At 39.0% G+C, this 57,671-nt stretch carries 58 protein-coding genes and 1 pseudogene (2 of these 59 cut by a window edge); 46 read left to right on the forward strand and 13 right to left on the reverse strand.

Annotation, left to right across the window (positions count from 1 at the left end):
• From QUE46_RS18415 to QUE46_RS18425, 3 genes are all read left to right on the forward strand, one after another.
• A protein-coding gene (locus QUE46_RS18415; RefSeq protein WP_286247851.1) for a hypothetical protein crosses the window boundary here: on the forward strand, positions 1 to 303 show its 3' portion. 132 nt of this gene lie to the left of the window's left edge; 303 of the gene's 435 nt are visible here — the last part of the coding sequence; its start codon lies off the left edge, out of view; the stop codon is at positions 301 to 303.
• 205 nt (positions 304 to 508) lie between these two features.
• Entirely contained in the window at positions 509 to 868 is a 360-nt protein-coding gene (locus tag QUE46_RS18420) for a P-loop NTPase fold protein (RefSeq protein ID WP_286247852.1), read from the forward strand.
• A gap of 67 nt (positions 869 to 935) precedes the next feature.
• Positions 936 to 1,940, forward strand: coding sequence for a transposase (locus QUE46_RS18425; RefSeq protein ID WP_286247854.1), 1,005 nt, complete (start codon positions 936 to 938; stop codon positions 1,938 to 1,940).
• 208 nt (positions 1,941 to 2,148) lie between these two features.
• Here the strand turns inward: QUE46_RS18425 and QUE46_RS18430 are convergent.
• Positions 2,149 to 2,541, reverse strand: a pseudogene (locus QUE46_RS18430) (transposase); the annotation flags it as partial.
• A gap of 152 nt (positions 2,542 to 2,693) precedes the next feature.
• On the opposite strand from QUE46_RS18430, the gene QUE46_RS18435 reads away from it, so the two are divergent.
• From QUE46_RS18435 to QUE46_RS18490, 12 genes are all read left to right on the forward strand, one after another.
• Positions 2,694 to 3,131, forward strand: a complete 438-nt coding sequence (locus QUE46_RS18435) for a hypothetical protein (protein ID WP_286247857.1) — start codon at positions 2,694 to 2,696, stop codon at positions 3,129 to 3,131.
• 104 nt (positions 3,132 to 3,235) lie between these two features.
• Positions 3,236 to 3,532 carry a hypothetical protein gene (locus QUE46_RS18440; RefSeq protein WP_286247859.1) on the forward strand — a complete coding sequence of 99 codons (297 nt, stop codon included), beginning with the start codon at positions 3,236 to 3,238 and terminating at the stop codon, positions 3,530 to 3,532.
• Between the two features lie 96 nt (positions 3,533 to 3,628).
• The gene (locus QUE46_RS18445; protein WP_286247861.1) at positions 3,629 to 4,081 is read left to right on the forward strand and encodes a hypothetical protein; all 453 of its coding nucleotides are present in this window, start codon (positions 3,629 to 3,631) and stop codon (positions 4,079 to 4,081) included.
• Positions 4,082 to 4,161: 80 nt separating this feature from the next.
• A complete protein-coding gene (locus tag QUE46_RS18450) occupies positions 4,162 to 4,545 on the forward strand; it encodes a hypothetical protein (RefSeq protein ID WP_286247863.1) in 384 nt (127 codons plus the stop codon).
• A 120-nt stretch (positions 4,546 to 4,665) separates the two neighbouring features.
• Complete coding sequence (locus QUE46_RS18455) at positions 4,666 to 4,941, forward strand: hypothetical protein (protein WP_286247865.1); 276 nt, start codon at positions 4,666 to 4,668, stop codon at positions 4,939 to 4,941.
• Positions 4,942 to 5,064: 123 nt separating this feature from the next.
• A complete protein-coding gene (locus QUE46_RS18460; protein WP_286247866.1) occupies positions 5,065 to 5,286 on the forward strand; it encodes a hypothetical protein in 222 nt (73 codons plus the stop codon).
• Between the two features lie 288 nt (positions 5,287 to 5,574).
• Positions 5,575 to 6,534 carry a phosphotransferase gene (locus QUE46_RS18465; protein WP_286247867.1) on the forward strand — a complete coding sequence of 320 codons (960 nt, stop codon included), beginning with the start codon at positions 5,575 to 5,577 and terminating at the stop codon, positions 6,532 to 6,534.
• Between the two features lie 144 nt (positions 6,535 to 6,678).
• Positions 6,679 to 7,308: a uracil phosphoribosyltransferase gene (upp, locus tag QUE46_RS18470; protein WP_286247868.1), complete on the forward strand. Its 630-nt coding sequence runs from the start codon at positions 6,679 to 6,681 to the stop codon at positions 7,306 to 7,308.
• 9 nt (positions 7,309 to 7,317) lie between these two features.
• A complete protein-coding gene (locus QUE46_RS18475; protein ID WP_286247869.1) occupies positions 7,318 to 8,556 on the forward strand; it encodes a uracil-xanthine permease family protein in 1,239 nt (412 codons plus the stop codon).
• A gap of 136 nt (positions 8,557 to 8,692) precedes the next feature.
• Complete coding sequence (locus QUE46_RS18480; protein ID WP_286247870.1) at positions 8,693 to 10,438, forward strand: HAD-IIB family hydrolase; 1,746 nt, start codon at positions 8,693 to 8,695, stop codon at positions 10,436 to 10,438.
• On the forward strand, positions 10,431 to 11,654 hold the full coding sequence (locus tag QUE46_RS18485) for a glycosyl transferase (RefSeq protein WP_286247871.1): 1,224 nt from the start codon (positions 10,431 to 10,433) through the stop codon (positions 11,652 to 11,654). Before QUE46_RS18480 ends, QUE46_RS18485 begins: the two co-directional genes overlap by 8 nt.
• 24 nt (positions 11,655 to 11,678) lie before the next feature.
• Positions 11,679 to 13,457, forward strand: a complete 1,779-nt coding sequence (locus tag QUE46_RS18490; RefSeq protein WP_286247872.1) for a sugar phosphorylase — start codon at positions 11,679 to 11,681, stop codon at positions 13,455 to 13,457.
• 104 nt (positions 13,458 to 13,561) lie between these two features.
• Here the strand turns inward: QUE46_RS18490 and QUE46_RS18495 are convergent, their stop codons facing one another.
• A complete protein-coding gene (locus QUE46_RS18495) occupies positions 13,562 to 16,408 on the reverse strand; it encodes a TonB-dependent receptor domain-containing protein (RefSeq protein WP_286247874.1) in 2,847 nt (948 codons plus the stop codon).
• Between the two features lie 562 nt (positions 16,409 to 16,970).
• Positions 16,971 to 19,823 (reverse strand): TonB-dependent receptor domain-containing protein, encoded by a 2,853-nt coding sequence (locus QUE46_RS18500; RefSeq protein WP_286247877.1) that lies wholly within the window; start codon positions 19,821 to 19,823, stop codon positions 16,971 to 16,973.
• Positions 19,824 to 20,350: 527 nt separating this feature from the next.
• Between QUE46_RS18500 and QUE46_RS18505 the strand changes: the two genes are divergently transcribed.
• Both QUE46_RS18505 and QUE46_RS18510 read left to right on the forward strand, forming a co-directional pair.
• A complete protein-coding gene (locus QUE46_RS18505) occupies positions 20,351 to 20,740 on the forward strand; it encodes a cytochrome b562 (protein WP_286247879.1) in 390 nt (129 codons plus the stop codon).
• A 9-nt stretch (positions 20,741 to 20,749) separates the two neighbouring features.
• Complete coding sequence (locus tag QUE46_RS18510) at positions 20,750 to 21,136, forward strand: OsmC family protein (protein ID WP_286247881.1); 387 nt, start codon at positions 20,750 to 20,752, stop codon at positions 21,134 to 21,136.
• A gap of 51 nt (positions 21,137 to 21,187) precedes the next feature.
• On the opposite strand, the gene ykgO is transcribed toward QUE46_RS18510, so the two are convergent.
• Complete coding sequence (gene ykgO, locus QUE46_RS18515) at positions 21,188 to 21,322, reverse strand: type B 50S ribosomal protein L36 (protein ID WP_004586489.1); 135 nt, start codon at positions 21,320 to 21,322, stop codon at positions 21,188 to 21,190.
• Positions 21,322 to 21,585, reverse strand: coding sequence for a type B 50S ribosomal protein L31 (locus QUE46_RS18520; protein ID WP_055254017.1), 264 nt, complete (start codon positions 21,583 to 21,585; stop codon positions 21,322 to 21,324). The genes ykgO and QUE46_RS18520 overlap by 1 nt, the downstream gene beginning before the upstream one ends.
• A gap of 225 nt (positions 21,586 to 21,810) precedes the next feature.
• Between QUE46_RS18520 and QUE46_RS18525 the strand changes: the two genes are divergently transcribed.
• Positions 21,811 to 22,077: a hypothetical protein gene (locus QUE46_RS18525; protein ID WP_286247889.1), complete on the forward strand. Its 267-nt coding sequence runs from the start codon at positions 21,811 to 21,813 to the stop codon at positions 22,075 to 22,077.
• Positions 22,078 to 22,127: 50 nt separating this feature from the next.
• Here the strand turns inward: QUE46_RS18525 and QUE46_RS18530 are convergent, their stop codons facing one another.
• On the reverse strand, positions 22,128 to 23,171 hold the full coding sequence (locus QUE46_RS18530; protein ID WP_286247891.1) for a metal-dependent hydrolase: 1,044 nt from the start codon (positions 23,169 to 23,171) through the stop codon (positions 22,128 to 22,130).
• Positions 23,172 to 23,224: 53 nt separating this feature from the next.
• Positions 23,225 to 24,112 (reverse strand): LysR family transcriptional regulator, encoded by an 888-nt coding sequence (locus tag QUE46_RS18535; protein ID WP_286247893.1) that lies wholly within the window; start codon positions 24,110 to 24,112, stop codon positions 23,225 to 23,227.
• Between the two features lie 114 nt (positions 24,113 to 24,226).
• On the opposite strand from QUE46_RS18535, the gene QUE46_RS18540 reads away from it, so the two are divergent.
• The 3 genes from QUE46_RS18540 to QUE46_RS18550 all read left to right on the forward strand — a co-directional run bounded on the left by QUE46_RS18540 (position 24,227) and on the right by QUE46_RS18550 (position 26,720).
• On the forward strand, positions 24,227 to 25,399 hold the full coding sequence (locus tag QUE46_RS18540; RefSeq protein ID WP_286247895.1) for an MFS transporter: 1,173 nt from the start codon (positions 24,227 to 24,229) through the stop codon (positions 25,397 to 25,399).
• Between the two features lie 153 nt (positions 25,400 to 25,552).
• Positions 25,553 to 26,368: a 2,5-didehydrogluconate reductase DkgB gene (gene dkgB, locus QUE46_RS18545; RefSeq protein ID WP_286247897.1), complete on the forward strand. Its 816-nt coding sequence runs from the start codon at positions 25,553 to 25,555 to the stop codon at positions 26,366 to 26,368.
• A gap of 64 nt (positions 26,369 to 26,432) precedes the next feature.
• On the forward strand, positions 26,433 to 26,720 hold the full coding sequence (locus QUE46_RS18550) for a putative quinol monooxygenase (RefSeq protein ID WP_286247899.1): 288 nt from the start codon (positions 26,433 to 26,435) through the stop codon (positions 26,718 to 26,720).
• A 112-nt stretch (positions 26,721 to 26,832) separates the two neighbouring features.
• On the opposite strand, the gene QUE46_RS18555 is transcribed toward QUE46_RS18550, so the two are convergent.
• Positions 26,833 to 27,486, reverse strand: a complete 654-nt coding sequence (locus tag QUE46_RS18555) for a DUF6058 family natural product biosynthesis protein (protein ID WP_286247900.1) — start codon at positions 27,484 to 27,486, stop codon at positions 26,833 to 26,835.
• A gap of 172 nt (positions 27,487 to 27,658) precedes the next feature.
• Here QUE46_RS18555 and dapA point away from each other — a divergent pair, with 172 nt between their 5' ends.
• From dapA to QUE46_RS18660, 21 genes are all read left to right on the forward strand, one after another.
• Positions 27,659 to 28,576 (forward strand): 4-hydroxy-tetrahydrodipicolinate synthase, encoded by a 918-nt coding sequence (gene dapA / locus QUE46_RS18560; RefSeq protein WP_286247901.1) that lies wholly within the window; start codon positions 27,659 to 27,661, stop codon positions 28,574 to 28,576.
• A 119-nt stretch (positions 28,577 to 28,695) separates the two neighbouring features.
• Positions 28,696 to 29,391 carry a beta-ketoacyl synthase chain length factor gene (locus tag QUE46_RS18565; protein WP_286247903.1) on the forward strand — a complete coding sequence of 232 codons (696 nt, stop codon included), beginning with the start codon at positions 28,696 to 28,698 and terminating at the stop codon, positions 29,389 to 29,391.
• Positions 29,384 to 30,169, forward strand: coding sequence for a 1-acyl-sn-glycerol-3-phosphate acyltransferase (locus QUE46_RS18570; RefSeq protein ID WP_286247904.1), 786 nt, complete (start codon positions 29,384 to 29,386; stop codon positions 30,167 to 30,169). Before QUE46_RS18565 ends, QUE46_RS18570 begins: the two co-directional genes overlap by 8 nt.
• Positions 30,166 to 30,423 carry a phosphopantetheine-binding protein gene (locus QUE46_RS18575; protein WP_004586478.1) on the forward strand — a complete coding sequence of 86 codons (258 nt, stop codon included), beginning with the start codon at positions 30,166 to 30,168 and terminating at the stop codon, positions 30,421 to 30,423. Before QUE46_RS18570 ends, QUE46_RS18575 begins: the two co-directional genes overlap by 4 nt.
• A gap of 22 nt (positions 30,424 to 30,445) precedes the next feature.
• A complete protein-coding gene (locus QUE46_RS18580) occupies positions 30,446 to 30,688 on the forward strand; it encodes an acyl carrier protein (protein ID WP_286247909.1) in 243 nt (80 codons plus the stop codon).
• A gap of 35 nt (positions 30,689 to 30,723) precedes the next feature.
• Positions 30,724 to 31,260, forward strand: coding sequence for a hypothetical protein (locus QUE46_RS18585; RefSeq protein WP_286247911.1), 537 nt, complete (start codon positions 30,724 to 30,726; stop codon positions 31,258 to 31,260).
• The gene (locus QUE46_RS18590; protein ID WP_286247914.1) at positions 31,247 to 32,617 is read left to right on the forward strand and encodes an AMP-binding protein; all 1,371 of its coding nucleotides are present in this window, start codon (positions 31,247 to 31,249) and stop codon (positions 32,615 to 32,617) included. The genes QUE46_RS18585 and QUE46_RS18590 overlap by 14 nt, the downstream gene beginning before the upstream one ends.
• Positions 32,601 to 32,966 (forward strand): hypothetical protein, encoded by a 366-nt coding sequence (locus QUE46_RS18595; protein WP_029771994.1) that lies wholly within the window; start codon positions 32,601 to 32,603, stop codon positions 32,964 to 32,966. Before QUE46_RS18590 ends, QUE46_RS18595 begins: the two co-directional genes overlap by 17 nt.
• Positions 32,959 to 33,708: a glycosyltransferase family 2 protein gene (locus tag QUE46_RS18600; protein ID WP_286247917.1), complete on the forward strand. Its 750-nt coding sequence runs from the start codon at positions 32,959 to 32,961 to the stop codon at positions 33,706 to 33,708. Before QUE46_RS18595 ends, QUE46_RS18600 begins: the two co-directional genes overlap by 8 nt.
• Positions 33,698 to 34,657 carry an acyltransferase gene (locus QUE46_RS18605; RefSeq protein ID WP_286247919.1) on the forward strand — a complete coding sequence of 320 codons (960 nt, stop codon included), beginning with the start codon at positions 33,698 to 33,700 and terminating at the stop codon, positions 34,655 to 34,657. Before QUE46_RS18600 ends, QUE46_RS18605 begins: the two co-directional genes overlap by 11 nt.
• Positions 34,641 to 36,203, forward strand: a complete 1,563-nt coding sequence (gene hutH / locus QUE46_RS18610) for a histidine ammonia-lyase (RefSeq protein ID WP_374761408.1) — start codon at positions 34,641 to 34,643, stop codon at positions 36,201 to 36,203. The genes QUE46_RS18605 and hutH overlap by 17 nt, the downstream gene beginning before the upstream one ends.
• Positions 36,196 to 36,624, forward strand: coding sequence for a thioesterase family protein (locus QUE46_RS18615; protein ID WP_286247925.1), 429 nt, complete (start codon positions 36,196 to 36,198; stop codon positions 36,622 to 36,624). The genes hutH and QUE46_RS18615 overlap by 8 nt, the downstream gene beginning before the upstream one ends.
• Before the next feature lie 14 nt (positions 36,625 to 36,638).
• A complete protein-coding gene (locus QUE46_RS18620) occupies positions 36,639 to 37,160 on the forward strand; it encodes an outer membrane lipoprotein carrier protein LolA (protein WP_286247928.1) in 522 nt (173 codons plus the stop codon).
• 29 nt (positions 37,161 to 37,189) lie between these two features.
• The gene (locus tag QUE46_RS18625; protein ID WP_286247930.1) at positions 37,190 to 39,436 is read left to right on the forward strand and encodes a transporter; all 2,247 of its coding nucleotides are present in this window, start codon (positions 37,190 to 37,192) and stop codon (positions 39,434 to 39,436) included.
• Between the two features lie 4 nt (positions 39,437 to 39,440).
• The gene (locus QUE46_RS18630; protein WP_286247931.1) at positions 39,441 to 40,679 is read left to right on the forward strand and encodes an NAD(P)/FAD-dependent oxidoreductase; all 1,239 of its coding nucleotides are present in this window, start codon (positions 39,441 to 39,443) and stop codon (positions 40,677 to 40,679) included.
• Positions 40,667 to 41,257, forward strand: coding sequence for a DUF3261 domain-containing protein (locus QUE46_RS18635; RefSeq protein WP_286247932.1), 591 nt, complete (start codon positions 40,667 to 40,669; stop codon positions 41,255 to 41,257). Before QUE46_RS18630 ends, QUE46_RS18635 begins: the two co-directional genes overlap by 13 nt.
• Positions 41,254 to 42,423 carry a beta-ketoacyl-ACP synthase gene (locus tag QUE46_RS18640; protein WP_286247934.1) on the forward strand — a complete coding sequence of 390 codons (1,170 nt, stop codon included), beginning with the start codon at positions 41,254 to 41,256 and terminating at the stop codon, positions 42,421 to 42,423. Before QUE46_RS18635 ends, QUE46_RS18640 begins: the two co-directional genes overlap by 4 nt.
• Positions 42,416 to 42,871 (forward strand): hotdog family protein, encoded by a 456-nt coding sequence (locus tag QUE46_RS18645; RefSeq protein WP_286247936.1) that lies wholly within the window; start codon positions 42,416 to 42,418, stop codon positions 42,869 to 42,871. Before QUE46_RS18640 ends, QUE46_RS18645 begins: the two co-directional genes overlap by 8 nt.
• Positions 42,868 to 43,593: a 3-oxoacyl-ACP reductase FabG gene (fabG, locus tag QUE46_RS18650; protein ID WP_286247939.1), complete on the forward strand. Its 726-nt coding sequence runs from the start codon at positions 42,868 to 42,870 to the stop codon at positions 43,591 to 43,593. Before QUE46_RS18645 ends, fabG begins: the two co-directional genes overlap by 4 nt.
• Positions 43,593 to 44,822 (forward strand): beta-ketoacyl-ACP synthase, encoded by a 1,230-nt coding sequence (locus QUE46_RS18655; RefSeq protein WP_286247941.1) that lies wholly within the window; start codon positions 43,593 to 43,595, stop codon positions 44,820 to 44,822. Before fabG ends, QUE46_RS18655 begins: the two co-directional genes overlap by 1 nt.
• Before the next feature lie 90 nt (positions 44,823 to 44,912).
• Complete coding sequence (locus tag QUE46_RS18660) at positions 44,913 to 46,214, forward strand: DEAD/DEAH box helicase (RefSeq protein ID WP_286247943.1); 1,302 nt, start codon at positions 44,913 to 44,915, stop codon at positions 46,212 to 46,214.
• Positions 46,215 to 46,343: 129 nt separating this feature from the next.
• Here QUE46_RS18660 and QUE46_RS18665 read toward each other — a convergent pair whose 3' ends face one another.
• Positions 46,344 to 47,951 carry an NAD(P)/FAD-dependent oxidoreductase gene (locus QUE46_RS18665; protein WP_286247944.1) on the reverse strand — a complete coding sequence of 536 codons (1,608 nt, stop codon included), beginning with the start codon at positions 47,949 to 47,951 and terminating at the stop codon, positions 46,344 to 46,346.
• Positions 47,952 to 48,143: 192 nt separating this feature from the next.
• On the opposite strand from QUE46_RS18665, the gene fdxA reads away from it, so the two are divergent.
• From fdxA to QUE46_RS18685, 4 genes are all read left to right on the forward strand, one after another.
• Positions 48,144 to 48,467 carry a ferredoxin FdxA gene (fdxA, locus tag QUE46_RS18670; protein WP_055019086.1) on the forward strand — a complete coding sequence of 108 codons (324 nt, stop codon included), beginning with the start codon at positions 48,144 to 48,146 and terminating at the stop codon, positions 48,465 to 48,467.
• A 140-nt stretch (positions 48,468 to 48,607) separates the two neighbouring features.
• Positions 48,608 to 50,854, forward strand: a complete 2,247-nt coding sequence (locus tag QUE46_RS18675) for a carbohydrate binding family 9 domain-containing protein (RefSeq protein ID WP_286247946.1) — start codon at positions 48,608 to 48,610, stop codon at positions 50,852 to 50,854.
• Between the two features lie 20 nt (positions 50,855 to 50,874).
• Positions 50,875 to 51,333 carry an Sbal_3080 family lipoprotein gene (locus QUE46_RS18680; protein WP_286247948.1) on the forward strand — a complete coding sequence of 153 codons (459 nt, stop codon included), beginning with the start codon at positions 50,875 to 50,877 and terminating at the stop codon, positions 51,331 to 51,333.
• Between the two features lie 230 nt (positions 51,334 to 51,563).
• Positions 51,564 to 53,471 carry a bifunctional diguanylate cyclase/phosphodiesterase gene (locus QUE46_RS18685; RefSeq protein WP_286247949.1) on the forward strand — a complete coding sequence of 636 codons (1,908 nt, stop codon included), beginning with the start codon at positions 51,564 to 51,566 and terminating at the stop codon, positions 53,469 to 53,471.
• Positions 53,472 to 53,718: 247 nt separating this feature from the next.
• On the opposite strand, the gene QUE46_RS18690 is transcribed toward QUE46_RS18685, so the two are convergent.
• From QUE46_RS18690 to betB, 4 genes are all read right to left on the reverse strand, one after another.
• Complete coding sequence (locus tag QUE46_RS18690) at positions 53,719 to 54,420, reverse strand: TorF family putative porin (RefSeq protein WP_286247952.1); 702 nt, start codon at positions 54,418 to 54,420, stop codon at positions 53,719 to 53,721.
• Positions 54,421 to 54,429: 9 nt separating this feature from the next.
• Positions 54,430 to 55,647, reverse strand: a complete 1,218-nt coding sequence (locus QUE46_RS18695) for a BCCT family transporter (protein ID WP_286247954.1) — start codon at positions 55,645 to 55,647, stop codon at positions 54,430 to 54,432.
• 145 nt (positions 55,648 to 55,792) lie between these two features.
• Positions 55,793 to 57,460 carry a choline dehydrogenase gene (gene betA / locus QUE46_RS18700; RefSeq protein WP_286247956.1) on the reverse strand — a complete coding sequence of 556 codons (1,668 nt, stop codon included), beginning with the start codon at positions 57,458 to 57,460 and terminating at the stop codon, positions 55,793 to 55,795.
• Between the two features lie 10 nt (positions 57,461 to 57,470).
• Positions 57,471 to 57,671 carry the 3' end of a betaine-aldehyde dehydrogenase gene (gene betB / locus QUE46_RS18705; protein ID WP_286247958.1) on the reverse strand. 1,263 nt of this gene lie beyond the right edge of the window, so only the last 201 of its 1,464 coding nucleotides appear in the window; its start codon lies beyond the right edge, outside the window; its stop codon occupies positions 57,471 to 57,473.

The following is a 57,671-nucleotide window of genomic DNA, read 5'->3' on the forward strand; positions in this document are numbered from 1 at the left end:
GTTACCTTAGATAGCAGCTCTTTGGTACAAGTCCGGGAGATGTTGTTAGAAAAGCTGGGGAAGGAGGCGACTATTGCTCCTTTACTTTCTCACGACGGAGCTATTCTAGAATATGAAGCTATTACTGAAGTTGTGTTTGAGGGGGATGCTTATCAAAGCAAAGAAAAGGTTCTATTACATCAATATTTATTTAAATTAAACAACATGATGTATGGCTGTTCCCTAAAGACTAAGGAAGCAAAAATTAGTAAATATAGAGCTGATTTTAAGATGCTTTGTTTAAAAGTGGCTCGTAAAAAGTAAACATAATTATTAGTCATGATGAATAGACCGGCCAAGCGCCGGTCTATTCTTTGCCCGAGGTGATCAGTTTGCCCAGCGTGGGGAAAAGGGTCATCCATTAATCAGCCGTGTCAAGTTGGCAACAGGGGATTGGCACTGTTGTGGAGTTTAACTTTTGTACAAACGCACCAACTATAAATAAATATAATAATTAAAGGAGCAAAGGATGCTTTGGCCAGATAATGAATCAAAGATTGATCTACTCAATTACCAAGCGATTAGTTCTGCGATCATAAAGTTATTGTCAGACACAAGTCGTTTACCTGTTTCTGTAGGTGTTCATGGGGATTGGGGAGCTGGAAAATCTAGCATATTAGCCATGCTTGAAAATTCCTACCAAGATGATGAAACTACAGTATGTATACGGTTTAACAGTTGGTTATTTCAAGGGCTTGAAGACGCTCAAACAGCTTTAATGCAACAGATCACCTCTGATTTAATAAAAAAACGAGGAAAGATTGAGGGCTTTAAACAGCAGGCTAATGACTTTCTCGACCGAATCAATAATAAAAAAGGACAGGCATAATTCTTTTTGCAAAAATCATAGTATCAACTACTGTTATTACATACAGTATAACTAAGGTTGTTATTTTATGACTCGCGCAAGAAAAAAGCTGATTGATTTAGCGTCCACATCTTATTATCACTTAATCTCACGATGCGTGAGACGCGCATTCTTGTGTGGTGATGATAAATACACAGGTAAAAACTTTGATCACCGTAGGGCGTGGTTAGTAGAGCGAATTAAGTTATTAAGTAGCGTGTTCGCCATAGAAATTGCTGCTTACGCGATAATGAGCAATCACTACCACCTTGTTGTGAACGTCAATAGACGTCAAGCACTAGATTGGTCTGATGATGAAGTAATTGAACGCTGGTATCAACTCTATAATGGTCACATGTTGGTTGATCGCTACTTAAATGGTGAGCAGTTAGATAAACATAGTTTACTTTTCTTCAATGAGATTATCGCTAAATGGCGAGAAAGGTTGTATGACATTAGCTGGTACATGAAAAATCTCAATGAATATATAGCCCGCGAGGCCAATAAAGAAGATAACTGCACCGGAAAGTACTGGGAAGGGCGCTATAAATCACAAGCATTATTAGATGAAACCGCAGTACTCAGTTGCATGGCCTACGTTGATTTGAACCCCATCAGAGCAAATATAGCCGATACGCTTGAAGACAGTGATTTCACCTCAATTCAAGAACGTATAGCGCATTTCAAAGCCTTTACCACAGACACGGTTAAAGCGAATAAACCCTTCAAACAAAAAGATACTGTTCAGCATGAAAGTCAACCAGCACAGCTAAAGCCATTTGGTGGTAATCATATTAAAGGCACGATCCCCTTTGCCTTACTGGATTATATTGAATTAGTCGACTGGAGTGGCCGCCACATAGATCCAAAGAAAAAAGGGCATATCAACAAAAGCATACCAAAAGTACTCCTGAGGTTGAATATAGAAGAAGCGCAATGGCTTGAATCAATTCAACGTTTCAGGCAGCAGTACTCAAATTTTGCAGGCAGCAAACAACGGTTAAAGCAGCAAGCCGCCAGCAACGATGTAAAATGGTACAAAGGCGCAGGTTGAACAGTTGCATCTTCATTGGTTTGTTTAAAAAACACGTTATTAAACAAAGTGTCGACTTCGATTTGCCTTTTATACCTAAAATTCCTGCCAAGCAACTGAATTCTAAGTGCTGTAACTAACACTAACAGTGCGCAAAAAATAATGATACGGTTACCCACGATGGGAGAAGCGCAAAATGTTCTGAAAAAATATGTGTCTGTCCTTTTTTACTCTCATCTTCAGGCTCAGGAACATAAATAGGTGTTAAATCTTCAGATTTGAGTAATTTAGCAAGCTTAAGGGCATCACGTTTATCGGTTTTAATCTTCTCACCTGGCTTTTTAGGAATAAGAGAGGGTGCAACCACATAACAGCAATGGCCAAGGCTGGTAATTAATCGGTAAATCCAATAACCACAAGGGCCTGCTTCATAGACAAAGTGTAGCGTTGCGCCAGGGTATTTGGATTCAAACTGACGAACAAGCTTTTGAACGGCCACTTTGGAAGAAGAAATTCGGCCAAGATGAACGGGTTGCGCGCCTCTATGTTCTTCAATATAGGCGACTTCATTGAATTCTTTATGTGTATCAAGTCCGATAAAAAGTATGCTATGTTTGTTCATGTTAGCCTCTGCTATTTAGTTATTTGACAAACTAATTATGGCTCTGGCTTTGAATTAAGCTAACCCACGAAAAGCGGAGGCTAACACCGTGTGGGAGTCATTATGTCTATATTGCTAAATAGTTCCGTGAAGTATCAAACTATGGAGAATAAATGAAAAAGGGAATTGCTGACATTTTTGAGACTGATTCGGTCATAAAAATTTTAGTTCTTTGCGTTGTAACTATTGGCTCGTATCTAATATATAAGCTCTATCGCTTTTCAAGCCAAATTAATAGACATACAAACCATAAGATACCTAATTCTTTCATCTATACGGCTATCACTTTATTTGCTATTTCACTAGTTAGCTTAATATATGCTTTAGCTAGTTTTCATGACCAAACTATTTTAAAAAGCTCTATCGGGATTCATATTGTTTCAAGTGTTTTTGATGTAACGTGGATAATCATGGTTCGTAATCGTATTAATTTAATTTCTGGATCTATCAGAGGCGACCAACTTTGGTTAAATCCATTTGTAACTTCAATTTTTCACGTTATCTATATGCAGCATAAAATCAATCAGAGCATGGTTAAAGGCGCAATATAACAAATGAATTATGTTGTTCGTAAACTCACCGGGAATTTTACTCGCTGTAAAGCGCTCCTAAAATCTCCATATTCAAAGCGTTATATGTACTCGAGGCTATTTTGATGTCGACCTATAATAAAGCAGTTTTAAAGGTTGCTGCACGAAAGTCCTTTTTTCACATATCGTGGTTAGTTTTGCTGATAGGTATACCAATTATCTTTTTTGCTCATGGTTTAAGTTTAATAGAGGGTGCGCTATTGCTGGCTGGCCTTCTGATATTTTTTTGGGGTGTCTATTTTTCACTTTGTTTGGTTTTTCATAGACTGTCACTACGCGATTGTGATGTTCGTTCAGACTATATGGCTAAGAGTGATATTGAAAAGGGAGAAGAGGTTGGTTCAAAATTGGAAGGTTGGTGAGCACCGTACAAATAACAAAGCAAATGAAGCAAACATTGCCAAGAGCGGGCAACGCCGCTTATTTGAGTGTTATACGTATTTAAGGAAGTTTCAGTGATGTCGAAGGAAGTCTCAAAATTAAACCTTTACTTTTCATCAGCTGTAAAGGCTAGTTACGAAGTAGCGTTTATATCTGTTCCGGTTTTAGTTTGGTCTGTCGTTATATTCTCTCTTGGAGGTTCTCCTGAAGAAGTTAAAAAGTTAGCAGCTTGGCCCTTCTTAGCTCTTGCGCTATTTTCTACAGCCTTGAAAGATGGGATATCTGCATTTCATCTAGATACAAAAAAAGATAAGCAGCAACGTGAGGTTGTACTGACGGCATCTATTATTGGGATTGTTCTCAGTACGGTGTTGCTTACGTTGGCGATATTAAAATCTCGTCAGGAGGTTGTAGGGCTGTTCGATACGTTTTATGAATATGTTTTCATGTTAGTCTTTGCGGGAATAGCTACTCTCTTTGCAACAAAAGTTATTTTGATCCAGCGAGTCTATTATGACCACTACGTATAACAAAAAATTAAAGCGGACATTGCCAAGAGCGGGCAACGCCGCGTAATTTGGTGTTATATACCAAGGAAGCTAAACAGGCTATGTTAAGATTTCACGATTATCACCTTCAAAAATACGAAGTTACCGATCATGGCAAAACTGTAAAATTATATTTGGGTTTTGGTTACCCCGGTAAAGAAACTGATTTTTCGGAAATTACCTTCACGGAAGTAGCTATATATCATTTCGTGCATACTGCATATTCGATTATTACTGACATTGAAAACGTACAGATTAGCTCTCTCTTCGAGGAACAAAAGAATAACATCCAAAATTGGAATCGAAATTATGGCGTCGATATATGGAAAGATGATCTTGAAACTACAGTAAATTATCTTGAAAGTAATAATTACAGCGGCTGGTATATCGAGTCAGCCATCGGTTTTAGTGGGTTTATTGTGGCTAAATCGGTTAATGGCACATAACAAAAAAATAAAGTACGCCCGCTTCGCGGGCTGGGACGCAAACACGCAGGCCGGCTTCGCCATTGTGCCCTACGTGCCTGCGCCCTTTATTTAAAAGTTATAATGAAAGGGAGATAGCGTATGAGTGATTTAATCGGATTTCTATTGGTGATACCTGTTTTGGTACTTATCGCAGTTGGGTTTCATTATTGGCTCAGTAACCGTATTTTGGCTACTGTTATTCCAACTTTAGTGGTGCCCTTATTACTGCCCATTATTGATTACTTTGTGCTTGGTTATATTGACCCATTCACAATAATTGCAGTAATTATTATAGCGATATTAATGCTTGTGATTTCCGTATTGGTATCAGTATTTTTTAAAAAACACAGGCAACTTAAAGAGCAAGGACTGTAGCATTTGCAATATAACAAACAAATGTTGCAGACCCAAACTCGCGACCATTGTTCTTGCTTCACAGAGTATAGGCTACAAGGTTGTGCAGCAAATTCGGAAGTTATGTTTTAAATAGGTGAATGAATGACTGAACGGGAAATTGCTCTAACCATATTTATCATCATTGGCATTTATTTGATGCTTACGGGTAAAATTAATGTCACTGTTTCTATTGGTCAGTCTGGAATTAATTCTCACGTAAGAGCCGGCTCCCCGGAAACACCTATTAAAACTCAAGGAGTAGCGGTCAGGATTCTTGGGTTTGCTATTTCTGTAATCTCTTTTTGGTGCTATCTGTATTTATAACATTGTGGTGAAAGCGCTTTGTAGCTATAAAACATAACAATCACATTAAGTCGGTCGCAAGCTTTCTTGAACATTATTGCCCGTGGAAATAAAAAGACACCCATCTTAAATTTTGCATTTCCAATAAGAATTTAGTGTACGCTTTGGGCAGGTAAATTAAGGTGAGTGTCTCCTTAAACATAAAGGTGCTTATTTACGAACAACTAAGCAGGGCTTATAGATGCTATCGTTTTATTAAAAATACCTTCTAATGTTAAACTATAAAAAACTTAATGACTTAATATAGCTATGGCATTTTATCTTCCTCTTTTACAGCCTCATTTTAAAGACATTGAAATGGGCGATACGCTAACATCGCTTTGGAGCGGGTGTGGCAGTATTGTCGAGTGCATACTTGATGCTGAGCCATGTGTTATCAAAGCGATTAAAATACCACGCCACATAAACCATCCAAAAATTAAGCAAAGCGAATTTGCATTAAACAGAAAGCAGCAGTCTTATAAAGTTGAATATAATTTTTATAGGTTATCCAGCGCGTACTTACCGACAAGCGCTAAAAGTATTACCTGTATTAATGCAATTAATGATGGTGATGATTATGCGTTAGTATTTAAAAACTTTACTCAATATGGTTTTGCTCAAGCAAGCTCCCAGCATATAAAGGCAATACTAAACTGGTTAGCATCTTTTCATGCCTTTAATTTAAATAAGCCCGCAAAGGGCTTATGGAAGCAAGGGAACTATTGGCATTTAAGCACACGCCCTGATGAGTTTAATAAACTAAAAGATAACCTTGATAAAAAGTCCGATATTAAAAAGGCGGCACACAAAATAGATAAAACACTGCAAGCATCGCGCTATAAAACTCTCATACATGGCGATGCTAAACTTGCCAATTTTGCTGCAAATGAACAGGGCGAAATATTAGGCTACGATTTTCAATACGTAGGCACTGGGGTAGGGGTTACAGATGTAATGTACTTTATGACGAGTTGTTTTAACGACGAGCAGTTACATAAGTATGCTGATGCGCATTTAGCTTATTATTTTTCGCAATTTAAACGTGCACTTAACGTTTATCAGCCAGCTATAAATGCTGATGACGTTATTGCAAAGTGGCAAGTGTTGTGGTCATTAACTTGGGCCGATTTTTATCGTTTTTTAGCGGGTTGGAGCCCTGACCATTTTAAAATAAACAGCTACATGCTGGCGCAAGTAAATGTAACGTTATCAGGCAACAAATTATAAACATAAACTCTAGGTCAGCTTGCATAAATATCAATCAAATCAATAAATTTTGGCACGATCTATGAAAACTTATTTAAAATTGCAGGTCAAATGACCTTTTTTAATATAAAATACCGCCAATTCTTGTATCAGTAGGTTTTTATCATGTCAATTCACGTAATTTCACACCCTCTAGTTCAACACAAATTAGGCTTAATGCGCGCTCACGGTATAAGTACTAAAAGCTTTCGTGAATTATGCTCTGAAGTGGGTACTTTATTAACCTACGAAGCAACTAAAAACCTACCCCTAGAAGATAACGAAATTACTGGTTGGGACGGCAACAAATTAAAAGTAGAACACATTAAAGGCAAAAAAATTACGGTAGTGCCAATTTTACGCGCAGGCCTTGGCATGATGGACGGTGTAATGCAGTTATTACCAGCAGCTAAAGTGAGTGTTGTGGGCCTTGAACGTAACGAAGAAACACTTGAACCAGTACCCTACTTTGAAAAGTTAGTAGGCAATATTGATGAACGTTTAAGCTTAGTAATCGACCCTATGCTTGCAACTGGCGGCTCTATGATTGCAACAATTGATATGCTTAAAAAAGCAGGCTGTAAAGACATTAAAGTAATTGTTCTTGTTGCCGCACCTGAGGGCGTAGAAAAAACACTAGAAGCTCACCCAGATATAGAAATATTTACCGCATCAGTCGATAGCCACTTAAACGAAAAAGGTTATATCATCCCGGGTCTTGGTGATGCAGGCGACAAAATATTTGGTACGGTTTAGGAGTGTTCAGTGCAAAATAACGCCACTTTTTCAGTCAAAACTATTTTAACTGGCGCGCAAATGCTGTTTGTTGCATTTGGTGCGTTAGTACTTGTGCCTTTATTAACAGGGCTCGACCCAAGTGTTGCTTTGTTTACTGCGGGTTTAGGTACCTTGCTATTTCAGGTAGTTACTAAAGGAAAAGTACCTATATTTTTGGCGTCATCATTTGCGTTTATTGCGCCTATTATTGCCTCAGTGCAAATGTGGGGCGTACCAGCCACCATGGGTGGTTTGATGGCAGCAGGCTGTGCTTATATGCTGTTAGCGCTGTTGGTTAAATTTAAAGGGGTGGCAACACTTCATAAAATTTTGCCGCCAGTGGTTGTGGGCCCTGTTATTATGGTAATTGGTTTAGCCCTAGCGCCGGTTGCGGTAAATATGGCAATGGGTAAAAGTGGCGACGGCAGTATTGAACTCATCGCGTACGATAAAGCCATTATTATTTCGCTGTTTTCTCTTGTTGTAACACTTATTTTTGCGGTATGGGGGAAAGGTGTTTATAAGCTTATACCTATATTAGCAGGTGTTATATCTGGCTATGTTTTATCGCTTGTAATGGGCGTTGTTGAATTTGGCAGTGTAAATGAAGCGAGCTGGTTGGCTGTACCAAACTTCACATGGCCAGAATTTAAATGGCAAGCCATATTATTTATGGTACCTGTAGCCATTGCCCCTGCTATTGAGCATATTGGCGATATGATGGCTATTAGCCAAGTAACCAATAAAGATTTTTTGAAAAAGCCTGGGTTACACCGTACGCTATTTGGCGATGGTTTAGCAACAGCGGCAGCTTCAATGTTTGGCGGTCCACCTAATACAACCTACTCAGAAGTGACAGGCGCAGTGATGCTGACTAAAAACTTTAATCCTAAAGTGATGATGTGGACTGCCATTATTGCTATTGTGCTGGCATTTGTAGCAAAAATGGGCGCTGGTTTACAAACTATTCCTGTACCTGTGATGGGCGGCATCATGATTTTGTTGTTTGGCTCAATTGCGGTCGTGGGCTTAAATACATTGGTTAAATCGGGTGATGACTTAACTGCACCCCGTAATTTAAGTATTGTGGCACTTATATTAGTGTGCGGTATTGGCGGTATGCACATTGGGGGTAGCCAATTTAGCTTAGAAGGGGTTAGCTTGTGCGCCATTTTAGGTATTGTACTTAATCTGGTATTGCCAAAAGCCGAACCAGAAACTGATTAATTTTGCACTGTATGTAAAATTCACGCACCAAAATAGCGCATATCAATTGCGCTATTTTTGTAAGTTGCTAATAATTAAATAAAAATAATAGTGGTCTAGTACCTGCATTTGTTACTCCATAATATAAGGAGTTACTATGTCAGAGGCCAGTATTGTGGATATAACCCCATTTTTAGCAAAGCACCAATTGCCTTTAAAGTATCAGTACCTTAGTGAGCAATTTTTTATCCCGCTTGCACACGATATTCTAGAATCAAAAAAAAATAACACCCCTATTTTTGTCGCCATAAATGGTTGCCAAGGTTCAGGAAAAACCACCCTCGCAGATTTTTTAGTTACTTGGTTTAGTAACAACACGCCGTTTACCAGTGTCGCGCTTTCTATTGACGATTTTTATTTATCTAAAGCGCACCGCCAAGGACTTGCCAAAGACGTACACCCATTATTTGCCACCCGCGGTGTGCCTGGCACCCACGATGTTGGGTTAATGAATACCACCATTAGCCGGTTACTTGCAAAGGAGGTTGGTGTACCTTTGCCTAAATTTGATAAGCAACACGACGATTGCAGCCCCGAGCAAACATGGCAATGTAACAATAAACCCATTGATATTATTATTTTAGAAGGCTGGTGCGTAGGTAGTGAGCCACAACCGTTATTTTCTTTAAGTGAGCCTATAAACGAGTTAGAAAGGCAGTACGATAAAGAAGGTGTATGGCGTCGCTGTGTAAACAGTTGCCTAGCAAATGAATACAAAAGTGTATTTAGTAAAATAGACTACACGGTGATGCTCAAAGCGCCGAGCTTTGAAGATGTATTTAAGTGGCGACAAGAGCAAGAGCAAAAGCTTATTGCCGCTAAAGGCGAGGGCGATGGCACCATGAGTGATGAGCAACTGGTGCACTTTATTTCTCACTTTGAGCGTATCACTCGCGAAAATTTAAACACCCTAAGCGCTAAAGCAAATGCACTGTTAGAGCTTGATAGTAATCGCGATATTAGTGCTATGCACTTGACCAGCGATGATACTTTGCAACCTATCATATTTACTGATTTAGATGGCACGCTACTCGATCACGCCGATTACAATACTAAAAATATCAGTAGTTTACTGCAAAGTTTACAAGCAGCCCACATTCCTGTGGTGTTTAATACCAGTAAAACTTTTTGCGAAGTGGTTGAACTTAAAAACGAGCTTAATATTCAGCAACCCTTTATTGTTGAAAATGGCGCGGCTGCTTATTTACCGGTAGATTATTTTGAGCTTAAACCCATTGGCTGCACGCAAGTAGGGGCGTATTGGTGTTATGCATTTGCAAAACCATTATCTAACTTACTTAGTGATTTAGACTCCTTAAGCAGCGAGTATAAATCGCATTATAAGTTATTTAGTGATTTGTCGAGTGAGCAAATATCATCCCTCACCGGGCTTGATGAAGCGCATGCAAGGCGCGCTCAAACACGCGATTTTTCAGACCCACTTTATTGGCACGGAAGCGATGAATTACTTAATGCGTTTGTAAACGATGTTAAAGCACTCGGCTACGAAATAAAAATAGGCGGGCGATTTATACATATTGCTAAAAATACAGATAAAAGCGCTGCACAGCAGTGGTTAGTTAAACAAATTTCACAACATTTCAGAAAGCCTCTCACGGTAATTGCACTAGGTGATAGTGACAACGATAAGCAGATGCTAGAGCAAGCTGATATCGCCATTATCATACATAACCCAAGCAGTAAAAAGCCGGTTAAGTTAACACATAACAAGGCGCGTTATTCGCAATCGCCCGCTCCACTGGGTTGGATTGAAGAAATAACCACATTGCCTTGTATTAGCAGCATTTTAAATACTATTGAGGAGCGAAAATCACATGGCTGATTTTTATCAAAATGGCATTATCACAACTTTACATAATATTGCCGATAGACCGGTAGAAGCGCTTGAAGAAGAACTAATTAGCTTTAGTAAGCAACGGCCAATGGGGTTAATACTCCCTTCGTTGTTTAGTGAGCTTGAAGGCCCAGCGCTGCAAAACATTGTAAAAGAACTCAGAGAGGTTCCTTATTTATCGCAAATTACCATAGGCTTAGACAGGGCAGACGAGTCACAATACCGCCATGCTTTAGGCTTTTTTAAAGAGCTTAATCAAAACCATAAAGTGCTTTGGAACGATGGCCCGCGCTTACAGGCGCTTGATAAAGAATTACAAGAATTAGGCGTTGCACCGCGTGAACTTGGTAAAGGTAGAAACGTGTGGTACTGCATGGGTTATAAATTGGCCACCTCAGAGGTAGAGTCGATAGCCTTACACGACTGCGATATTTTAACTTACGACAGAGGCTTGTTAGCACGCTTAATTTACCCTGTAGCACACCCTCGTTTTAATTATGAATTTTGTAAAGGGTTTTATCCACGTACTGCTAACGGCAAAATTAATGGCCGAGTATCGCGTTTATTAGTTACGCCATTATTACGCTCATTTAAAACTATTTTAGGCAATACCGACTACCTTGAGTACATGGATACCTTTAGATACCCATTAGCCGGGGAGTTTTCATTTAGACGCGATGTGCTAAACGATATTCGTATACCGAGTGATTGGGGTCTTGAGATTGGCGTATTGAGTGAAATGTATCGTAATTATTCACACAATCGCTTATGCCAAGTAGATATTGCCGATAACTACGATCATAAACACCAAGCGCTTTCGCTGGATGATCAAAGTGCAGGTTTATCTAAAATGTCGATTGATATAACCAAAGCATTATTTAGAAAACTGGCTACACAAGGGGTAACCTTTACCAGTGAAACCATTCGGTCATTAAAAGCAACATATTATCGTATTGGGTTAGACTTTATTGAAACCTACCATAATGATGCATTAATGAATGGGCTAACTCTTGATGTACACCAAGAAGAAAAAGCCGTAGAAATGTTTGCACAAAACATTATGGAAGCTGGCCAGCACTTTTTAGATAACCCAATGGAAGCGCCATTTGTGCCAAGTTGGAACCGTGTTGTATCGGCCATGCCAGATGTATTTGAGCGCTTAAAAGAAGCGGTTGATCTTGATAACAAAGAGTTTAGTGAATAAATCTAACAATAATAAGGGGCGCATGTGAATACAGTAAGTGAGTTATTTTTACAGCGGGTAGAGCAACACCTTCATATAATATACAAAGATGTTGAGCTGCCTTTAAGCATTACTGAGCTGGCTGAGCAGCTTATTACTATTATTTTAGGCGACAGCCCACTGCGCGACCCCACACCGCATACCAACCGTTGGGATGAGCAAGATATAATTTTAATTGCCTATGGCGACTCTATTATTAAGCACGATGAAGGAGAGCAAGCTGTTGCAAAGCCGGTAGAGGCACCGCTTAAAACTTTGCACCGATTTATAAAAGAGCAGTGCGATATGCAGCTCAATGCATTGCATATTTTACCGTTTTACCCGTACAGCTCAGACGAAGGCTTTGCGGTTATGAACTACGTGCAGGTAAATGAATCGTTAGGTGATTGGCAAGATATTAAAAATATTGCCAAAGATGTAAAGCTAATGGCCGATTTAGTTATAAATCACTGCTCTAGCCGAAGCGTATGGTTTGAAAACTTTTTAAATGATTTACACCCAGGCAAAGACTACTTTAAAACCGCTAGTTTAACCGATGATTTAAGCAATGTTGTACGCCCGCGTACCTCATCATTACTAAACACAGTAACTACACCAAGCGGTGAAAAACATGTGTGGTGTACCTTTAGCCACGATCAGGTTGATTTTGATTTTGGTAACCCAGAAGTGTTAAAAGAGTTTATAAGTATTATTCGTCATTACTTAGATAATGGTGTGCGCTTGTTTAGGCTAGATGCGGTTGCATTTTTATGGAAACAGCTTAATACCAATTGTATTAATTTACCGCAAACACATGAAGCAGTTAGGCTTATTCGCACGCTTATAGAGCATACTGAGCCAAGTGTTGTCATAATTACCGAAACCAACATACCAAACCAAGAAAACCTCTCTTACTTTGGTAACGCCAACGAAGCGCACAGCATTTATAACTTTGCTTTACCACCGTTATTACTGCATACCCTGTTAAGTGGTGATAGCACAGCAATAAAGCATTGGATGATGAGTATGCCTCCGGCGCAAAACGGTACCGCTTATTTTAACTTTATTGCATCCCACGATGGAATAGGGCTTAGACCAATTGAAGGGCTGTTGCAACCAAGCGAAGTGGCTTCATTAGTAAGCACTACGATGCAATTTGGTGGTCGCGTATCTATGCGCACCAGTAACGATGGCACGCATACTCCTTATGAGTTAAATATTGCGCTGTTTGATGCATTACAAGGTACACATAACGGGCAGGATAAGTTTGGTCTTGAGCGATTTATGTGCGCGCACGCTATTATGTTTGCACTTGAAGGTATCCCTGGACTCTATATACATAGCTTACTGGGTACAACTAACGATTACGAACGCTTTGAAAACTCACAGCATAACCGTGCTATTAACCGCCATCGCTGGCAGGAGTCAAAGCTGCTTGCAGCCATAGATGAAAAATACAGCCATCATCACAAAGTGTTTAATGGTATAAAAAACTTGCTGGCTATTCGTAAAAAACAAGGGGCGTTTCACCCAAATGCAACCCAATTTACGCTGCATTTAGCGGGTGGGTTATTTGGCTTTTGGCGGCAAAGTATAGACAGGCGCCAAAGTATATTTTGCGTTTATAACATAAGTGATAAACCACAAGTACTTACCCTTGCTGATTTAAATTTAATTAATACTCAGCAATGGTTTGACCTAGTGGCTGATGAAACTATAGGTGAAGATCAATTAACAATAGAGCTTGAGCCGTATCAAAGTGTATGGCTAAGCAATATAAAATAAGGCGCAATAATAACAATCCTCAAAATAGATCACTCAATTAAGCGCATTGGTATAAAAAGGCTCGCAGTGCGAGCCTTTAAATTAATTAATAACGTTGTTATTAATTATAAGCTGTAGCTTAAGTTAATGTAGCCAAAGCGGCCAATGTTATCGTAACTTGCGCTGTTTTCGCCTGTCCCGCGTGTACCGTACGGAAGTTTACGATTAAATAGGTTATCAACACCTACTTTAACGCCTAAGCCGCTATCGAAGTTGTAGCCCACTGTCATATCGGTAATAAAGTATTTACCGTAAGACATTTGGTTACTTGGGTTCGAGTTACTCGCAAGATCAACATTTGTGTATAAATCAACTTCGCTGATAAAGCGTGTTTCAACGGTTGAGTAAAAATTATCCACTGCATAGCTAACCGATAGGTTAGTTTGCCATTTCGCTTCGCCGGTTGTACCTGCATATTCAATATATGAACTAGGATCATCCTGGAACGGGTAATCTTTACGTTCAATAAGGTAAGTACCAATTAAGCGTGTTTTAAAGCTACCTTCAAGGGCGTCAAAGTCGTAACCTAATTCAAAATCAACACCAGAGGCCTTTTGACCAGCAACATTTAATACTGAGTTTTGAATTAAAGTGATTTCGCCACTGGCGTTACGCGTAATTAAATTACAGTATTGGTTGTCTATGCCTGTTGCGCTATCTACACAGCGATCAAGAATTTCTTGCGCGTCGATTGTGTCAATGGCATCTTCTAGATCAATTTTCCAGTAATCTATAGTAAGCACTGCATTTTCTAAAAACTCTGGTTGGTAAACAATACCTACCGTTGTGCTTGTTGACTCTTCACCTTTAACATCGCGGTTACCGCTTGTTAAGCCATCTAAAGAGGCTGAGTCGTAACCTGAGTTAAAGTCACTTGCAACACCTAATGCAGCACAGTTTGCTGTGCGTGTTGCTGCATTTGATAAATTAGCTATATTCTCAGCGCGACACGGGTCTTCTACAGTGTAGAAAGTTTGGCTTGCTGCACCAAATACTTCACTTATGTTTGGCGCACGAAGTGCTGCAGATTGTGTTACGCGTACACGTAGCTCATCGTTAACAGTCCAATCAAGGCCTAGCTTCCAGCTAGTTGCTTCGCCAATTGTACTGTAATCAGCATGACGCACTGCGGTATCAAATACTAAATCTTGAATAAGCGGTAAGTCAGTTAAAATAGGCATAGTTGCTTCAAAAAATACTTCGCGAACATTAAACGAGCCTTTATCTTCGCCTAAAGCATTAAAGAAGGTACCTTCTGCGTTATCTGGCTCTTTTGTTTCGCTTTCTTCTTTACGGTATTCAGCACCAAATGCAACACCTACATAACCTGCTGGTAGTTCAAAAATAGCGCCATTAGCAAGTGAGCCAGAAACCACGGTTTGCTTAATAGTTGATGTGCCTACAGATACCGTATTGATGTAATCAATCGCTTGTTGAGAAGGCGCACCAAAACCCATAATGTTTACCGGTACACAGCCATCAGCTTGTGCTGCAGCGCTGCGACATACAATGTTACCATCAGTATCTTCAACGGCATCAAGGGCATTAAAGTAGTTGGCTAAAATCATGTTAGCGCCATTTTCGCGCTCTAAGTCAGTTTGACCATACACAACTGAGGTATCCAATTCCCAGTCTTCAAACACAGTCCCTTTTAAGCCTGTAACAAAACGTGTTGTTTCACGAGTATTGTTTTCAACACGGCGACCAAGATCACTCATCATGCGGTTTATCATGATAGAATCAACGCCTTCCTCTTCCATACGCGCTTTGATATCAGGGTCTAAGTAAGGGTTATCAATTTTAATGCTGTTGTCGCTGTCAAAAAAGAAAAACGCAGGCTGACCTATGCTTTCGCCTTGGCTGTTTACGTATTTTGCATCAAAATAGACGTTTAAATCGTCGGTTACATCGTAGTTAACTTTAAAGTTTACGTTGTATCGTTCAAACTCAGGTTGAATTTCTTCAAATTGGCCTAAGTTAAAAAAGTCACAGTTTGCACATGAATATAGATCTGCGTTATTGCCTATGTATAAGTCACGTGCGCTGCTATCAGGGTTAAAGCTATTAATAAATTTAGTTGGATCTTCAAGTGCATAAACACCAGCATCATTGATGGCGTAATAACCTGCATTAGGTGTTAAAATTTTATCAGGGAAGTCCGCACTATTTTTGTTCTCATCCGTTTGAGCTTGGTTAGGTAAGCTGCTAAAAGATGTGCTAGTCCAAGGGTGGTCAAGTGCGTTCAATGAATCCTGGCCTGAGTACTCAATAGCAAAAGCGGCATTACCCCGGTCGTTATCAAAATTTGAGCCGTACGAGAACGTTGCTTTTTCGTTGTTATAATTGTTTAAATCGGCAAAACCACGGGTAACACTAAAGTCCATACCTTCAATGTTGTCTTTTAAAATAAAGTTTACAACACCTGTCACTGCATCAGCACCGTATACAGCTGATGCACCACCAGTAATAATTTCTACACGCTCAACCCAGACGCTCGGAATAGTGTTTGTATCTACCGCTTGAGAGCCAGCTGAACTTGATACGTGACGCTTACCATTTACAAGTACTAAGGTACGGTCTGTACCCATGTTGCGTAAATCAAGAATGTTTAAACCAGCAGTACCAATAAAGCGGCCTGAGTTAGCCATAGAATACGTATTGCCAAGTGCTGGTAAATTGTTAAGCGCTTCACCAATGTTTACAGCGCCAGTATTAATTAGCTGCTCGCCGCTTATAACTGTTACTGGTGCCGGTGCAATAGCGCCTTCACGTAAAATACGCGAACCCGTTACTTCAACGCGTTCAATTTTTGTCGCTTGCTCATCTTGTGCAAGCACAGAATTACTCGCTGTTGCAGCAGCAGTAATCAATGCACATTTAATGCTAGTAGAAAGTAAATTATGACGTTTCATGTGTTTCCCAAAGGAGATTTTATAATAATTCAATACATTAACTTTTAGCTAAATACACAGTGCATTTAGCCTAAGCCCTATAACTTTTGTTATAGGGCCGGCGATTATTGCATGCTGAAACAATGAATAGAAGCGTCGTAATTTTTACTTTTTTAGCACGTTAACTCTTTATTAAATTGTCTAAAGTTGTCAATTATTAACATTGTCGCAATAATTAAAAGCTCGCATTTTGTTAATCGTAATTAGGTATAAAGAGGTAAGGAGTTGTATTTTATATTGTTTTTAAGTCTTGTTAACATCCAGTCTATTTGTTAGTTTGTTTTTCAATCTTTTTATGTTTTAGACGTTAATGTGGGGCTTCACTATGTTTTGCTCGAAGATTAAACCGTTGCTTTAAAGGTGAGCTCAAATGTTTTTTTTATGTAATGAATTTGCGTTGGTTTACATCTTAAAAGTAACATAACTAACCAGTTGTATGTTTCTAAAAACAATAAATTGAGTAAATTTCATCTAAAAAAATAAAAAAGGCCCAGTTAAGGGCCTTATTAGGGAGGGTTATAAACTAAAAATCATATGATAGGTTTACATAGCCAAAACGGCCAATATTATCGTAACTTGCACTACCACTACCAGTACCGCGTGTACCGTATGGAAGCTCTCTGTTAAATACGTTATCTACGCCTAATTTTATACCCATGCCATTATCAAAGTTATAACCTACTGTTATGTCTGATATAACATAAGTACCATAGTTCATTAAGCTATTAGGGTTAGGGTTGTCATCAAGTTCTTGCTCAGTGTATAAGCTCACTTGTTCAATATAGCGAGTGCTTAAAGAGGTATAAAAACGGTCGTAGCTGTACTCTATATTTATGTTAGCTTGCCATTGTGCTTCGCCAGTTGTACCCGCATATTCAATGAACTCCTCTGGCTCATCTTGGAATGGGAACTCTTTACGTTCAATTAAGTACGTACCAATTAAACGGGTCTTAAAGCTACCTTCAAGAGCATCAAAATCATAGGCTAATTCAAAATCAATACCAGAAGCTTCTTGGCCTGATACATTCAGTACTGAGTTCTGAATTAGCGTAATTTCACTGTTCGTATCACGTGTGATTAAGTCACAGTATTGATTTGAAATACCTGAAGTACTATCGACACAGCGATCCAGAATTTCTTGAGATGCAATTGTAGAAATCGCATCTTCTAGTTCTATTTTCCAGTAATCAACCGTTAATACTGCATTCTCAATGAAATCAGGCTGGTACACTAAACCTATTGTTGTACTTGTTGATTCTTCACCTTTAACATCACGGTTACCGCTTTGTAAGCCTTCAAGTGTTTGTGAATCGTAGTCTGATTCAAAGCCAACTGGTACACCTAGCGCAGCACAGTTAGCACGGCGAGTGTCGCTATTTTGTAAATCATCTAAGTTATCGGCTAAACAAGGATCATCTACGTTATAGAAAGTTTGGCTAGGTGCTCCAAAGATTTCACCAATATTAGGCGCTCTTAGTGCTTCTGACTGAGTTAATCGCAAGCGTACTTGGTCATTAACAGTCCAATCTAAGCCAAGCTTCCAGCTTGTTGCATCACCAATAGTGCTGTAATCAGCATAACGCACTGCTGCATCCAGTACTAAATCTTGAACAAAAGGAAGATCAGAGACTAAAGGAATAGTGGCCTCAGCAAAAACTTCATTTACATCAAATTCGCCCTTATCCTCACCTAAAGCATTGAAGAAAGTCCCCTCAGCATTATCAGGCTCTTTTGTTTCACTTTCTTCTTTACGGTATTCAACACCAAAGGCCATACCAACGTAGCCTGCCGGTAATTCAAAAAGTGCACCATTTGCCAGTGAAGCTGATACCACTGTTTGTGTAATTTCAGAAGTGCCTGTCGATACGGTATTAATATAATCAATGGCTTCTTGGCTAGGTGCGCCAAAACCCATAATGTTTACAGGCACACAGCCATCTGCACGTGCAGCTTCACTACGACAGACAATGTTGCCTTCGTCATCTTCAATTGCATCAAGCGCGTAAGAATAGTTATCTAAAATCATATTAGCGCCATTTACACGCTCAAGCTCGGTTTTACCACGAACCACTGAAGCATCTAAATCCCAATCTTCTAAAACTGTTCTTTTTAAACCTGCTACAAAGCGTGTGGTTTCACGAGTGTTATTTTCGATACGACGACCTAAATCAGTCATCATACGTAAAACATTAATTGAGTCGACGCCTTCACCATCATTAGCCTCTTCCATTAATGTTCTAACGCTGTCATCTAAATATGGGTTATCTATACTGATTGTATTTCTAGGATCGCCAAAGAAAAATGCTGGTTGACCAATACTTTCACCTTCACTGTTAACGTATTTTGCTTCAAAATAAGCATTTAAATCTTCTGTTACGTCATAGTTGACTTTGAAATTAACATTGTACCTTTCAAATTCAGGTTGTATTTCATCAAATTGTGCAAGGTTAAACGAGTCACAGTCGGCACACAGTAATCCATCAACCTTGTCACCAATATAAATATCTCGCTGTGTTCCATCTGGGTTAAACGTATTTACATAGCCGTTACCTACGCTAAACACACCGGCGTTATTAATTGCATAGTAACCTGCATTTGGTGTGTAAATTTTATCAGGAAAGTTTGGGTCATCTTTATTTGCATCAGTTTGTGCTTGGTTACGTAAACTAGAGTAAGAGCCGTCTGTCCAAGGGTGATCAAGTGCGTTTAATGAGTCTTGACCCGAGTACTCAACTGCAAATGCTGCGTTACCGCGGCCATTATCAAAGTTTTTACCATATGAAAATGTGGCCTTTTCGTTGTTATAATCACTTAGGTCAGAAACTCCTTTAGTGACACTTACGTTTAAGCCTTCAACGTTATCCTTTAAGATAAAGTTAACAACGCCCGTTACGGCATCCGCGCCATATACGGCCGATGCACCACCGGTAACTATTTCGACACGCTCAACCCATACACTTGGTATAGTATTCGTATCGACTGACTGAGACCCGGCTGAGCTAGATACATGGCGCTTACCATTAACAAGTACTAAGGTACGGTCGGTACCCATGTTACGTAAATCAAGAATGTTTAAACCGGCAGTACCAATGAACCTGCCTGAGTTTGCAAGTGAGTATGTATTACCTAGCGCTGGTAATTTGTTTAAGGCTTCACCAATATTCACTGCACCGGTGTTAATAAGATCTTCGCCAGAGATAACAGTAACAGGGGCAGGGGCTATTGCGCCGACACGGCTGATTTTAGAACCTGTTACTTCTATTCTTTCTAATTTTTTTTCATCCTCTTCTGCCGCTAATGATGAAAATGCTAAACCTGCAGTTGATAGACAAAGTGCAGCTTTAATACTGTGAGAGACTATATTAAACGTTTTCATTGAAATTCCCTAGATGATTACTTGTGATTTTAGGTACAGCTCTTGTGCAATGCGATTTAATTACTACGAGCTGTTTATTTATTATTTACATCGCACATTAACAATTAACATGGATGTATATGGGAACAACTAATTTTCGCTGAAATCACAATAAAATAAGCCCAAACACAGTGTTAATTAAATGATAAAAATAAGCTTAACCATTGTTTTAAAATGAAATTATTCTTTTAATTGAAATTGTTATCACTATTTTTGAATTGTAGTTATTATAGGTAATCCATTCGTTTGTATTGATATTTTTTGAGTTTTCTTTAGGTGGGGTTAATCTTTATTGTCCCTTTTATGGGGTTTGTTTTTAAGGTGTATCATTTAAGTTTACTATTTAGTTACATTTTTAGAGGTAATACTTGTTACTTATTAGTTTATTGTAAAGCCCCTTTACAGTTATCTAGCTTCCTATGCGCCTTGAGTTACTTTATTACGTAAACTTGGTACACTTATACTGTTTTTTATAAATAGGTTTTACCATGAAGTTTTTAGTTTTAATTTTTACTTTTTTCATAAGTACGGCAGCTTTTTCAGAGCAAGAAATTGATCTCGAAGTTAATATGAAAAACACTGGCCTTGCTTATAAAAATGCGGTGCAAGCAGTCGGTATTGGTGGCTTTAATACCGCCATTGATAAATTTATTGCCTTGGTTGAAAACAGTAAAAAAGCGACCTTTCATAAAGAAGCGCAAATGTCGTTACAAGGGCTAGATAAGGTTATTGCGCAAGCAAAACTGGCTAAAAAGTTAGCTAACGAGCGCGGGCTAGATGCAGCAAAGCCAGCCCTTAAAAATATAGATGATTTACGTAAAAAATATCATGAGTTACATGAGCCTCCTGGTTTTTTTGACTTACTGTTTGGTAATTAAGGAGTAGTAATGGAAATTTCAGTATCATTGTTAGCCGGTCAAAAACAAAGTGCTAAATTTGGCGAGCTTGAAGTAATAAGCGATCAAAGCATTAATGCGGGTGGCGGTGCCGAACACCCTGAACCGTTTGACTACTTTTTAGTAAGCATGGTGCTATGTGCCGGGTTTTATGCACGTAAATTTTGTGAGCAACGCGATATCTCTACACAAGGAATGACGCTTACGCAAAATAATGAAAACGTAGATGAAGAAGGTAAAAAATTATTTTCTATCGAAATTAATTTACCTGATGGCTTTCCGCAAAAATATAAAAAAGCACTTATTGCTGCGGTTAATACGTGTACTGTTAAAAAAGTGATTCAGGCCCAACCTGAGTTTTCAGTAGTTGTTAAATAAAAAATACGGGTAAACATGTATCGTTTACCCGTATACTTCACGGAATTAGTGTTACTTTTTCTTCATTCCTTGTACTGCTTTAAAACGTGGATTGTCTTTACATATTACAAAAACACGTCCTTTTCGCTTCACTATTTGACACCCTGGTCGTTGCTTAGCGCTTTTAAGCGAGCTTAGTACTTTCATTACTCACCTTTTTTGGCTGTAGATAAGTTTTTAAAGCGACGGTTAAACTGTGCCACACGGCCGTCACTAGCCACTGTTTTTTGCTTACCGGTATAAAACGGGTGCGAGTCGCTCGACACATCAATAGGCACATACGGATACGTTTTCCCTTCAAGCTCAATAGTGCGGTCTGTTTTAATGGTAGAGCCAATAATGAAGTAGCTATCGGCAGCAGTATCGTGAAAAGCAACCATGTTGTAATCTGGATGAATATTAGGTTTCATAATACGCCCTAAGTTGTTATGTGATAATATAACTATAGGTTATCGCGTTTATTGCACTTATGCAAATGATTTTTACTCTCATTTACATGGCTTTTTGCTGGCTAATTGCGCAAACAATTCAAAAAATAACCAGTTAAACCAAAAATACTGGCTATTAGTTTTTAGCCTGTTATAACTATATAAAAAGTGTTAACAAGAAAATTTTTGACTGTTTAGAGGTAAGCTATGAGCGACGCAGCACAACAAGAACAAATAGACCAAGGGGTGATGGAAACCCTTAGAGAGCGCGATCACACAGTCTTATCTGAGCAAATTAATCCAATAGATTGTACTCATAACGACATTATTGAGCTACTTGCACAATATATGGCACTGAGTGAGCAGGATGATGACCAATTGTTTGATGATTGGTTTGATAACCTTAATAAAGAGCAACACACAGTGCTAAAAGTATTTGAGGTTTATAGGGGCCAATACGAGCATCAAAATTAATATTAAAGGGCAGGTTAGTATTACCACTTAGCTGCCCTTTTTTAATGTACTTATAGATCTTTATCACAGCTTTTGTTTGCTAAAGGTGGCGCTATATTAACAGCAGGATTCCAAATTCTATCCCATATTTTACTTACATTGCTTAAGTTAGAGCGCTGGCTTATTTTTTCAAAGTCACCCACACTCACACCTAGGTCGGTTTTTTCTCCTACAACAAAGTTGAATACGTAATAACACTCCATGCCCATTCGTAAATCAGAGAGTATTATATTACTTTGCTGCTGGCGTATGTTGTAAAAGCCTTTTGTAAACCACTGTAAGCGTTTAATTCCCCACACATTGCTTATCTCATTTATTAGTGAGGGGTTAGTATTGTAGGCATTGAATGTTACTTCGTTTGGCTCATCAAATAATGACGCGTAACCTACGTAGTATTGACCATCAGACATAACCACAATACGCCATAACAAGGTGGTGAGTGGCGCAGGAGTGCTTATATAGTTGTTAACTTGTATTTGCCTTTCAGAAAGAGCTGCAGTGACTTTATCGTCAATAATAACTTTTAAAATAAGTGAACTACATAAATATATACTGCTAAGACCAAGCATTGTAGTGTTGATTTTATATGCACGCGCACTCGTTATTTTTGGTAGTAATGTACACGCTACACCAAATATTAAGGGGAGTGTGTAAAGCGGATCGACAATAAACATGTTAGAAATAGCAAAAGGGTACTCGGTTAGAGGCCACAATAATTGTGTGCCATATACAGTAAAGCTATCAAGTAATGCATGGGTCGATAAACATAAAAATACCAGCCAAAACCAGCGCGCTTTATGGGCATGCATATTGGAGTGTATTTTTAAAATAAGCCAAACAATAAAGGGGCTAATTAATAAATGCACAATAAACGAATGGCTAAAACTTCGATGATAAGTAAATGCCTCCACTGGCCCGCCATATGGAATAAAAACATCTAAGTCGGGTAAAGTACCTAACGCTGCACCCCATAAAGCGGCTTTACGGCCAATTTTATTACCTAGTACGGCGTAACCTACTGCGCTGCCTAAAACTACCTGTGTTAACGAGTCCATTTTATTCCTTTTTATTTAGGATGTTATACTGCCCTTGGGCTTAAAAACGTCACTTATAATCTGAGCAGTGGTTTTATAAAGTCTAAAAAAGCCATTATACGCGACGATACAGCACTGTTTTTGTAATACACCGCTTGCACAATTTCGCGGTTGTTTGGTGTGCTGATACACCCTGGCAGTACTTCTATAAGTTTGCCTGATTTTAAATCATCACCAATCATAAAGTGCGAAAGTAGCGCAACCCCTTGGTTTGCCAAGCATAGCTGGCGTACAGTTTCGCCGCTACTGGCGGTTAAACCAAAATTTAAAGCTACGGGCGATTTTAGCGGCCAATTATTGAGTTTAGGAGAGTCGGTAAAGCCAATGAGTTTATGCTGGGTTAAGTCGCTGGTGTGCGAAATAGTCGGTGTATGTTTAAGGTAACTAGGGCTTGCAACTAAGTGCAATTTACTTACGCCGAGCTTTTTTGCATGTAGGTTAGAGTCTTTTAACTCACCTATACGAATTGCTAAGTCTGTTTTATGTTCGAGCAAGTCAATAATGCTATCGTGGGAGGTTATATCAAGTGTGATGTGGGGATATTGCCTATTAAATTCAGCAATTAAAGGCACCAATTGGTGCAGCACAAAAGGGCTGGCTGCATCGATACGTAATTTTCCACTAGGGGCTTGTTTTAAAAGCTTTATTGCTTCTTCGCCGGTTTGTAAGGTGTTTAAGCCATCGCGAGCATATTTAATAAAGGTATGGCCCTCTTCGGTTAGTTCTAATCGGCGAGTGGTCCTATTTAGTAATGTACATTGTAAGGTGTTTTCAAGGCGAGACACGGCCCGCGACACTTTTGCTACTTGCTGATCAAGCAAATTAGCTGCTGCTGAAAAACTGCCGCTATCTACTACCGTTAAAAACATTTCTAAGTCTTCGGTTTTTGCATGTTGAGCCATATGTGACCACCTTACTTTTACATTAATTACAAAAGTATTTTGTCACTAATGCTATTTTTTGCAAACACATTATTAGCCAAACTGTAGGTCTTAACTAATGATGAGGATTTAATTATGCCATTGGCTTTGTGGGCGCTCACCTTGAGCGCATTTGCAATAGGAACAACCGAGTTTGTAATAGTGGGATTAGTGCCTACTATTGCAAACGATTTAGGCGTAAGCCTACCTTCAGCGGGCTTGCTCGTTAGTTTATATGCAGTTGGGGTTGCCATTGGTGCACCGGTACTGACTGCATTAACCGGGCGTTGGAATCGTAAAATTGTACTTGTAAGCTTAATGGGCTTATTTGTTTTAGGTAACTTACTTGCATGGCAAGCACCGAGTTACGAAACATTAATATTGGCTCGCATACTAACAGGCCTAGCTCACGGGGTGTTTTTTTCAATTGGCTCTATGATTGCCACAAGCTTAGTGAGTAAAGAGAAAGAAGCCAGCGCTATTGCTATTATGTTTACCGGACTGACTGTAGCGCTAGTGACGGGTGTGCCGCTAGGTACTTGGATTGGCCAACACTTTGGCTGGCGTGCAACGTTTTTAGTGGTGTCGCTACTTGGCTTAATCGCGTTAATTGGCAGCGCTATTTTAGTGCCAAAAAACTTAAAACAGTCTATTCCGGCCACGTTTAAAGAACAGCTTCAGGTTATTGTTAAGCCTCGCTTATTGCTTGTATATTTAATGACAATTTTAGGCTATGGCGGCACATTCACTGCGTTTACTTATTTAGCACCTATTTTAGAGCAACAAACAGGGTTTGCTCCTGCAGCGATTGGTTTAATTATGCTTGTGTATGGTGTATCGGTTGCCATTGGTAATATTTGGGGCGGAAAACTGGCTGATAAACGCGGCCCAATTAGCGCATTGAGTATTATATTTAGCGCGTTAACAATTATTTTATTGGCATTTACCTTTACGATGGAATCAAAAGTAGCGGCCGTACTAACTATTTTAGTATGGGGTGCATTTGCGTTTGGTAACGTACCGGGCTTACAGCTTTATGTCGTAAAACAGGCGCAAAAGCATACCCCTAATGCAGTAGATGTCGCATCGGGTTTAAACATAGCAGCGTTTAATATTGGTATCGCACTGGGCTCAATTATTGGTGGCAGTGTAGTAGAGGGCATGTCACTTCAAGATACCGCTTGGATTGGCGCAGCAATTTCTGCTCTAGCATTAGTCGTAACCCGTTATAGTGGCATGCTTGATAAGCGAGAAGTGAAACAAGCATAAAGTATTCTGTTAAGGTTGAAACTTAAATTTATGGCCTCATTACCTGTATTGAGGTCATAAATTTTAGGTGACAACACAAAAGAAGTAAAAGGTGTATTTCGTAAAACTTAAACAGTTTGTATTTTTAACCGATTATTTTATAAGGATAGAGCCATGACACAACGTGTAATAGAAATGCCAGATTTAGGCATGGGAACATTCCGTTTAGAAGGCGATACCGCCTACAATTCAGTAAAAATGGCGTTAGAAGTGGGGTTTCGTCATATAGATACTGCGCAAATTTATGGTAACGAAGAGCAAGTAGGCCAAGCCATAAAAGATAGCAATATTCCGCGCAGCGAGATATTTTTAACCACCAAAGTGTGGAACAACAAGCTTAACAAAACTGACTTTATTGCCAGCGTTAAAAAATCACTTGAGAAATTACAAGTAGACTCTGTTGATTTATTGCTTATTCATTGGCCTGCGCCTTCAAATGATGAGCCAATGAGCGAGTACCTTACTGAGCTTTTAAAAGCTAAGCAGCTTGGTTTAACAAAACATATTGGCGTGTCTAATTTTACTATTGCCAACTTAAACGAAGCAATGCAAACACTTGATTCGCGAGAAATATTTACTAACCAAGTTGAGGTGCATCCGTATTTAACCAATACCAAGCTACGCGCTTTTTGTGCCCAGCACGACATTCACGTTACAGCGTATATGCCATTTGTTGTCGGTAAAGTACTTAAAGACCAAACGATTATTGATATTGCCAATAAGCATGAAGCATCGCCAGCGCAAGTCGTTATTGCATGGATTAATGCCAACGGCATGACCACCATTCCATCATCAACCAAGCGTAAAAACTTAGAAGATAACTTTAATGACCATGTTAAGTTAGACGCTGAAGATATTGCCCGCATTGACGGACTAGATTGCTGCGATCGACAAGCAACGCCTGATTTTGCGCCGCAGTGGGATCAGTAATAAATACACAAAACAACATTAGGTGCAGTGACGCTGCACCTTTATTTTTATAAAAGGACTCCGTATGTTAACGGTAATTGCCACTATTTCGAGTAATAATATTGATGCAGATGTTGTTTTAACTGCGCTCGAAAACCTACAAAAGTATTCACGTCAAGAAGTGGGTTGCCTGCGTTATGAGTTATCGGTCAAAAGTGATGACGACCAAACGACTTATTTAGTAAGTGAGCAATGGGCATCTGAAGAACATTTTGAAGCGCACAAAAATGAGCCGCATTTTAAAGCCTTTGGTACGCAAATAACGGGTTTAGTAACTAGCAGTCATATTGATGTGTACAAATCTATTGGCTAGCAAAACTAAGTAGTTAGTTGAATTTGTTGTTTACAGTGGCGGCGTATACATACATCGCCATTACAATACTCAATCTTTTTAGCCCTCAGCCCGTATTAAAACCTCAGTTGCTTTATTTAATCGATAAATCGTACTTCAATATAAGTGCATCTATGTAACGGGCACGCAATGTGTGTTGTTTTTCGTGATCGGCGCCGTGGCCTAACGCTTTATTGAGCAACTTCATCGCGGGGTGAAGCTGCGTGCGCTCTTGTTGGTTTAAACTTCCTTTAGTGCGCAATTCAGTAATATCGTCTACCAGTAAGCGGCCTATATCCACACACACTATTTCATCAATTAAACCGTTTTGTGTCAGTACGCCGTATTTGCTGCATAAAAACTGTTGCCACACTTGCTGTAAATGCTCGTCTATTTCGCAGCCAAATAATTCTTCGTTAAAACTAAAACCTTGCTGGGCAAGTTTACTAAGGCTTGCCGTATACTGCTGCGCAAAGTAATTAAAAGCATTACTGGAGGATTCAATTTTTTGCTTTATTAGCCCTTGACCCCAATTTACACAGCCTCGCGGGTAATAGTCATCGTACTCTTCACATTCATACAAACCAGAGTACGAGCTACAACTTAATTGGCTTTTTATACAATAACTTGGTTTAGGAAAAATACTGTGCTGCTGCCATGTATCTAGTTGCTCAGCATCAATATTTAAAGCATGGCAAAGCTCATCGGTGTTATAAAAATGAGTGGCTAAGTAGTCAGATAAACGCATAATGGCTCGCTTAAAGTTAAAAATACAAATACTGTTTAAATATACAGTGTGTGTATTTTGTATTATCAAATTAAATAACACAAGTCATTTTACGTTTATTATTCGCTTAGGCCTGCAAAAATACCTGCAAGTATGTTACAAATAGCGCAAGTTTTATAAATAATGAATTTTTATGCGCACCCTAGAACAAATTAAACAAGCAAGCTTAATTACCGCTATTAAAACCCCGTACTTAGCCAATGGTGAAATAGACCTAGCAAAGTACGATGAACTCGTTGAAATACAAATTGCAGCGGGTGTAGATGGCATTGTGGTTGGTGGTACAACCGGCGAAGGCCAGCTGATGAACTGGGAAGAGCATTTAATGCTTATCGCGCACAGTGCAAATAAATATGGCGATAAGCTGTTAATTGTAGGGAATACGGGTAGCAATAATACCCGCGAAGCTATTAAAGCCACTAAGTACGGCTTTGCAAGCGGTATGCACGCCGCGCTGCAAATTAACCCATACTATGGCCGCACCTCTATTGCCGGTGTTAACGAGCACTTTAAACGTGTACTCGATATTGGCCCTGCGTTTATTTACAACGTAGCAGGGCGCACAGGGCAAGATTTAACTCCTGATATTATTGAGCCGTTAGCAAAACACCCTAATTTAATTGGCGTAAAAGAATGTGGTGGTAACGAGCGTATAGCCCATTACGAACAGCAAGGCATTGCGTGTTGGTCAGGCAACGATGACGAAGCACACGATGCGCGCCACACACATAATGCACACGGTGTTATATCAGTCACATCTAATCTTATACCAGGGTTGTTCCGCCAGTTAATGGATACTAAAAATGATGCCTTAAATACCTCATTACAACCTTTAATGAACTGGTTATTCTGCGAGCCAAATCCGATCGCAATAAACACCGCAATGATGATGACAGGCGCTGTAAACCCCGTATTCAGATTGCCGTATATGCCACTGAGCGATGAGCAACAAGCACAAGGCGAAGCCTTAATAAACGAACTTAACGTTGATGATATTGTGGGCAATAAAGCTAAGTGTATAAAACAAAGTGATTTTGCTTTGCTTTCTTAGGTTATATGAGCCAGCGCTGAACAGTTAGTAAGTGCTGGCATTTATTTAATGAATATTTTACTTTTATTGCTAATATCGGTAAAATTCTCGCCCCTTTACTTACTAAATAACGTTTATTTGTGAAATTTGTTGTTGAACAACTCGCTACATGGATTAAGCCTGAACAGCGACAAAGCCCCTCTGAAAATTGGTACGACTCATCACCAATTACATTAAGTTGGGTACCTGCAATGCAGCGCAGAAGAATGACACCATTTGTAAAAATGGTTTTACATAGCGCTCATCAAGTAACAAATGATAAAGGGTATGAAAACATGCCTGTTGTTTTTTCATCACGCCATGGCGATTTCCATAAAACAGCTAATTTATTAAGTGAACTTGCACAGCAACAATTATTATCTCCGACAGGCTTTGGTTTAAGTGTGCACAACGCTGCAATCGGTATGTATAGCATTATTAGCGGTAACACCCAACCTATGAACGCTATTGCAGCGGGTAAGGATAGCTTTGCTTGCGCTTTGATTGAAGCATATATAAAGTTGGTTGAGTATAAACAACCACATATATTACTTGTGCATACAGATGAGTCACTTCCAGAGCCGTACACAACATTTGTTGATGAGGCACAAATAACACATTCTATTGCGTTAGTTATACGTTTAGCTACAGAAAAAGAAGCTCATTTTAGTTTAACTAAACACGCCACTAACAATAGCGAACAAACAACTACTCCTTTAAGTTTAGAGTGCGCAAAAGCAATGTTTAACAAAAAAAGCGCCAGTGCTAATGGTTGGTTGTTAACACACTATGCTTAATACAATAATAAGAGTAATAGGCCTTGTTTGGCGCATTATAGCCACTGGCCTTTGTTTTAGCGTATTTGGTTTAGGTGGGCTATTTTTAGCCTTACTGATCTTCCCTATACAACGTTTATTTCAGCACTGTCCCTTAAAGCAAAAAGAGAATGCGCGTACGGTAGTGCATTATAGCTTTAAATTTTTTGTCGCTTTAATGCATCACACTGGCGCTATCCGCTTTCATATTAAAGATAAAGCCCATTTAGCTAATTTGAAAGGAGAGCTTGTATTAGCTAATCACCCATCACTTATTGATGTTGTGGTACTTATATCGGTTATTAAAAATGTTGATTGCGTTGTAAAAGCACACCTTTTTACTAACCCTTTTATGCGTGGTGTAATAAAAAGTACAGGTTATATAAGCAATGAAGACCCGCAAGAATTATTGCGTGAATGCGAGCAAACACTAAAAAGAGGGAATAACTTAATTGTTTTTCCTGAAGGGACGCGAACTGTCCCTCATAATACGCTTAAATTTAAAAGAGGGGCTGCAAATATAGCCCTTAGATGCCATGCCCCTATAACAACCGTATTGATTAAAATGAAACCTAATACGTTAACTAAAGGGACGCCTTGGTACAAAGTAGCCCCATACCAAGCGCATTTTTCTATGCAACTAGCACCACATTCTTTCAAAAGCGATATTATTTATACAAGTGACGTACCTGCAATACAGTCCCGCCAGCTTACGAAAGGCTTACAACAATACTTTACAAAAGAGCTTAGCTATATATGAGTGAATTAAAACAACAAATTAAACAATTGATTATTTCGAGCCTAGATCTTGAAGATATGACCACTGCCGATATAAAAGACGACGAGCCTTTATTTGTAGATGGTTTAGGGCTAGATAGCATTGATGCGCTAGAGCTCGGGCTTGCTATCAAAAAAGAATTCGACGTAAAAATTGATGCAAATTCAGAACAAACTAAAGCGCATTTTGCGAGTGTTAACTCTTTAGCGCAATTTATAGAACAATCACGTACTTAATTAACACACACTAGGAATAATAATGAAAACCGCTGCTGAAATTTATGATGTATTACACGGCATTTTAGAAAATGAATTTGAAATAGATGCTGAAGATATCTCTTTAGAAGCTAACCTGTACGAAGATTTAGACTTAGACAGTATCGACGCTGTAGATTTAGTTGTTAAGTTACGTGAAATTACAGGTAAGAAAATTGAGCCTGACGCATTTAAACAAGTTCGCTCTGTGCAAGATGTTGTATCTGAGATAGAAAAGCTCGTTTAATAAGCATGTTTAAGGCATTTTTAACAGCGTTAATAATGATTTTTTTAACCTGTTACCCTGTCATTGTTTATATAGGGCTGACACGTTTCAACAGTTATTTACTCACTGTGATTTTATTAACACTGTTAATAATAAGGCTTTGGTTAAGCAAACCTCTATTAGCTAAAATGCCATGGATAAAGCCAGCCTCATTACTTGGAATTTTAGCTATTGGCTTATCAAAAACTATGGGCAGTGATTTTGGTATTCGGCTTTATCCGGTTATTGTAAATTCTGTTATGTTTTTTGTTTTTGCTTACTCGCTTTATAAAGGTCCAAGTGTCATAGAAACGTTTGCGCGTATTACTGAACCAAAGCTTGATAAAAGAGCTATTTCGTACACTAAAAATGTAACAAAAATATGGTGCATTTTTTTTGTTTTTAACGCCAGTATAGCGTTATACACTAGTGTGTTTACAAGTCTTGATGTGTGGGCATTTTATAACGGTTTTATTGCATACATTATTATGGGGGTTTTATTTGCAGTGGAGTGGTTAGTAAGGAAAAAAGTAAAAAGGAATGCAGGTGTTTAATTCTTTAGATAATGCAAGCATAAATATTCGATTTAATCATAACGGCTCAGCGTTATCTGAGCGTCAATTTGTTAATGATATTAATCAAGTTTTGGCTAAAATTCCGCAATTGCCTACTAAAGCATCGGCAGTGCTTTTTAACATTAATAGTTATGATTTTGCTGTAAACCTTTTTGCATTGGCGCATAAAGGCTGGACTATAATTTTACCGCCTAATGGTCAAAGCGAAACACTCAATGCGCTTTTGGAGCAAACCCCTTACTATTTGGGCGATAGTGATTTAGTAGAACATGCGACTACGCCATTTGAAAATATTGGTAACTTAACAACTACACCTAACTACACACCGCTTAATAAAATTGCTTGGCCGAGTGAAGGTAACCTTGTTTTTTATACTTCTGGCTCTTCAGGTCAAGCTAAGCCTATTTTTAAATCGTGGCGAGTGCTTAATAAAGAGATAAAAACGCTCAATAGCACGTTTGCTTTAAAATGTAACCCTGTATTTATTGCTAGTGTTTCGCATCAGCATATTTACGGTTTGTTATTTAGAGTGTTATGGCCGCTTAGCAATAACCATATAATTGATACAGACTTGCTTAACTACCCCGAGCATATTGCTACTAAACTTAAAACAATTACACAGGCCGTGTTTATATCCAGTCCGGCACAGCTAAAGCGGCTGCATCAAGATAACGTTTTAATAGAAGAAAAGTCACATTTACAGTGGATTTTTTCATCCGGTGGGCCGCTTCAAAATGAAGACGCTGTTACTTTAAATAAACAGCTAAATAAACCCATTACTCAAGTATTTGGCAGCACCGAAACTGGCGGAATTGCATATCGTCAGGTTGTGTCTTTAAAGAACGTTAGTCATTGGCAGCCATTTTTAGGGATCACATTACACAGTACCTCTGAACAACGATTAGTGTTGAATTCGCCTTTAGTTGAGCAAACAAACTATTTATTAGATGACCGAGGTACTTTATTTCAAAATGGCCAATTTGAATTACTAGGTCGTTTTGACCGTATTATAAAGCTTGAAGAAAAACGCTTAAGCCTTGACGAACTAGAGCTACATTTATGCAAAAGTGAGTGGGTACAGGAGGCTAAAGTAATAACGCTAAATGGGAAACGTTTAGTATTAGGCGCTGTTATAGTGCTTACACATAAAGGACAAGCATATTTAAACGCCAATGGAAAGTTAGCAACTAATACGCTTTTAAAAACACATACATTGAATCGTTTTGAAGGGATCTGCACGCCTAAAAAATGGCGTTTTATAAATCAATTACCCTACAACACGCAGGCTAAAATAAATTTAAAAGTATTGGAGTCTCTTTTTGTCAAAGCTGATTAACACAAAGCCTGAACTTGTTAACTGTGTATCGTCAACACAGAGCCATTGCCTAACGCTTTTTATACCGCCAAGTTTAGATTATTTTAAAGGTCACTTTAGTCAAGGTCCTATTTTAGCAGGTGTAGTGCAGCTCGATTGGGCCGTAGATGCCGTGCGAAAATACTTTAATGTTAAACGTGAAGTAAAAGATATTGAAGTGCTTAAGTTTCAGGTTGTTATTACCCCTGGTCTAACAATTAAATTAACGGTAGAAGAAAAGCCTGGCGGTAAGTATGGCTTTTCGTATCAATCAGATAAAGGGCAACACGCCTCTGGGCGTATAGTGTTTAAAAGTGATACAGATGAATAATTTTTGTATTGTTATACCTAATTTTAATCATGTAAGTGTTATTGATGAAGTACTTGCAACGTTAACTGAGTATACGCTGCCAATAATAATGGTTGATGATGCCAGTAGTGTGCAGGCTAAATCTCTTTTTGCTACTCTTGAGAAAAAATATGCTCACCTCACTCTTATATCGCATGAGCACAACGAAGGTAAAGGCGGTGCGGTACAGACAGGATTGCGCTGCGCGTATGAGCAAGGTTATAGCCATGCAATACAAGTAGATGCAGATGGGCAACATAATTTATCAGATATCAAAAAGTTGATTGAGCTTTCAAATACACATCCACAGGCATTAGTTAGTTGTTGCCCAGTGTATGATGAATCGGTCCCTAAGCACCGCTACTTAGCACGTTATTTAACCCATGTGTGGGTATGGATAGAAACGCTCAGTTTTAAAATTGTGGACTCAATGTGTGGTTTTAGAGTCTACCCCTTAAATGTGACTAATAAGCTTATAAGTGAGGTTAAGCTCGGTAAGCGTATGGACTTTGATCCTGAAATACTGGTTAGGCTATATTGGCGCAACGTTCCATTTGTTTTTTTACCAAGCCAGGTTATTTACCCAGAAAATGGCTTGTCACACTTTCAGCCACTTCAAGATAATGTGCGTATTTCGTGGTTACATACGCGTTTATTTTTTGGCATGCTGCTTCGTTCACCTGTTTTACTATGGCATAAATATAAGAGACGTTATGACCGTTAAACATTGGTCTAAAATGCAAGAGCGAGGTAACTTTTTAGGTATACAAATATTACTATTTGCCTATAAAGTATTTGGTCGTAAAGGGCTTTGGGTTATTTTGTTCCCGGTTGTTTGCTATTTGTTTATAACTGGTAAAGTTGCACGCGCGGCTTCTAAGCAGTTTTTAACTCAAGTTAACAAACACAATAATTTGGCATGCAAAGTAACTTTTAAACAACAGCTTATGCATTTTTGTAGTTTTGCCGATAGCGCCCTTGATAAAATTGATGGTTGGCTTGGTCGAATTTCAAAAAAGGATATCCAATATACTAATGAACAGCTGTTTATTGATTTAAATGAGCAACAGCAAGGGGCCATTTTTATTGGCTCTCACTTGGGTAACCTTGAGGTATGTAGAGCACTGAGCCAGCATCGCAGCAGTAAAAAAATTAATGTGCTTGTATTTACTCATCACGCTGTTGAATTTAATAAAATGCTTAAAAAAATTAACCCTGCGGTGTCGGTTAACTTAATTCAAGTGAGCGATATGGGGCCTGATCTAGCTATTTTATTAAAAGATAAAGTAGAGCAGGGTGAAATAGTCGTTATTGTTGGTGATAGAACAAGCGCTACCACGGGTGAGCGATCAACACGTGTTGAGTTTTTAGGTAAGCCTGCATATTTTTCTCAAGGGCCTTTTATATTAGCTGCATTATTAGATTGCCCCGTTTACTTTTTATTTTGCTTAAAAGATAAAAAAACAAAAAAGTATCATGTGATTTTTGAACATTATAGCCAAACATTAAAAATACCCCGCTCACAAAGGCAAGGTCTATTAACCACTGTAATTACAGATTTTTCTGCACGTTTAGGCTTTTATGCCGCGCGATATCCTTATCAGTGGTTTAATTTTTATGATTTTTGGCAAAACGATCAGCAAGTAGAACGCAGCAATGCAAAGGAGAACTAGAGTGTCAGCTCAGGAAGTACAGCTTTTTGGAAACCAACAACTTTCTATTGAAGATATTGTTAATATTGCACATCAAAATACTCAGGTGCAATTAAGTGGCTGCGAGCAATTTAGCGCAAAAATTGATAGCGCGCTTAGCTTTTTAGACTCTCTACTCAAAGAGGATGGTGTGATTTATGGGGTAACTACAGGCTATGGTGACTCAGTCACGGTTCCTGTGCCACTTAACTTAGTTGATGAGCTGCCATTACATTTAACGCGTTTTCATGGGTGTGGACTAGGCGATGTGTTTAATAAAGTACAAGGGCGTGCAATTTTAGCTACGCGCTTAGCATCACTTTCACAAGGCTATTCTGGCGTAAGCTGGGAAATGCTTAATCTTCTCAAAGACTATTTAAACCTTGATATAGTGCCTGTTATTCCTCAAGAAGGGTCGGTAGGCGCTAGCGGTGATTTAACGCCACTATCGTATGTAGCGGGTGCTATGGTTGGTGAACGTGATGTTTTTTACAAAGATAAAATACTTAACAGCGCACAGGTAATGCAAGCGGCTGGTTTAAAGCCTTTAACGCTTCGCCCAAAAGAGGGGCTTGCAGTTATGAATGGTACAGCTGTGATGACCGCGCTTGCGTGTTTAGCGTTTGATAGAGCCAATTACTTAGCAAAACTTGCAAGTAGGATTACTGCATTGTCTAGCCTTGCTCTCAAAGGTAATAGTCATCACTTTGATGAAATTTTATTCTCCGTTAAGCCTCATCCAGGACAACAACAAGTTGCTAAATGGATAAGAGATGATTTAAACCATCATGACCATCCTCGTAACGCTGATAGACTGCAAGATAGGTACTCGATTCGCTGTGCACCGCATGTTATTGGTGTATTGCAAGATAGTTTGCCATTTTTCAGGCAGATGATAGAAAACGAGCTTAATTCTGCAAACGATAATCCCATTATTGATGGCGAAGGTGAGCATGTACTTCATGGGGGGCATTTTTATGGCGGTCACATTGCAATGACTATGGATAGTATGAAAACGGCAATTGCGAATTTAGCCGATTTAGCTGATAGGCAAATTGCTTCATTGGTCGATACTAAATTTAATAATGGCTTACCTTCAAATTTATCAGACAGTGAGGCTGAACGTCGTTACATAAATCATGGCTTTAAAGCCGTGCAAATAGGCGCCAGTGCCTATACTGCTGAAGCGCTTAAACTAACGATGCCTGCAAGTGTATTTTCTCGCTCCACTGAGTGCCATAATCAAGATAAAGTAAGTATGGGGACTATTGCAGCTCGTGATTGTTTACGTATTTTGCAGCTTACAGAGCAGGTTATTGCAAGTACGTTACTTGCAAGTATTCAAGCGGTGAGGCTGCGTATTAAACAAGGCGAACTTGAATTTTCAAGTTTAACTGCAGATATGCAAGCTATGTATACTGACATAACCCATTATTTCGAAAACCTAACTGAAGATAGGCCAATGGAAGCGGTACTTAGACAAACCATTAGTTATATTCAAGAAAAACGCTGGGCTTTATATGAATAGTAAAGGCGCTTTGCTAACACATGAAGTGGAAATTGAAATTCCATTTCATGACTGCGACCCGATGAATGTGGTATGGCATGGTAATTACCCTCGCTACTTAGAGGTGGCTCGCTGTGAGTTACTACGATTATTTGACTACGACTATCCTCAAATGATGGAGTCGGGCTATGCGTGGCCAATAGTGGATATGCAAATTAAATACGTGGCATCTGCTGTATTTACACAAAAAATAAAAGTGGTTGCGTATTTAAAAGAGTTTGAAAATCGATTAAAAATTGATTATGTAATTACAGATGCCTTAACTAATAAGCGAATTACTAAGGCTACTACCACTCAAGTTGCTGTCGAAATAACAAGTAAAGAAATGCAGTTTGCCTCACCGGCAGTGATAATTAGTAAGCTCGCGAAAGTACTTAGCTAATATTGGATGATGCTATGAATTATTTAAAAAATTGTGTGTTTGTTAGTTGTTTTTATTTTGTTTTTTTTAGTACAAGCTTATTAGCTACACCGTCTGTATCGGGTGAGTTTAAACAATTAAAGTATTTTTCCGGCTTCTCTAAACCATTCATCTCCAAAGGGGAGTTTACACTTGAGGGTGAAAAGCTGCTTTGGCATGTAAAAACACCGGCGCAAAGTACATTGCTAATAGAGGATGGCCAGGTATTTGTTAAGAACAAAGGGGGTGAGCTTACTCATCAACCAGGTAGTGAACAGTTTGTAGGTTTACTAACTGATTTACTTGCACTAAATATGGAAGCCTTGCGTACGCGTTTTGATGTATCAAATCAAGGGGATTGTTTATTATTAAAGCCAAAAGATGCAATGTTAAAACAGTTGTTTAGTCATTTTATACTCTGTGAAAATAATGAGCGTGTAGAAAGTGTAACCCTAAATGAACACTCAGGTAGCAGTACCCAAATAGATTTTTCGTATGCAAATACGTCTAATAATTGAAATATGTAAGTAACCAGTAGAAGGGTGATGTGATTAAACGCTTAAGTGTACTTTTTATATGGTTTAGCTTATTAGCAACTTTGCTTTGTACGGCTTTGTATATTACTAAGCCTGAACTAAATGCTGATATGTTTAGTTTATTACCAAAATCACATTCTAAATTAGCTTATGGCGAAGAGGCGTTTTTTAAACAAAACGCTAACCGGATAATGTTTTCATTCACTGGTAATGATAAAAATTTAGCGCACGATGAACTCAAATCATGGCTTTCAACACACAATATTAATAGTAGCTTTGAGCTGCCAAGTATTGAGCAATTAACAGCAGTATTTTCTCCTTATAAATATGCATTACTTAGTGACAATTATAAATATAGAATTGCTGATAAAACGCGATTTGAGTCATTCTACCTTACTCAATTAAACCAATTAGGAAACCCATTCGTAAGTGCCACGATAAAAGCTGATATCAGCTTGAGCTTAGCAGCATTCATAGGCGATAGTTTAAAGCAAAGTCAGCTTTTTTCTTTAAAAGATGGGCGGTTAACCCGCAGTTTTAACCAATTAGATTACGTCGTTTTATTAGCGACAATTCCTGATGATGGCCTCTCAATTGAAGAGTCGATTAACCTTGCTAGCAACATTAAAAACAAGGTCGAAAGCTTAAAAATTGCATTCCCTCAAACGATTATTAGTTATTCAGGAGCGCTTTTTCATACTGCAGAAAATGCTCAGCAAGCTAAATATGAAATGAGCCTATTTGGTGGGCTTAGTATTTTAGCATTACTTTTAATGGTTTTTTGGGTGTTTAGAAAAGTAAGTAGTATCTTGCTTGCAAGCTTAACTGTGCTAAGTGCACTTGCAGGTGGTGCTGTGGCTATGGTGTTTCTCTTTAATACTATCCACTTATTAACACTTGTTTTTGCAGTAACATTAATAGGTATAGCTATTGATTATGCATTTCATGCAATGGCAGATTTAGCGTATGGCAATAGTTTGTACAAAAGTGGTAGGTTAACTAAGGGCACAAAAACAGCGCTACTTTTATCTTTTATTACAACGAGCTTGGGCTATAGCTGTTTGTTAGGTGCGCCAATTTCACTTTTATCGCAAGTAGCGGTGTTTGTAATTGCTGGACTTGCGAGTGCATGGTTATTTACTTTGATAATTATACCTACCTGGCAATCTAAGCTTAAGCTCTCAGAATTTAGTTTGATTAAAAGCCAGCAACTAGTTTATTTAATGGAGCATTTTAATCGTTATAAGCAATTAGTTTTTTTTGTATTGGGTTTAACGTTAATATTTTTATTTTATGTTAAGCCAATTACATTTAATAGCGATGTGCGTTTATTAAGTGCAAGCTCACAGCAACTAATGCTAAATGAAGAAAAACATTTAAATTTAATGGGGCAATTAAATAGCCAAATTGTATTTTTGTTTGCCCAAAATGCTGAACAATTACTGCAAAAACAAGAACTGTTAATTGATGATTTTAAAAGAGCTTATCCGGATCTTAAACACAATGGCATTAGCCGTTGGCTGCCAAGCGAAAAAGCGCAACAAAATAATTTAATTATTTTTAATCAAGCAATTAAAAAGGATGTATTTACTACTACCGAAACATATACAGGTGTAAAAGTTGAGTTAGCTAAGACAAAACTACTGAACTATGATGCTTTAATAAATAGTCATTTTTCAACTCTTTTAAGCACACAAATGTTCGTTGAACCAAATATCGCCGCTACTTGGTTTTCTGTATCTGGCATACCACAGGAAGAGGTTGCTTTGCGTGTCAGTGACTATAAAGACACATTTATATATAACAAGCCAAAGCAAATTAGTAACCTACTTGATAACTATAGCCAGTATTTATTATTTACATTGGCCATTGCCATTGCTGTTTGTTTTGTTTTATTTAGCTACAAGTTTGGCTTTCGGATTGCCAGTGTACAGGTGGTAACGATAAGTGCCAGTGTGTTGGGTATGCTTTGGGTTTGTAATATGGTGCAAGGAAGTATTTCAATTTTTAATTTGTTAGGAGGCTTACTCATTGTTGGTTTGGCGATAGATTATTTAGTCTTTTATCAAATAAACAAACTTACAGCTGTTAATGTGTTAGCGATCAGCTTGTCGGCTGCTTCTTCAATGTGTGTATTTGGCATGCTCGCCTTTTCGAATACACCCGCGATATTTAGTTTTGGCCTTACTGTTATGGTAGGGATTTTAACGGTATATTTTTTATCTCCATTAAGTGTATTAAAGTCTCAAAAGGAATAATAAGTTGAATAACTTTGAGCAGTACGATGTTGTAGTTATAGGAGCAGGGCCTTCAGGTGCTCTTGCTAGTAGCTTATTAGTGCAAAAGGGCTGGAAAGTGTTAATGCTTGAGCAGCAAGTGTTTCCTCGCTTTTCGATTGGTGAAAGTTTATTACCTCAATGCATGGAATATTTAGCAGAAGCTAAGCTAGTTAGCATAATACATGAGAACGCAGAAGAGCTCGGCTTTCAATTTAAAAATGGTGCGGCGTTTCATCGTGATGGTCAAAATACTGCTATAAATTTTACTGAAAAATTTAGCCCAGGCCCCGGTACTACGTTTCAAGTTAAAAGGGCTGATTTTGACAAGCTGCTTGCTGATAAAGCACAAGAACACGGAGTTGAAGTTCGCTATCAGCATAGTGTTATTGATTTTACTGATGAAGCGTTTGGTGCAACGTTACATGTGCAAAAAAATAATAAGCAGACATATAACGTAAAAGCTAAGTTCGTACTCGATGCGAGCGGCTTTGGCCGAGTTTTACCAAAACTTTTAAATTTAGAAAAACCTTCTACTTTTCCTGTGCGTAGTGCTTATTTTAGTCATTTTAAAGATGGGATTACTGACGAATTATTTGATAGGAATAAAATTTTAATAACCGTTCACCCTAAATTTAATGATGTGTGGTATTGGCTCATCCCCTTTAGTGATGGCACGTCCAGCATTGGGGTTGTGGCAAAGCAAGCACGGTTTAATGATGGTTGCGCAGCCGACACCTTAAAGCAGTTTATAGAGCAAGACCCTTATTTAAAAAACCTTTTAGTTAATCGCGAACCTATCACACAGGCACGAAGCATAAGTGGTTATTCAGCTAATGTAAGTACACTATACGGTAAGCACTTTGCTTTATTAGGCAATGCGGGCGAGTTTTTGGATCCGGTTTTTTCATCTGGAGTAACTATTGCACTAAAATCTGCTTATTTAATTGCCCCCCTTGTTGATGATTACTTAAAAGGAGAGGTAGTCGATTTTGAAGAATGTTATGCCAAGCCTTTACAGGCAGGGGTTGATTGTTTTAAAACCTTTGTCAAAGGTTGGTACGATAGTCGTTTTCAAGACGTTATTTTCTATTCAGAACAAAACTCGCAGGTACGTGAAATGATCAGTGCTATTTTAGCGGGTTACGCATGGGATAAAAATAACCCATTTGTAGCTCAAAGTGAGCGCCGCTTAAATGTATTAGCGCAGCTATGTCAAAATTAATCCCAGTGATTGAGGCTCATATCAGTTACTTTCTCAGATGTACTTTTATAGTTTTAGCGTGTGTTTATGTCACAGCATGTAGTAGCACGTATAAAAGCAGTGAGCGTGTTGATATTTTTGCAGCTACTACCCTTGATATTTCACATGTACCAGAGCAAATGTTTGATAAAAGTTGGCAGCATGTTTTATATATTAAAAACAACGAAAAAGAGCATACGTTATTAGCACAATTAGAAATAAACAAGCAGGGTACAATCAGTTTATTGTTAATGACTACACAAGGCTTACCTATTTTAACGCTCGAGAAATTAAATAATCAGCCACCAACAGTTTCTAAAATGATAGTAGGTGTTGATATAGACCCAGCTTATATATTGGCAGACATCGCATTAGTACATTGGCCTATATCATTTCTTAATGAGAAAATATCTGGGGCGCTTATAGAGCAGACTGGGGTACAAAGGCGTTTAGTAAAAGATAACCGCTCGGTTATTTTAATCGATTATACCGATAATAAAACGGTCCTAAATAATAGTGGACGACATTATCAAATTACATTTGAGAAGGTAAACCAGTGACTTTTTGGTTAAATGATTTAGGCATAGTAAGTGCCATGGGGATTGGCCTAAATGATACAGTTAATAGCTTAAATAACTTACAAAATAATGAGGCATCACTGCTTTTAAAAACTAAAGATTTAAGTACGGATAATCTGCCATTTTATGTTGGCCATGTTGACTCAGTTCCCCTAACTAACAAGCGCCGTATTGATACTTTAATTGATCTAGCGTTTGAGCAAATATCCCCAACACTTAAAACTTTTTCTCATATTGATAAATCGCGGGTTGCTGTTGTAATAGGTACAAGTACGTCAGGTGTGCATGATGGCGAACGAGCTCGAGCGACTCACGATAGGACAGGTGATTGGCCAAGTGATTTTTTATATGTTGATCAAGAACTTGCTACACCAGCTCACTATATAGCCCAAAAAATAGGAGCATTAGGCCCATGCTATAGCATTTCTACGGCGTGTACATCAAGTGCCAAAGCACTCATTAGCGCTAAGGCCTTACTGACTGCCGACTTAGCCGATATAGTAGTTTGTGGTGGTGTAGACAGCCTTTGTAAACTTACTATTAATGGATTTAATGCGCTAGCATCATTAAGCCCTAGCGTATGTAAGCCTTTTTGTGATTCTAGAGATGGCATTAATATAGGTGAGGGGGCTGCGTTATTTGTTATGAGTAAAGAAGCGCCAACAAATAATGGCGTTATGTTTTTAGGCGGAGGAGAAAGCTCTGATGCTCATCATATTTCGGCGCCAGATCCAAGTGGTAAAGGTGCTAAAGCGGCAATGAAAGCAGCTCTGGACGATGCTGACTTATTACCTAGTGATATTGACTATATAAATGCACACGGCACAGCAACAATTAAAAATGACGAAATGGAAGCCCTTGCAATTAATAGTGTGTTTGGCAACAATACACCGCTTAGCTCCAGTAAGTACTTAACTGGGCACACTTTAGGTGCTGCGGGCGCAATTGAAGCGGGGATCTGCTGGCTATTACTCAGAGGAAGTGGCGACATTACTTTGCCATATAATAAGTCCACAAAAACAAATAAGCTGGCTGATGTTAATATTATAAGGCATGCAAGTACGGCTAAATTAAATTACTGTTTATCAAACTCATTTGCGTTTGGTGGTAATAATGCAAGTTTAATTTTAGGTACTCATAATGAATAATTATTCTATAGAGCAAGTTGTACCTCATGATTCACCTATGATTTTAATTGATCAGCTAGTTGATTATAGTGACGAAAATGCAACCTGCTCTGTGACTATTACACCTCAAAGCCCTTTTTATAGTGAGCAAATTGAGGGAGTGCCAAGTTACATTGGTGTTGAGTATATGGCTCAGTCTATTGCGGCTTATGCGGGGGCTTTAGCTAAGGATATTAATGAAGCTGTTAAAATCGGTTTTTTAATCGGTACTCGAAAATATAAAACACATCAGGCCACATTTTACAAAAGCAGCACATTGACTATTTTTGTTCAAAAGCTTTACCAAGAAGAATCTGGATTAAGTGTGTTTGAATGCCAGATAACTGAAAATAAAAAAATACTTTGTGATGCAAAAATAAATGTATTTCAGCCAGAAAATCCGCTGAAATTTATAAGAGAAAACCAATGAAAAAAAGAATTTTAGTGACCGGTTCTAGCCGGGGTATAGGCAAGGCTATTGCACTTAAACTTGCAACTCAAGGCTATGACATTGCAGTTCATTGCAGAAATGGTTTAGAGCAAGCACAACAAACCTGTGAAGAAATACACGCACTAGGACAAAGTACAACACTATTACAGTTTGACGTATGTGATAGAGCTTCAGCAAAACAACAAATTGAACAAGATATTACAGACAACGGTGCTTACTACGGTGTTGTGTGTAACGCCGGAATTACCAACGATATGGCTTTTCCTGCAATGCAGGGTGATGATTGGGATAGCGTAATTAGGACGGGGTTAGATGGTTTTTATAATGTTGTGCACCCAACCGTCATGCCCATGGTACAAACTCGAAAAGGTGGACGCATTATTACTATGGCTTCAGTGTCGGGTATTGCGGGCAACCGAGGACAAGTAAATTACAGCGCAGCGAAAGCAGGTATTATTGGTGCAACTAAAGCACTGTCGCTTGAACTTGCTAAACGAAAAATTACAGTTAATTGCGTAGCTCCTGGATTAATTGAAACAGCAATGACTGATGAACTGCCTGTTGATGATATGATGAAAATGATTCCGCTTAAACGTATGGGTACAGTGAATGAAGTTGCTGGCACGGTTGCATTTTTAATGTCTGATGATGCTGCATACATTACTCGCCAAGTTATTTCAGTTAACGGCGGGATGGTGTAATGAAACGTGTTGTAGTTACAGGGATGTCGGTTATAACCGCATTAGGTGATGATTGGGATGAATTTAAAAGCGCATTGATTAATGGTGAAAATGCCGTTGTTACTATGAATGAGTGGGAGAAAGCTGATGGGCTTAATACGCGGCTAGCTGCCCCAATCACTCATTTTGAAAAGCCTAGCCATTATAAGCGTAAGCAAATTCGTTCAATGGGGCGAGTGGCACTGATGTCAACGCGTGCAACTGAGCGTGCGCTTGAGCAAGCTGATTTACTTGACCATAAAAGTCTTACCGATGGCTCTACCGGTGTAGCATATGGCTCATCCACCGGCTCAACTCCGCCGCTTCTCGCATTTGCCAATATGATGGAAAGTGGTTCAATGTCTGGTGTTACAGCGACCAGTTATATTCAAATGATGGCGCATACTGCGCCAGTTAACGTTGGTGTTTTTTTTGGTATAAAAGGGCGGGTAATAACCACAAGTTCGGCATGTACATCTGGCTCCCAAGGTATTGGCTACGCTTATGAGGCAATTAAGTTTGGTCGTCAAAAAGTAATGGTAGCAGGGGGAGCTGAAGAACTTTGTATTACGGAAGCGGCAGTTTTCGATACGCTTTATGCGACAAGTATTAAAAATGACACCCCTAAAAATACACCACGCCCATTTGATAAAAGCCGTGACGGTTTAGTTATTGGTGAAGGCGCCGGTACCTTAATACTTGAAGAGTATGAACATGCTAAAGCTAGAGGGGCAAATATATTAGCGGAGGTTGTTGGTTTTGGCTGTAACTCAGACGGCCAACATGTCACTCAACCATCTTCAGATACCATGCAAATTGCTATTGAAATGGCACTGCAAGATGCAAATTTAGCAGCCGACAAAATAGGTTATGTTAATGCTCATGGAACCTCAACTGATAGAGGCGATATTGCTGAATCACATGCAACATTTAACGCCTTAGGTGCCAAACCAATTAGCTCTTTAAAAAGTTATTTAGGGCATACTTTAGGCGCGTGTGGCGCAATTGAAGCATGGGCTAGTATTAATATGATGAGGGATAATTGGTTTGCGCCTACAATAAACTTAACAGAGGTAGATGCTGATTGCGCTGAACTAGATTACATTCAGTCTCAAGGCCGTGAAATTAACACCGATTATGTAATGAGTAATAATTTTGCATTTGGGGGTATTAATACTTCTTTGATTTTTAAGCGCTATAAATCAGCTTAAATTTTCTAATAATGAGGATTCACTAACTGTTTTCTCATTTTTGCTGTATAATTTGCGACCCTTGATAAATGTGGCCGCAGGTTATACAGCATGAATTTTAAATCTTTTAGTTTTTCCCCTGAACTTATTCAGGCGTTAGACGAACTTAATTACCACACCCTTACGCCCATTCAGCGTTCAGCTATTCCAGCTGTTCGTAAAGGTAAAGACGTTTTAGCAAGTGCCCAAACCGGCACGGGTAAAACGGCAGCGTTTGCTTTACCTATCATCCAAAAATTAGTTGAATCTGAGCTAAGCACAAGCAATGCTCCGCACGCGTTAGTGCTTGCGCCAACGCGTGAGCTGGCAGAGCAAATAGCAAATAACTTTAAAGCCTATGCAAAACATACTCCTTTAAAAGTAGTGAGCCTATTTGGCGGTGTTAATACCGCAGGCCAAGCAAATGCACTTAAAGACGGCGTAGATGTTGTAGTTGCAACCCCAGGGCGTTTACTTGATCATATTCGTTTAGGTAATTTAAGCCTAGCAAGTGTTAAACACTTAGTACTTGATGAAGCCGACCGTATGCTTGATATGGGCTTTATTGAAGACATGCAAAGTGTAATTAAAAGCTGTGATGAACAGCGCCAAATTTTACTTTTCTCGGCTACCTTCCCCGCAGCTATTAAGCAGTTTGCAGCAAAAGTACTAAAACAGCCTGAAATTGTTCGTGTTGATCAAACCAACAGTACAGCAAGTACGGTACAGCATGTTGTTTACCCAGTCGAAGAGCGACGTAAGCAAGAGCTACTTTCTGAGCTTATTGGTAAAAAGAACTGGCAACAGGTACTTGTGTTTGTAAACATGAAAGAAACGGCGGATGAGCTGGTTAAAGAGCTTAACCTTGATGGTATTCCTGCTACCGTATGTCATGGTGATAAATCGCAAGGTAACCGCCGACGTGCACTTCGTGAATTTAAAGAAGGCAAAGTACGTGTTTTAGTGGCTACCGAAGTTGCTGCACGTGGTATTGATATTGAAGGCTTACCACGAGTCATTAATATTGATTTACCGTGGCTTGCAGAAGATTACGTTCACCGCATTGGCCGTACAGGTCGTGCTGGCAACCAAGGCCAAGCTATTTCGTTTGTAAGCCGCGAAGAAGAAAACACTTTATTTGAAATAGAGTCGTTAATTGGCCAAAAAATCAAGCGTGTTTACTTAGAGGGCTATGAAGTAAGTAGCCGTGAAGTACTTATTGATAAAATAGGTAAAAAGCCAGCGCATTTACGTCGTAGCCGTACTAATAAGCCAACAGGCCAAGCAACAGGCGAAGCACGTGCGGTAAATCGTTCACGTATTTCAAATGTGCGTAAAAGCTTAAAAGGTGCCAAACTTACCCTTAAAAAGTAAGTTTACAAATTTTAGCACCTATAAAAAACCTGAGTTTACTCAGGTTTTTTTATGCTTTAATGTAACCCAAGGTTTAAACAAAAAAACCTCACAAAGTGAGGTTTTTCGCTGAACAACTTAAAAAGTGGTTTAAGCGTTTTCAATCATCGAAAGTGCAACGGCTTCAGCCGCTTTAATACCATCAATACCGGCAGATAAAATACCGCCTGCGTAGCCTGCGCCTTCACCCGCTGGGTATAAACCTTTAGTATTTATGCTTTGGAAGCTTCTATCGCGCTTGATACTAATAGGTGAAGATGTTCGAGTTTCTACTCCTGTTAATAAACCGTCGTTTGTAGAAAAACCACGAATTTGCTTATTAAAGGCTGGAATGGCTTCGCGTATTGCATCGATAGCAAACTGCGGAAGCACATTTGCTAAATCGGTGAGTTTTATTCCTGGTGTAAACGACGGTTGTACATCACCTAAATCTCCCGATGCTTTTCCTTTTAAAAAGTCGCCAATTAACTGTGCTGGTGCATCGTAGTTGCTACCGCCTAATACATAGGCTTGCTCTTCTAGTTTACGTTGCAAGTCAATGCCGGCAAGCGGGTGACCAGGGAAGTCTTTTTCAGGTGTAATACCTACTACAATGGCACTATTTGCATTGCGCTCACTACGAGAGTACTGGCTCATACCGTTTGTTACTACGCGGCCTTCCTCAGAGGTGGCGGCTACAACAGTACCTCCTGGGCACATACAAAAGCTGTACACTGTGCGGCCGTTATCACAATGGTGAACAAGCTTATAATCAGCAGAGCCTAAAATGGGGTTACCCGCGTTAGGCCCAAAACGACACTCATCAATCATCGATTGCTTGTGCTCGATTCTAAAGCCAACAGAAAACGGTTTAGCCTCTACATAAATGCCTTTATCGTGAATCATTTTAAAGGTATCACGGGCGCTATGTCCCACAGCAAGTACTACATGGCGGGTATTTAGCGTTTCACCGTTTGAAAGCGTCAAACCAGTTACTTGCCCATCATCTATATGAATATCGTCTACGCGGGTACTGAAGCGGATTTCGCCACCAAGTTCAATAATACGCGCGCGCATTTTTTCAATCATGGTAACAAGTTTAAATGTACCAATGTGTGGTTTACTTACGTATAAAATTTCACTGGGTGCGCCAGCTTCTACAAATTCGGTGATAACTTTACGCCCGTAATGTTTTGGATCTTTTACTTGGCTGTATAGTTTACCGTCTGAAAATGTACCAGCGCCTCCCTCGCCAAACTGCACATTAGACTCTGTATTAAGGGTACGTTTTCGCCAAAAGCCAAAGGTGTCTTTGGTGCGTTCACGTACCTCTTTACCGCGCTCTAAAATAACAGGATTAAAACCCATTTGAGCCAGCACTAAGCCCGCAAATAATCCACACGGGCCAAAGCCAATTACTACAGGGCGCTCAGTAAGGTTAGCGGGGGCGTGGGCAACAAATTTGTATGAAGTATCAGGTGCTGGTTTTACGTGCTGATCTTTTGCAAATGCGTTTAACAGCGTCTCTTCGTTATCTACTTCAATATCAAGGGTATAAATAAGCATAATAGCCGTTTTTTTACGTGCATCGTACCCACGTTTAAACACATTGTAGCTATGTAGCTGCGCTGGCTGTATTTTTAGTTTATCAACTATGGCTTGGCCTATAGCGTCTTCGTTATGATCAAGCGGCAGCTTTATTTCGGTTAAACGTATCATTATTATCTCTTTTAGGTGTCTTAGCGGTAATAGTATCCGCTCACAATAAGAAGTGTAGGGCACGTAATGGCTATACATTAAGGGCGCATATATTACGTTAAATTGACCGCAGATGGCACATATTTATTGTGTTTTTAATGGGGTTGGGTATGATCCTCGCTTTAGATAATTAATTACTAGGTTTAAACTATTATGGCGTTTGTGGTCACCGAAAACTGTATTAAGTGTAAATACACAGATTGTGTGGCGGTGTGCCCTGCAGATGCCTTTTACGAAGGCCCTAACTTTTTAGCAATAAGCCCTATTGATTGCATAGATTGTGGATTATGCGTACCAGAGTGCCCAGCTGAAGCAATTTACCAAGAAGACGAGCTGCCAGAAGACCAAAAAGAGTTTACCGAGCTTAATGCTGAGCTTGCATTGGTGTGGCCACGCATTGTTGAAGTAAAACCAGCGCCCACTGATGCCGATAGTTGGAATGGCGTTGCTGATAAGCTTAAATTAATCGAAACCTAGCTTTTAAGTTAAGCCTTTAATATTAATTAGTTAAAAAAGCTATTGTTTTTAGTATCAAGCTATTAACAAATGTACAGACTTAAATTACACTGCATAAATAAGTTTACCTTTTAAGGGTAAACACGTCTAAATGGATGTTTATGCAGTACTTAATAATTATAAAAAAACAATGCCGTGCTTTATTCCCTTTCTTATTAGCACTTTTATTTTCTAACCACCTTTATGCCAGTGAAAAACAGCAGCATTCTCTTGTACATATAAATGCAGATATTACTGTAGATGGCGTACTAGATGAGCCCCATTGGCAAAATGCCACTTTACTCCCTATAGCATTTCAAGATGAGCCTAACGAAAAGGGCACCCCACCGGTTAAAACCGATGCTTACATGTATGAGGATGGCAGCAACTTATATGTTGCATTTGTAGCCGAAGATCCACAGCCGAGTGAAATAACAGCTTCTCTACGCGACAGAGATACGCTTTGGCAAGATGATACGGTTATTTTAATTATTGATACTTTTAACGATGAACGCTCAGCTTACGAATTTTATGTAAACCCATTGGGTGCACAAGGTGATACGCGAATGAGTGACACCGATGGCTGGCAATCAGACCCCTCTTGGGATGCAATATGGGATAGTGCAGGGCAAATTACCGACCAAGGGTATGTGGTTGAAATGCGCATACCTTTTAAAGCGCTGAGATTTCCTGAAAATCAAACAGATTTAACATGGGGCTTTGCCCTTATGCGAAATTACCAACGTGATGTACTGTATCAGCTTTCAAATATGGGGTTTGACCGAGATATCAAATGCAGTTTATGTCAGTTTGATAAATTAATTGGTTTTAAAAATATAAAAGCCAGCAAAAACCTGCAATTAACCCCCACGCTTACGGCGCTCAGAAATGACTCAAAGCCTACTTTGCCGGGGCAGTGGGATAATGGTGATATAGACACCGAAGCTGGCCTTGATTTACGTTGGGGGGTTACACAAGATGCGGTAATTAATGCCACTATAAACCCCGACTTTTCGCAAATAGAGAGTGATGCATTAGAGCTTGATGTAAACACCACGTACTCAATTTATTATGCTGAAAAAAGGCCGTTTTTTTTAGATGGCGCATCCTACTTTAAAAGCAGTTTGTTTGAACTGTTGTATACCCGCACCATTGCAGAGCCTGAAATAGGGGCAAAATTAACAGGTAAAACAGGGCAACATAGCTATGCATTTATGTATGCCGATGACAATAATAGCACTATTTTATTGCCTACAAATCAAGGCTCTGGTTTTGCAATTTTAGAGGATAAAACCCACGCAGCAGCGGCACGTTATCAATACGATATTGGCCAACAAGGCACTATAGGGCTAAGTACGACCCACCGCGAAAACGATGATTACTATAATACAGTGCTTTCTGTCGATGGCAGCTACTGGTTTAATCAATCTGATCTGCTCACTTATCAAGTGGCTACAACAGATTCTAAAAACTCTGACTTTTTAACAAGTAGCTATAACTTATCTAAAACTCAATCTGATGAAGCGTACGCTTTAGAGTTTACTCGTGATAAACGTGACTACAATTTGTTTGCTAGCTACGAAAATATAGGTAAAGACTATCGCACTGACTTAGGTTATCAAGAAAAAGTAGATTATGAGAACGTAGGCTTTGGCGGAGGCCAAACCTGGTACGCAGATGAGTCTGGCTTATTAACGTCATGGTCTTATGAGGCTGATTGGGATAAAACATGGGCGCAAAATGGCGACCTACTTGAAGAAGAATACCAAGGGTTTATAACATTAAAAGGGCAAAAGCAGTCTATTTTTGAAATTGGCTTACTGCATCGTTATGAAAACTATAATGATGCTTTTTATAACCAAAATATTGGCTTTGTTTATACGGGCTTTAAACCTAAAAATAATATATGGCTTTCGTTTTATGGCGAGTATGGCAGCCGCATTGATTACGCTAACGAGCAAATTGGCGATTCGTATGCGACGCAAACGCAAGTTACGTGGGATATAAACGATCATTGGCAAGTAGACGCTACACATAACTACAGCATTTTAGATAACCCTCAAGGGGAGCGAGTTTATACTGCTAACTTATTAGATTTTAGGCTTTATTATAAATTTAGTATGCGCGCTATGCTCAAGCTTATATTGCAATTTGAAGACATTGATAGAAATAAAGATGCTTACTATTACCAAGTTAGTCACATTAATAAAGACTATGGCAGCCAATTAGTTTACTCGTACAAAATTAATGCTCAAACATTATTTTATTTAGGCTACTCAGATAAAAGCTATCAAGACGATTCCCTAAAACACGTTGAAAGAGATCAACGCACATTTTTTACAAAAGTGAGCTATGCATGGCAACTTTAAATAAACATAAAAGGATGAATATGAAAACAATAAAAATAACTATTGCAGGAGCAATGGTAGCTACTTTATCAGGTTGTGCTGCTAAGCAAGATATAACTCGCTTTGACACTGTGAAACCTGAAGTAGTTTGTATAGCTGAACATAAAGCAGTTAAAGAAGGTGTTGTTACTGCGATGGAAGAAGGGTTTGCAAAGCATAACGTTAAAACACGTGTAATTGCTGCTAACTATGTTTTAAAACATCAGGAATATCAAACTGAGTTACCCAATGCTGATATTTCAGGATGTAATGCTGTTGCTTATTACGTAGCTAACTGGCATTGGGATTTAGCTCTGTACATGTCATATGCAAATATTTGGGTTACTGACGCTAAAACGAATAAAAAGATTGCGCAAGCATCTTATCGCACTGGCGGTGGGCTAGATAAGTTTATAGATGCAAAGGAAAAAATTATCGAACTAATTGATGGCATGTATTAAATACTTACCATATTAGTTGTACAAACATTTTTAAGCTTAAGGTTTATTTTTATTCATCACACTCTATAATTAGCTAATTATTAAGCACTAATTTATTCTGTTAAAGTGCAGTTCTAAAAATTTTTAATAACTTAGGACTGCACTATGGCTTGCTTAGTACTAAAAACAGACGATATAATCGCCTTTTAGTAATGGGTTTATAGGATAAGTAATTTAGATGGATTTTATTGATGAATAAATTTAAACCCTTAGGCAGCATTTTTTTTGTATTTATCTTGTTTTGCTTTTGTTTAAACATCGAACTAACAAATCAAATTAACCGCATTAATTTATTCAACCCTGACATAGATTTACGCCACTTTGATATTGTAGATACAACGCTCGAAATGGCGCCTTGGTATAACCCTTTGCTTAATGGGCATTATTTAATACATCAGCCCTCTGCCGATTTTTTATTAGTTAAAACTACCGACACGGAATTTATAGCTGCAAACGCAACAAAACTTATTTTAATGACTTTAACCTCGCCAATAAACTTTATTTTGGTGTGTATGGTATTGTTTGTTGGCTTTTCGATTATTCGTAAAGAGCGTAGAAAAATATCTTATCAGCAACAAATTGCACAGCTAAATAACAATGCTAATCAATTGCTTGTTGCATTTAACTTACAACCCCAAAACGATAACCCATCAGGGCTTGGTAATTTAAGCCAGTCAATAAACAATTTAAACACCCATGTTGCTAATTATTTAAAGCAAACACAAACAAGTATCTGCCAAGATAAGCTAACCTTGCTTATTGATCGTCATGCTTATATTGAGCATATAGATAGGCAAATAAATTTTACTGATGAAGAGCAGCTTAAATGCGCCTTGTTGTTTATTGACCTAGATGGATTTAAACAAGTAAATGATTCGTTTGGCCACAGCTTTGGTGATGAAATTTTGGTGCAGGTTGCTACGCGCCTAGCCAATGTATTACGCCATCATAAGCTAAGTAATATTAATGGCGCTAATCAGTTAGAACAAAATTTATCACGTTTAGGCGGTGACGAATTTTCAATTTTTATTGAGTCAGTAGATAGCGATAATAAAGTGGTCGATATTGCTAAGCACGTACTCAGTGAACTTGAAAAAGACTTTGTACTAGGTAATAAAATAGTAAAAATTAGCGCCAGTATAGGAATAGCTACTTACCCAGAGAGCGCATCAACACCACAAGCACTATTACAGTTAGCGGATGTGGCAATGTACCGTGCAAAAAGCGATGGTAAAGGCATTTTTAAAGTGTACTCCCCAGAGATGGGTAATAAAATGCGCCGCTATCACTATTTATTAGAAGAGTTGCGTTTAGCGGTTGCATGTAAAGACTTTTACTTATCTTTTCAACCTATCGTTCATGTTGAAGATTGCATGATAGATTATTTTGAAGCGCTAACTCGTTGGGATCATCCAATTGAAGGGATGATTTCACCGGCGGAGTTTATACCTATTGCAGAAGAGTCTAATCTTATTTTAGAGCTTGGTGATTGGATTATGCATGAGTCCTGTAGGCAAATGGCCGCATGGCATAATGCTGGTATGCGTAAAGTAAAAATTTCGGTTAATGTATCAGGCGTGCAATTAAAGCACCGCTCAGTGTATGATTGGATAATGAAAAATCTAAAAAACACAGGCCTGCCATCGCATTCTTTAATGCTAGAAATAACGGAATCTACGTTTATTAAAGCCAGTAAAAGTATGATTGAAGAGCTTGAACGACTTCGTGGTGAAGGTGTGACAATTGCCATTGACGATTTTGGTACCGGCTTTAGTTCATTAAGTACATTGGCTGATTTACCCATTGATGTAATAAAAATAGACCGTTCGTTCATCTCTCAAGCCGATAAAAGTCCAAAGTACAATGACATCCTTAATACAATCAGCGAACTAGGTCAAAAGTTAGGACTTAAAATAGTAGCCGAGGGCGTAGAAGAGATTGAGCAGTTTGAACTCGTAAAACGCATGGGAGTAAGCTCTGTGCAAGGCTATTTGGTTAGTCGCCCAGAATCATCTATCAATGTGGGTAACAAAGTGTTACGTAAAAATACCGCTAATTTATCTGCAGCGGGTACCAGCGCCTGGGAAATAGAAGGTTAGAGCCTGTTTATTATGTAAGGTAATGTAGGGTTTTTGGCTAGGCTATACGATGAAATTCAACTACCTATAGGCAATGAAGTTGAGCATTCACTGGCGCAACTATGTAGGCTCTGATACGTTAAACCCTATATTGCGCTAATCGCCCCTAAATAAAGCAAAGTTTTTTGGGTAATAGCCTGAAAAATAAGTAAAAAAATGCCACTTTTAAAAGTGGCATTTTTGTTTGTAGAATCTAATAACTACAATTTTATAAATCGAATGTGCGTGATATAGCAAGTACTATACGCTCATCAGCGTAATCGTAATCTAAGCTTGTATCTTCGGCAGCAATCTCAATGCCAAACCCTTCGTAGCTAGTTTGATACGCTAAGCGGTAATGTTTGTATGATTTCTTTTGGTTTACATCCCATGCCCACTTTTCGCCATCAAGTGAATTTGAAATATCAAAGCTTGCACGAATTGCATGGTTTGGGGCAATTTCAAAGGTGTGCGCAATCATAGAGATAACATGGCCTGCGCCTGTACCAAAGTAATCCCAGCTATACCAAAAGTTAAGCTCCGTTTGGCCATACTCACTTGCATAGCCAAATTTTGTGTAGGCTTCTGCGTAGTTACCATCGCTGTTATTACCTTGATATGTGTAATAAGCAATGCCGTAATCTGCGCTAACCTTGTCAGTTAATTGCACGTATTTACCTAAGTAGGCATCAAGTTCAAAGTCAGTGTCATCACCAAAATCGACATTAGAAGCCCATGCACCTGCGTAAACACCGCTGTCGAATGCGTAATCAAGGCTTGCTTGAATTGCAGGGTCGCTATCTGTTTGTGTTACACCGTTAAAGGTATAGTCAGATGCCGCTGTAATGGTTGTTGACCAGTTCGCTGTTGCAGTTGTTGATAAAAGCGCGAAAGGCAGTGCTACTGCAAGTTGTTTTAGTTTGTTATTCATTGTTGATCCCTAATGTACAGTTTCTATTTTTGTGTAGTCAATTTTGTTTGCTTTTGGCGAACTATCTATGTTGTTAACTGTTTTAAATTTGCTGTAGCCAATAAATGCAGCACAGGCAAAAAATAGTGCGATTACTAACGCGCCAACCCACTGAATTTGTAAAAACTCTAGCTTAAACAATAGGGTTAGTAACGAAAGGGCAACAATATTGAGTATCATATAGTTCATTTTACCTAAACGTTTAACCGTTAAGTTAAGGTTATCTGTGTATAAGCGTATTAATGAATCAAGCGAATTAATTACAAACACGATACCAACAAACACCATAGCAAAGTTTTTAATCCCCGCTGTTGAAATACCCATTTCGTGGTAGTGATAAAGTACGCTAAACCAAATTGCAATTGGGATAGAAGGGAATATCAACATTGCACCTAATACTTGGTATGTTTTAAGGCCGCCAACAAAACGAGATGTAAATTGGCCAATCATAATGCTCCAGGCAAACCACCAAAACAGGTAAAACTCATGATAATCGTTAAGTGGTAAAACAAACTCATTTATATTGGCAAAGTAAGTACCTATTTCCGCAAGGTTATTAGTAAATGCCGACATTTCGCTGTCACCAACAACAAATGCACCAACCCACATAAAGGCAATTAACGCAATAAATAACCAGGTTGTAGAAATGCTTAAAAAACGTACATATTTAATATCTGTACTTGAATACACTGCAAAGCAAATAGCCGCAAATACAATTAAATAAAAGGTGGGTATAACGCTTGACCCATCGCCCAGCTCAGGTAAATACCACGGTAAATTAGAAAGCAGTAAGTAAGCTGTAAAGGCACATGTGCCAATAATAACTACGTTATTAATGAATTTTACCCATGAAATTTCGAAAAATTTAACTTTGGGCTCTATTACACAGAAATAAAAACACGTAAGAAAGTAAAATCCCCAGATCAAGAATCCCCAGTAGCCAAACTCAATAGCCAGTGGGTTTGCAAACGCGTATTCTGGGCTTGCTTTTATGTCTGCATAACCTGCAAATTCGGTTAATGGAAACATGATTAGGCCAACGTCTAGGCCTGAGGTAAATAAGATTGCGATAAAGGTAAAAGTTCTCACTGGTGTTACGCCTACTACGCGTACGTTACCCCATTTAAATAAAATAGTAATAACAGCAAGTAGCGTAAATATAATGCCAGCACTAAGCCATATAGTCATTATCGCCCTCCCAAAATGAATAAAAGTAACTCATAAGTTCTCCGTTTTTGTTTTATTACTTGCACAAACACCGCGCAACCAATTTACGCCGTGAGCCACTGCAAGTTGAACGTGCCCACACAATGTTAGGCACGCTATGGCTTAATTAAATCTCGCTATTACGTTGCGTTGTTTGCCAATTACTGCTCATGGCAACGTTTACAGATGCTTGCGGTAACGGTGTTTTACCTAAAATTAGATCAGCTGCTTTTTCTGCAACCATAATTGTAGGGGCATTTAAGTTACCGTTAGGTACCGTTGGGAAGATTGACGAGTCAACAACGCGCAGCCCTTCAATACCATGAACTTGGGTATTTGAATTAACTACCGCCATGTCATCTTCGCCCATTTTGCAAGAACAAGACGGGTGATAGGCACTTTCTACTGCTTGGCGTACAAAGGCATCTATTTCTTCGTCAGTTTGAATGTGCTTACCAGGTTGAATTTCTTCATCGCGGTAGTCATTAAATGCGCTTTGCTCAATAATGTCGCGAGTTAGGCGTACACATGCTCTAAAGCCTTCAATATCGTCTTTATGCTGCAAGTAGTTAAATAAAATCTTCGGCGGTTGCTCTGGATCAGCTGATTGAATGGTGACACTACCACGGCTTTTAGGTTTGTTATGGCCTACATGCACCTGAAAACCATGACCCGCAAACGCACTGCGCCCATCGTAGCGCATCGCCGCTGGTAAAAAGTGGTATTGAATATCTGGCCATTCAACATCTGGTTTTGAGCGAATAAACGCGCACGACTCAAAGTGATTCGTTGCGCCTAAGCCTTTACGGGTCAGTAGCCATTTAGCGCCAATTAAGCCTTTTGAAATAAGACCTAATTTACCGTTTAAGGTAATAGGTTGCTTACACTTGTACTGAAAGTAAAACTCAAGGTGATCTTGTAAGTTTTGACCTACGCCTGGTAAGTGATGCTTTACCTCAACACCGGCTTCTTCAAGTATGGCTTTATCACCAATCCCCGAAAGCTGTAAAATATGCGGTGAGCCAATTGGGCCAGCACTTAATACAACGTCTTTAGTCGCATGCGCCGTTTTAAGTGTGCCATTTACTGTGTATTCAATGCCTGTGGCTTTTTTGCCCTCTAAAATCACTTTTTGTGCTAAAGCACCTGTAATAACTGTTAGGTTACTGCGTGATTTTACTGGGTCTAAATACTCGCGCGAGGCCGAACTGCGCACACCGTCTTTAACAGTCATATGCATCGGGCCAAAGCCTTCTTGCTGAGCTGCGTTGTAGTCGTCTGTGTGTGCATATCCTGCTTCTACACCTGCTTTAATAAAGGTGGTGTAAAGCGGGTTTTGCATTTCGTTACCGTTATTAACGCCGAGCGGGCCGGTGCCACCTCGGTGCGCGTTTTCACCTAAATAAAAGCTTTCTGCTTTTTTAAAGTAAGGTAAGCACGACTGATAATCCCAGCCGTTAGCACCGTGTTGCTGCCACTCGTCAAAATCTTTCGCGTGGCCACGTACATATACCATGCCATTAATTGATGACGAACCGCCTAACACTTTACCGCGTGGGCAGTGCATTTCTCGGTTATCTAAATACGGCTCTGGCTGAGTGTGAAATTGCCATGCGTATTTATCTGTATTCATAGGAATAGAGAGCGCAGTTGGCATTTTTATAAATATACTTTTATCGCTACCACCGGTTTCTAGCAATAGCACTTTATTGTTTGTATCTTCAGATAAGCGATTTGCAAGTACACAACCTGCAGAGCCGGCGCCAACAATAATATAATCGAAAGTGTTACTCATAGTTACCACCTTAAAACGGGCTTTCTATGTCGGCCATGCCCACATAAATAGACTTCGTTTGCGTATAATGTTCAAGCGTTTCTATGCCATTTTCACGGCCAATACCTGATTGCTTGTAACCACCAACAGGCATTTCAGCAGGTGAATTACCATAAGCATTAATCCAACAAATACCGGCTTCTAATTGGTGAATAACACGGTGTGCACGTTT

The organism is Pseudoalteromonas sp. MM1 (genome assembly GCF_030296835.1).
Classification (GTDB): Bacteria; Pseudomonadota; Gammaproteobacteria; order Enterobacterales; family Alteromonadaceae; genus Pseudoalteromonas.

Excerpts from the sequence above, each read along its gene's own strand:
- QUE46_RS18420 (WP_286247852.1), top strand. The coding sequence starts at position 509 with ATGCTTTGGCCAGATAATGAATCAAAGATTGATCTACTCAATTACCAA.
- QUE46_RS18425 (WP_286247854.1), top strand. The coding sequence starts at position 936 with ATGACTCGCGCAAGAAAAAAGCTGATTGATTTAGCGTCCACATCTTAT.
- QUE46_RS18435 (WP_286247857.1), top strand. The coding sequence starts at position 2,694 with ATGAAAAAGGGAATTGCTGACATTTTTGAGACTGATTCGGTCATAAAA.
- QUE46_RS18440 (WP_286247859.1), top strand. The coding sequence starts at position 3,236 with ATGTCGACCTATAATAAAGCAGTTTTAAAGGTTGCTGCACGAAAGTCC.
- QUE46_RS18445 (WP_286247861.1), top strand. The coding sequence starts at position 3,629 with ATGTCGAAGGAAGTCTCAAAATTAAACCTTTACTTTTCATCAGCTGTA.
- QUE46_RS18450 (WP_286247863.1), top strand. The coding sequence starts at position 4,162 with ATGTTAAGATTTCACGATTATCACCTTCAAAAATACGAAGTTACCGAT.
- QUE46_RS18455 (WP_286247865.1), top strand. The coding sequence starts at position 4,666 with ATGAGTGATTTAATCGGATTTCTATTGGTGATACCTGTTTTGGTACTT.
- QUE46_RS18460 (WP_286247866.1), top strand. The coding sequence starts at position 5,065 with ATGACTGAACGGGAAATTGCTCTAACCATATTTATCATCATTGGCATT.
- QUE46_RS18465 (WP_286247867.1), top strand. The coding sequence starts at position 5,575 with ATGGCATTTTATCTTCCTCTTTTACAGCCTCATTTTAAAGACATTGAA.
- upp (WP_286247868.1), top strand. The coding sequence starts at position 6,679 with ATGTCAATTCACGTAATTTCACACCCTCTAGTTCAACACAAATTAGGC.
- QUE46_RS18480 (WP_286247870.1), top strand. The coding sequence starts at position 8,693 with ATGTCAGAGGCCAGTATTGTGGATATAACCCCATTTTTAGCAAAGCAC.
- QUE46_RS18485 (WP_286247871.1), top strand. The coding sequence starts at position 10,431 with ATGGCTGATTTTTATCAAAATGGCATTATCACAACTTTACATAATATT.
- QUE46_RS18495 (WP_286247874.1), bottom strand. The coding sequence starts at position 16,408 with ATGAAACGTCATAATTTACTTTCTACTAGCATTAAATGTGCATTGATT.
- QUE46_RS18500 (WP_286247877.1), bottom strand. The coding sequence starts at position 19,823 with ATGAAAACGTTTAATATAGTCTCTCACAGTATTAAAGCTGCACTTTGT.
- QUE46_RS18505 (WP_286247879.1), top strand. The coding sequence starts at position 20,351 with ATGAAGTTTTTAGTTTTAATTTTTACTTTTTTCATAAGTACGGCAGCT.
- QUE46_RS18510 (WP_286247881.1), top strand. The coding sequence starts at position 20,750 with ATGGAAATTTCAGTATCATTGTTAGCCGGTCAAAAACAAAGTGCTAAA.
- ykgO (WP_004586489.1), bottom strand. The coding sequence starts at position 21,322 with ATGAAAGTACTAAGCTCGCTTAAAAGCGCTAAGCAACGACCAGGGTGT.
- QUE46_RS18520 (WP_055254017.1), bottom strand. The coding sequence starts at position 21,585 with ATGAAACCTAATATTCATCCAGATTACAACATGGTTGCTTTTCACGAT.
- QUE46_RS18525 (WP_286247889.1), top strand. The coding sequence starts at position 21,811 with ATGAGCGACGCAGCACAACAAGAACAAATAGACCAAGGGGTGATGGAA.
- QUE46_RS18530 (WP_286247891.1), bottom strand. The coding sequence starts at position 23,171 with ATGGACTCGTTAACACAGGTAGTTTTAGGCAGCGCAGTAGGTTACGCC.
- QUE46_RS18535 (WP_286247893.1), bottom strand. The coding sequence starts at position 24,112 with ATGGCTCAACATGCAAAAACCGAAGACTTAGAAATGTTTTTAACGGTA.
- QUE46_RS18540 (WP_286247895.1), top strand. The coding sequence starts at position 24,227 with ATGCCATTGGCTTTGTGGGCGCTCACCTTGAGCGCATTTGCAATAGGA.
- dkgB (WP_286247897.1), top strand. The coding sequence starts at position 25,553 with ATGACACAACGTGTAATAGAAATGCCAGATTTAGGCATGGGAACATTC.
- QUE46_RS18550 (WP_286247899.1), top strand. The coding sequence starts at position 26,433 with ATGTTAACGGTAATTGCCACTATTTCGAGTAATAATATTGATGCAGAT.
- QUE46_RS18555 (WP_286247900.1), bottom strand. The coding sequence starts at position 27,486 with ATGCGTTTATCTGACTACTTAGCCACTCATTTTTATAACACCGATGAG.
- dapA (WP_286247901.1), top strand. The coding sequence starts at position 27,659 with ATGCGCACCCTAGAACAAATTAAACAAGCAAGCTTAATTACCGCTATT.
- QUE46_RS18570 (WP_286247904.1), top strand. The coding sequence starts at position 29,384 with ATGCTTAATACAATAATAAGAGTAATAGGCCTTGTTTGGCGCATTATA.
- QUE46_RS18575 (WP_004586478.1), top strand. The coding sequence starts at position 30,166 with ATGAGTGAATTAAAACAACAAATTAAACAATTGATTATTTCGAGCCTA.
- QUE46_RS18580 (WP_286247909.1), top strand. The coding sequence starts at position 30,446 with ATGAAAACCGCTGCTGAAATTTATGATGTATTACACGGCATTTTAGAA.
- QUE46_RS18585 (WP_286247911.1), top strand. The coding sequence starts at position 30,724 with ATGATTTTTTTAACCTGTTACCCTGTCATTGTTTATATAGGGCTGACA.
- QUE46_RS18590 (WP_286247914.1), top strand. The coding sequence starts at position 31,247 with ATGCAGGTGTTTAATTCTTTAGATAATGCAAGCATAAATATTCGATTT.
- QUE46_RS18600 (WP_286247917.1), top strand. The coding sequence starts at position 32,959 with ATGAATAATTTTTGTATTGTTATACCTAATTTTAATCATGTAAGTGTT.
- QUE46_RS18605 (WP_286247919.1), top strand. The coding sequence starts at position 33,698 with ATGACCGTTAAACATTGGTCTAAAATGCAAGAGCGAGGTAACTTTTTA.
- hutH (WP_374761408.1), top strand. The coding sequence starts at position 34,641 with ATGCAAAGGAGAACTAGAGTGTCAGCTCAGGAAGTACAGCTTTTTGGA.
- QUE46_RS18615 (WP_286247925.1), top strand. The coding sequence starts at position 36,196 with ATGAATAGTAAAGGCGCTTTGCTAACACATGAAGTGGAAATTGAAATT.
- QUE46_RS18620 (WP_286247928.1), top strand. The coding sequence starts at position 36,639 with ATGAATTATTTAAAAAATTGTGTGTTTGTTAGTTGTTTTTATTTTGTT.
- QUE46_RS18635 (WP_286247932.1), top strand. The coding sequence starts at position 40,667 with ATGTCAAAATTAATCCCAGTGATTGAGGCTCATATCAGTTACTTTCTC.
- QUE46_RS18645 (WP_286247936.1), top strand. The coding sequence starts at position 42,416 with ATGAATAATTATTCTATAGAGCAAGTTGTACCTCATGATTCACCTATG.
- fabG (WP_286247939.1), top strand. The coding sequence starts at position 42,868 with ATGAAAAAAAGAATTTTAGTGACCGGTTCTAGCCGGGGTATAGGCAAG.
- QUE46_RS18655 (WP_286247941.1), top strand. The coding sequence starts at position 43,593 with ATGAAACGTGTTGTAGTTACAGGGATGTCGGTTATAACCGCATTAGGT.
- QUE46_RS18660 (WP_286247943.1), top strand. The coding sequence starts at position 44,913 with ATGAATTTTAAATCTTTTAGTTTTTCCCCTGAACTTATTCAGGCGTTA.
- QUE46_RS18665 (WP_286247944.1), bottom strand. The coding sequence starts at position 47,951 with ATGATACGTTTAACCGAAATAAAGCTGCCGCTTGATCATAACGAAGAC.
- fdxA (WP_055019086.1), top strand. The coding sequence starts at position 48,144 with ATGGCGTTTGTGGTCACCGAAAACTGTATTAAGTGTAAATACACAGAT.
- QUE46_RS18675 (WP_286247946.1), top strand. The coding sequence starts at position 48,608 with ATGCAGTACTTAATAATTATAAAAAAACAATGCCGTGCTTTATTCCCT.
- QUE46_RS18680 (WP_286247948.1), top strand. The coding sequence starts at position 50,875 with ATGAAAACAATAAAAATAACTATTGCAGGAGCAATGGTAGCTACTTTA.
- QUE46_RS18685 (WP_286247949.1), top strand. The coding sequence starts at position 51,564 with ATGAATAAATTTAAACCCTTAGGCAGCATTTTTTTTGTATTTATCTTG.
- QUE46_RS18690 (WP_286247952.1), bottom strand. The coding sequence starts at position 54,420 with ATGAATAACAAACTAAAACAACTTGCAGTAGCACTGCCTTTCGCGCTT.
- QUE46_RS18695 (WP_286247954.1), bottom strand. The coding sequence starts at position 55,647 with ATGACTATATGGCTTAGTGCTGGCATTATATTTACGCTACTTGCTGTT.
- betA (WP_286247956.1), bottom strand. The coding sequence starts at position 57,460 with ATGAGTAACACTTTCGATTATATTATTGTTGGCGCCGGCTCTGCAGGT.